Source organism: Mixta sp., from assembly GCF_024610815.1.
GTDB lineage: Bacteria > Pseudomonadota > Gammaproteobacteria > Enterobacterales > Enterobacteriaceae > Mixta > Mixta calida.
The window spans coordinates 1-41,041 of record NZ_JANION010000078.1; the positions used below are offsets into that span (position 1 = coordinate 1).

General features: G+C 59.1%; 35 protein-coding genes. 16 read left to right on the forward strand and 19 right to left on the reverse strand.

The genetic code is table 11. The features are described from left to right. Nucleotides 1–155 precede the first annotated feature (155 nt). Nucleotides 156–1,598: an aldehyde dehydrogenase gene (gene aldA, locus MYY08_RS04870; RefSeq protein WP_038626075.1), complete on the forward strand. Its 1,443-nt coding sequence runs from the start codon at nucleotides 156–158 to the stop codon at nucleotides 1,596–1,598. A 114-nt stretch (nucleotides 1,599–1,712) separates the two neighbouring features. Here the strand turns inward: aldA and MYY08_RS04875 are convergent, their stop codons facing one another. The 5 genes from MYY08_RS04875 to MYY08_RS04895 form a co-directional block, all read right to left on the reverse strand. Beyond that, the gene (locus MYY08_RS04875) at nucleotides 1,713–2,636 is read right to left on the reverse strand and encodes a LacI family DNA-binding transcriptional regulator (RefSeq protein WP_038626073.1); all 924 of its coding nucleotides are present in this window, start codon (nucleotides 2,634–2,636) and stop codon (nucleotides 1,713–1,715) included. Between the two features lie 27 nt (nucleotides 2,637–2,663). After that, nucleotides 2,664–4,058, reverse strand: coding sequence for a 6-phospho-beta-glucosidase GmuD (gene gmuD, locus MYY08_RS04880; RefSeq protein ID WP_038626071.1), 1,395 nt, complete (start codon nucleotides 4,056–4,058; stop codon nucleotides 2,664–2,666). A gap of 13 nt (nucleotides 4,059–4,071) precedes the next feature. Continuing rightward, nucleotides 4,072–5,406 (reverse strand): PTS sugar transporter subunit IIC, encoded by a 1,335-nt coding sequence (locus MYY08_RS04885; protein ID WP_038626069.1) that lies wholly within the window; start codon nucleotides 5,404–5,406, stop codon nucleotides 4,072–4,074. Beyond that, the gene (locus MYY08_RS04890; RefSeq protein ID WP_038626067.1) at nucleotides 5,406–5,726 is read right to left on the reverse strand and encodes a PTS sugar transporter subunit IIB; all 321 of its coding nucleotides are present in this window, start codon (nucleotides 5,724–5,726) and stop codon (nucleotides 5,406–5,408) included. The genes MYY08_RS04885 and MYY08_RS04890 overlap by 1 nt, the downstream gene beginning before the upstream one ends. Nucleotides 5,727–5,906: 180 nt before the next feature. Continuing rightward, nucleotides 5,907–7,490, reverse strand: a complete 1,584-nt coding sequence (locus MYY08_RS04895) for an ABC transporter substrate-binding protein (protein ID WP_288013576.1) — start codon at nucleotides 7,488–7,490, stop codon at nucleotides 5,907–5,909. Nucleotides 7,491–7,614: 124 nt separating this feature from the next. Between MYY08_RS04895 and pepT the strand changes: the two genes are divergently transcribed. Next, on the forward strand, nucleotides 7,615–8,841 hold the full coding sequence (gene pepT / locus MYY08_RS04900) for a peptidase T (RefSeq protein ID WP_038626063.1): 1,227 nt from the start codon (nucleotides 7,615–7,617) through the stop codon (nucleotides 8,839–8,841). Nucleotides 8,842–8,845: 4 nt separating this feature from the next. Here pepT and MYY08_RS04905 read toward each other — a convergent pair whose 3' ends face one another. Both MYY08_RS04905 and MYY08_RS04910 read right to left on the reverse strand, forming a co-directional pair. After that, nucleotides 8,846–9,628, reverse strand: a complete 783-nt coding sequence (locus MYY08_RS04905; protein WP_288013579.1) for a transporter substrate-binding domain-containing protein — start codon at nucleotides 9,626–9,628, stop codon at nucleotides 8,846–8,848. Nucleotides 9,629–9,646: 18 nt separating this feature from the next. Further along, nucleotides 9,647–10,816: a methionine aminotransferase gene (locus MYY08_RS04910; protein WP_038626059.1), complete on the reverse strand. Its 1,170-nt coding sequence runs from the start codon at nucleotides 10,814–10,816 to the stop codon at nucleotides 9,647–9,649. 124 nt (nucleotides 10,817–10,940) lie between these two features. On the opposite strand from MYY08_RS04910, the gene MYY08_RS04915 reads away from it, so the two are divergent. Continuing rightward, nucleotides 10,941–11,795 (forward strand): LysR substrate-binding domain-containing protein, encoded by an 855-nt coding sequence (locus tag MYY08_RS04915; RefSeq protein WP_038626057.1) that lies wholly within the window; start codon nucleotides 10,941–10,943, stop codon nucleotides 11,793–11,795. A gap of 1 nt (nucleotide 11,796) precedes the next feature. Here the strand turns inward: MYY08_RS04915 and MYY08_RS04920 are convergent, their stop codons facing one another. The 4 genes from MYY08_RS04920 to MYY08_RS04935 form a co-directional block, all read right to left on the reverse strand. Beyond that, the gene (locus MYY08_RS04920; protein ID WP_038629989.1) at nucleotides 11,797–13,464 is read right to left on the reverse strand and encodes a methyl-accepting chemotaxis protein; all 1,668 of its coding nucleotides are present in this window, start codon (nucleotides 13,462–13,464) and stop codon (nucleotides 11,797–11,799) included. A 176-nt stretch (nucleotides 13,465–13,640) separates the two neighbouring features. After that, nucleotides 13,641–15,155 (reverse strand): carboxylesterase/lipase family protein, encoded by a 1,515-nt coding sequence (locus MYY08_RS04925; RefSeq protein WP_038626056.1) that lies wholly within the window; start codon nucleotides 15,153–15,155, stop codon nucleotides 13,641–13,643. 270 nt (nucleotides 15,156–15,425) lie between these two features. Beyond that, a complete protein-coding gene (gene hglS, locus MYY08_RS04930) occupies nucleotides 15,426–16,766 on the reverse strand; it encodes a 2-oxoadipate dioxygenase/decarboxylase HglS (protein ID WP_288013584.1) in 1,341 nt (446 codons plus the stop codon). Between the two features lie 135 nt (nucleotides 16,767–16,901). Beyond that, the gene (locus MYY08_RS04935) at nucleotides 16,902–18,212 is read right to left on the reverse strand and encodes an MFS transporter (protein ID WP_038626052.1); all 1,311 of its coding nucleotides are present in this window, start codon (nucleotides 18,210–18,212) and stop codon (nucleotides 16,902–16,904) included. 325 nt (nucleotides 18,213–18,537) lie between these two features. On the opposite strand from MYY08_RS04935, the gene MYY08_RS04940 reads away from it, so the two are divergent. Next, a complete protein-coding gene (locus tag MYY08_RS04940) occupies nucleotides 18,538–19,461 on the forward strand; it encodes a LysR substrate-binding domain-containing protein (RefSeq protein WP_288013609.1) in 924 nt (307 codons plus the stop codon). Nucleotides 19,462–19,501: 40 nt separating this feature from the next. On the opposite strand, the gene smrA is transcribed toward MYY08_RS04940, so the two are convergent. Further along, a complete protein-coding gene (gene smrA, locus MYY08_RS04945; protein ID WP_038626048.1) occupies nucleotides 19,502–20,065 on the reverse strand; it encodes a DNA endonuclease SmrA in 564 nt (187 codons plus the stop codon). 26 nt (nucleotides 20,066–20,091) lie between these two features. Between smrA and MYY08_RS04950 the strand changes: the two genes are divergently transcribed. From MYY08_RS04950 to uspE, 3 genes are all read left to right on the forward strand, one after another. Beyond that, nucleotides 20,092–20,358: a hypothetical protein gene (locus MYY08_RS04950; RefSeq protein ID WP_133052098.1), complete on the forward strand. Its 267-nt coding sequence runs from the start codon at nucleotides 20,092–20,094 to the stop codon at nucleotides 20,356–20,358. A gap of 104 nt (nucleotides 20,359–20,462) precedes the next feature. Further along, nucleotides 20,463–21,215 carry a fumarate/nitrate reduction transcriptional regulator Fnr gene (gene fnr / locus MYY08_RS04955; protein WP_038626046.1) on the forward strand — a complete coding sequence of 251 codons (753 nt, stop codon included), beginning with the start codon at nucleotides 20,463–20,465 and terminating at the stop codon, nucleotides 21,213–21,215. Between the two features lie 117 nt (nucleotides 21,216–21,332). Beyond that, nucleotides 21,333–22,286, forward strand: a complete 954-nt coding sequence (gene uspE / locus MYY08_RS04960) for a universal stress protein UspE (RefSeq protein ID WP_038626045.1) — start codon at nucleotides 21,333–21,335, stop codon at nucleotides 22,284–22,286. Nucleotides 22,287–22,370: 84 nt separating this feature from the next. On the opposite strand, the gene pntB is transcribed toward uspE, so the two are convergent. Next, a complete protein-coding gene (gene pntB, locus MYY08_RS04965; protein ID WP_288013589.1) occupies nucleotides 22,371–23,759 on the reverse strand; it encodes a Re/Si-specific NAD(P)(+) transhydrogenase subunit beta in 1,389 nt (462 codons plus the stop codon). Nucleotides 23,760–23,770: 11 nt separating this feature from the next. Then, a complete protein-coding gene (gene pntA, locus MYY08_RS04970; RefSeq protein ID WP_190295885.1) occupies nucleotides 23,771–25,300 on the reverse strand; it encodes a Re/Si-specific NAD(P)(+) transhydrogenase subunit alpha in 1,530 nt (509 codons plus the stop codon). Nucleotides 25,301–25,813: 513 nt separating this feature from the next. Between pntA and ydgH the strand changes: the two genes are divergently transcribed. Together ydgH and MYY08_RS04980 are read left to right on the forward strand one after the other, a co-directional pair. Continuing rightward, complete coding sequence (ydgH, locus tag MYY08_RS04975) at nucleotides 25,814–26,767, forward strand: DUF1471 family protein YdgH (RefSeq protein ID WP_038626039.1); 954 nt, start codon at nucleotides 25,814–25,816, stop codon at nucleotides 26,765–26,767. Between the two features lie 210 nt (nucleotides 26,768–26,977). Beyond that, a complete protein-coding gene (locus MYY08_RS04980; protein WP_038626037.1) occupies nucleotides 26,978–28,369 on the forward strand; it encodes an amino acid permease in 1,392 nt (463 codons plus the stop codon). Here MYY08_RS04980 and MYY08_RS04985 read toward each other — a convergent pair whose 3' ends face one another. Then, nucleotides 28,370–28,783 carry a hypothetical protein gene (locus MYY08_RS04985; protein ID WP_038626035.1) on the reverse strand — a complete coding sequence of 138 codons (414 nt, stop codon included), beginning with the start codon at nucleotides 28,781–28,783 and terminating at the stop codon, nucleotides 28,370–28,372. 178 nt (nucleotides 28,784–28,961) lie between these two features. Here MYY08_RS04985 and rstA point away from each other — a divergent pair, with 178 nt between their 5' ends. From rstA to MYY08_RS05010, 6 genes are all read left to right on the forward strand, one after another. Further along, nucleotides 28,962–29,687: a two-component system response regulator RstA gene (gene rstA / locus MYY08_RS04990; protein ID WP_038626033.1), complete on the forward strand. Its 726-nt coding sequence runs from the start codon at nucleotides 28,962–28,964 to the stop codon at nucleotides 29,685–29,687. Further along, nucleotides 29,684–30,988 (forward strand): two-component system sensor histidine kinase RstB, encoded by a 1,305-nt coding sequence (gene rstB / locus MYY08_RS04995; protein ID WP_159378902.1) that lies wholly within the window; start codon nucleotides 29,684–29,686, stop codon nucleotides 30,986–30,988. The genes rstA and rstB overlap by 4 nt, the downstream gene beginning before the upstream one ends. Nucleotides 30,989–31,006: 18 nt before the next feature. Next, nucleotides 31,007–32,491 (forward strand): carboxypeptidase M32, encoded by a 1,485-nt coding sequence (locus MYY08_RS05000; protein ID WP_084971187.1) that lies wholly within the window; start codon nucleotides 31,007–31,009, stop codon nucleotides 32,489–32,491. A 167-nt stretch (nucleotides 32,492–32,658) separates the two neighbouring features. Then, the gene (gene asr / locus MYY08_RS05005; RefSeq protein ID WP_288013601.1) at nucleotides 32,659–33,051 is read left to right on the forward strand and encodes an acid resistance repetitive basic protein Asr; all 393 of its coding nucleotides are present in this window, start codon (nucleotides 32,659–32,661) and stop codon (nucleotides 33,049–33,051) included. 76 nt (nucleotides 33,052–33,127) lie between these two features. Continuing rightward, nucleotides 33,128–33,208 carry a small membrane protein YdgU gene (ydgU, locus tag MYY08_RS19235; RefSeq protein ID WP_457920439.1) on the forward strand — a complete coding sequence of 27 codons (81 nt, stop codon included), beginning with the start codon at nucleotides 33,128–33,130 and terminating at the stop codon, nucleotides 33,206–33,208. 120 nt (nucleotides 33,209–33,328) lie between these two features. Next, nucleotides 33,329–34,144, forward strand: a complete 816-nt coding sequence (locus tag MYY08_RS05010; protein ID WP_084971191.1) for a trypsin-like serine peptidase — start codon at nucleotides 33,329–33,331, stop codon at nucleotides 34,142–34,144. 92 nt (nucleotides 34,145–34,236) lie between these two features. On the opposite strand, the gene hrpA is transcribed toward MYY08_RS05010, so the two are convergent. Then, nucleotides 34,237–38,139: an ATP-dependent RNA helicase HrpA gene (hrpA, locus tag MYY08_RS05015; protein ID WP_288013604.1), complete on the reverse strand. Its 3,903-nt coding sequence runs from the start codon at nucleotides 38,137–38,139 to the stop codon at nucleotides 34,237–34,239. 254 nt (nucleotides 38,140–38,393) lie between these two features. Here hrpA and MYY08_RS05020 point away from each other — a divergent pair, with 254 nt between their 5' ends. Continuing rightward, a complete protein-coding gene (locus MYY08_RS05020) occupies nucleotides 38,394–38,993 on the forward strand; it encodes an FMN-dependent NADH-azoreductase (protein ID WP_038626023.1) in 600 nt (199 codons plus the stop codon). 37 nt (nucleotides 38,994–39,030) lie between these two features. On the opposite strand, the gene MYY08_RS05025 is transcribed toward MYY08_RS05020, so the two are convergent. The 3 genes from MYY08_RS05025 to MYY08_RS05035 all read right to left on the reverse strand — a co-directional run. Continuing rightward, nucleotides 39,031–39,351, reverse strand: a complete 321-nt coding sequence (locus MYY08_RS05025; RefSeq protein WP_038626021.1) for a YdbL family probable chaperone protein — start codon at nucleotides 39,349–39,351, stop codon at nucleotides 39,031–39,033. Nucleotides 39,352–39,362: 11 nt separating this feature from the next. Continuing rightward, on the reverse strand, nucleotides 39,363–39,548 hold the full coding sequence (locus MYY08_RS05030) for a YnbE family lipoprotein (RefSeq protein WP_038626019.1): 186 nt from the start codon (nucleotides 39,546–39,548) through the stop codon (nucleotides 39,363–39,365). Continuing rightward, on the reverse strand, nucleotides 39,538–41,041 hold a 1,504-nt coding region (locus MYY08_RS05035), incomplete at its 5' end, for an intermembrane phospholipid transport protein YdbH family protein (RefSeq protein ID WP_288013608.1). The genes MYY08_RS05030 and MYY08_RS05035, both read right to left, overlap by 11 nt.

A 41,041-nucleotide genomic window follows, 5' to 3' on the forward strand; every position in this document is an offset into this window, starting at 1 on the left:
GCGTAGCTTGATCCGTGCATTTTTGCCATTTCACAAAACCGCATGGCAATCAGAAGAAGGTGTTCCGCACCTTCCCAGGTCAAGGTGGAAAAAATCAACAGTTTTATATCTTTTTGTTACCAACAGATCGCAGGATTAATAACGGAGAGCCGCAGATGACCACCAGTCAAAAACAGATGTTTATCGACGGCGAATTTCAGTCTCATCAGGGCGCGTGGATTGAGGTGATCAACCCGGCGACGGAAGCGGTCATCGCGCAGGTGCCGGAAGGCAGCGCGGAGGACGCGCGCCGCGCTATCGACGCCGCCGCCGCGGCGCAGCCGGGCTGGGAAGCGCTGCCAGCAGTGGAGCGCGGCGTCTGGCTGCATAAGATCGCCGCCGGGATTCGCCAGCGCGAGGCGGAGCTGACCGCCACGATTGTCGCCGAAGGGGGCAAAACGCAGGGGCTGGCGCAAACCGAGGTGCTGTTTACCGCCGACTACCTGGACTATATGGCGGAGTGGGCGCGCCGTTACGAAGGCGATATCGTGCAAAGCGATCGCCCTAATGAAAATATCTTTGTGTTCAAAAAGGCGATTGGCGTCACCACCGGCATTCTGCCGTGGAACTTCCCCTTCTTTCTTATCGCGCGTAAAGCAGCGCCAGCGCTGATTACCGGTAATACCATCGTGCTGAAGCCCAGCGAAGTCACGCCGGTCAACGCGGCGATCTTTGCGGAAATTGTCCAGCAGGTCGGGCTGCCGAAGGGAGTATTTAATATCGTTTTCGGCTATGGGCCAGTCGTGGGCCAGGAGCTGGCCGCCAACCCGAAGGTAGGCATGGTGAGCCTGACCGGCAGCGTCAACGCCGGGATTCAGACGATGACCGCCGCCGCGCAGAACGTGACCAAAGTGTCGCTGGAGCTGGGCGGCAAAGCGCCCGCTATCGTCATGAACGACGCCGATCTCGATCTGGCGGTCAGGGCGATTGTCAACTCGCGCATCATCAACAGCGGCCAGGTGTGCAACTGCGCTGAGCGGGTCTATGTGCAAGAAGGGATCTATGACGCCTTTATGACGCGCCTGTCCGCCGCCTTCAGCAAAATAACCTGGGGCGATCCGGCGGAACAGCGCGACATCGATATGGGGCCGCTCATCAACGCTGACGCCCTGAAGCGCGTGGAGGAGAAAGTCGCGCGTGCCATTGAACAGGGCGCGCAGCTGGTCACCGGCGGCAAACGCGCCGGGACCACCGGCTATTTTTTCCAGCCGACGATTCTGAGCGGCGTGAAGCAGGAGATGACGATTATGCGCGAAGAAATTTTTGGCCCGGTACTGCCGGTGACGACCTTCAGCACGCTGGACGAGGCGATCGCGCTGGCTAACGACAGCGAATACGGCCTGACCTCTTCACTCTATACGCAGAACCTGAATACGGCGATGGTTGCCCTGCGTCAGCTGAAATTTGGCGAGACCTATATCAACCGCGAAAATTTCGAGGCGATGCAGGGATTCCACGCTGGCTGGCGCAAGTCGGGCATTGGCGGCGCCGATGGTCGGCATGGGCTGGAAGAGTATTTACAGACGCACGTCGCCTATTTGCAGTTCAGCCAGTCCTGAGAGAGGAGTCACGCGGCGCAGTCCGAAGCCTGTCGTTAAAGTGACGTTGTCACCATAGCGCCGATGCATGCCTCGGCGCTTTATGCTGCTCGCCCGCGCCGCGTTTCAGGCCGTTCAGGGAGCAATCAGGCTGCCGCGCAGCGGTGGAAAAGCGACATTTTCACCGCCGATCAGCTGCAACGCACGCTGCGCCAGCATATCCAGCGGCCACGCCATCTGCGGCATCTCCGGCGCGCCGACGACCGGCACCGCGCCGTCGAGGCTGAAAACCATCACATCCTGCGGCACCTGACGCTGAAAGCTGCGCAGCAGCGCAATCGCCTCGCGGCTTTTGATATAGTCGGAGACCAGCAGCGCGTCGAAGGCGATATGACGATTGATCAGGGTTTGCAGCGCCACGCTGACCGATTCCTCCTCGCCGCACACCAGTTGACGATTATAGGGCTGCGCCACGCTTTCCAGCGCCTCGCAATAGCCCGCCAGCACCTGCTCCGCCGCCTCGCCGTGGCTGAAGTTGAACAGCACGATTTTGCGTCGCTGCTGGCTGAACAGATAGTGACAGGCGGTCAGGCTGGCGAACTGATAGTCGATCGCCAGCTGCGGCCCGTCGCCGCCGTCGAGACAGTCGATCAATACCGCCTGCTTCGCGTCGTCGGGCAGCGCGAAGCGCGCGCCCACTACCATTACCGCGTCGCAGCGCCCCGCTCCCAGCTCCTCCATCGCCTGCGACACCGCCGGCGCGCTGTTGGCGAAGCGCAGCAGCAGATGTTTGCCGTCCTGACTCAGCGCCTTTTCCAGCGCCTGCAGATAGCCGGTCGCCTGCTGCACATGCTCGGTCGCGCAGATGACGCCGACGCAGTGCGTTTTCTGGCGGGTAAGCGACTGCGCAATAACGTTGGGCTTATAGTTCAGCTTCTCAACGGCGCGCAGCACGGCGTCGCGGCTCTCCTCTTTAACGCCCCGGCTGCCGCTCAGCACCCGGGAAACGGTCGCTTTCGATACTTTTGCCAGGCGCGAAACATCATTAATACTCGCCATAGATCTCCGTTGTTCTCCGCTCTTTCGCTATTTTTCAGCCAGCGTAAATCCATTCTCGCTGGCGACGCGCGCAAACCACTCACCGCTTTTTTTCACGCGGCGCTGCTGACTGTCAAGATCGAGCTGCACAAAACCGTAGCGGTTTTTATAGGCGTTGCTCCACGACCAGTTATCAATAAAGGTCCACATATGATACCCCAGGCAGCGCGAACCTTCCTGTAGCGCGCGGTGCAGCCAGATCAGATGATCGCGCACGAACTCGATGCGGTAATCATCCTCAATGCGGCCATCGCGGGCAAAACGCTGCTCGTCCTCCACGCCCATGCCGTTTTCAGAAATAAAACAGCGCGGGTTGCCGTAGTTCTCCCGCAGATCGCTGAGGATGTCGTAGATGCCCTTCTCATAGATCTCCCAGCCGCGATACGGATTCATTTTGCGGCCCGGCATCGCGTAGTGATCGAAAAACCATTCCGGCATAAAGGGGCTGTGCGGATTGATCAGCGAATCGCGGCATTTCACCCGTCGCGGCTGATAGTAATTGACGCCGAGCAGGTCGACGCGCCCCGCCGCCAGCAGCGCCTCGTCGCCAGGCTGGCAGACGGGCAACTGCTGATGCTCTTTCAGCAGCGCCACCAGCTCTGCGGGATAGCGTCCCAGCAGCGCCGGATCGAGAAAGCTGCGGTTGAAGAAGAGATCGGCGATGCGCGCCGCCTTCTCATCCGCCGGATGCGTCGATCGCGGATAAGAGGGCGTCAGGTTGAGAATGATGCCGATCTCGCCGCCGTAGCCGCCCTCCCGGAAGCGTCGCACCGCCAGCGCGTGCGCCAGCATAGTATGCCAGGCAACGGTAGCGGCGCGCTGGAAATCGACCACATTCGGATAGTGAAAGTCGTAGAGATAGCCTCCTTCCACCGGCACAATAGGCTCGTTAAAGGTAAACCAGTGCTTTACCCGATCGCCAAACAGCCGGAAGCAGGTTTGCGCATATTCAGCGTAGGCCTCCACCACGTCGCGGCTTTCCCAGCCGCCCGCCTGCTGCATCGTCATCGGCATATCGAAATGAAACAGGTTGATAAAGGGAGTAATCCCCTGGCGCAGCATTTCGTCGATAATTTGGTTATAGAACGTTACCGCCTCCGGGTTGACCGCGCCGCGCCCGTCCGGGATCAGGCGCGACCAGGCGATCGAGGTGCGGAAGGTATTGTGCCGCAGCTGTTTCAGCAGCGCGATATCCTCGCGCCAGTGCTGATAAAAGGTGGAAGTGTGCGCCGGACCGATCTGGCGGTGAAAGCGCGTCGGCGCCTCCTCGAACCAGCGATCCCAGACGGTGGCGCTTTTGCCGAAGTTCAGGCTTTCGCCCTCGGTCTGCGGCGCGCTGCTGGCGCTGCCCCACCAGAAATCTTGCGGAAACTGATAATCCATTTAACGGTTCCTCTCAGGGTGTTTGTAAACCGGCGCCGGGCGCCGCAGCCGCCTGTTGGGCCTGCGCCTCCTGCTCCTGGCGCAGCAGGCTGCGCTCCCATGCCTTAACGAACGGCAGATAGATCAGCGCGGAAAGCATCATGCAGAACAGGCACATGATTACCGGGCTAAAGGCCCAGTTAGCGGCCCACGAAGCGCCGATCGGCGCAGGCGTAGTCCAGGGCGCCATCGACACCACCTGCGCCACCCAGCCCAGTTTGGTCGCGGTCCAGGCGAAGACGGCATTGATCATCGGCACCAGAATAAACGGCAGGAAAAACAACGGGTTCATAATGATCGGCATGCCAAACAGGATCGGCTCGTTAATATTGAAGAAACTCGGCACGATGCCCATTTTGCCAATGGTGCGCAGGTGCGCGGCGCGGCTTTTCAGCAGCAGGAACGCCAGCGGCAAGGTAGAGCCGACGCCGCCAATCAGCAAATAGAAGTCCCAAAAGCCCATCAGATAGGTGTGCGGCAGCGTCTGCCCCGCCTCCAGCGCCGCCTGGTTCGCCGCCAGGTTGGTCAGCCAGAACGGGTTCATAATACCGGTGACGATCAGCGCGCCGTGAATGCCGGCGAACCAGAGGATCTGGCAAATCAGCACCGACAGCAGCACCGCCGGCAGGGTGTCCGAGGCGGAAACCAGCGGTTGTAGCAGATGCATAATCGCTTCGGGAATGATCATACCGGTCCAGGAGGCGACCAGCAGGTTGAGCGGATGCAGCGTCGCCACGATCACAATCACCGGGATAAGAATTTCAAACGAGCGTGCCACGCCGGTCGGCACCTCTTTCGGCAGGCGGATAGTGATGTTTTTGCGCTTCAGCAGCGCATAAACCTCGGTGGTGTAAATGGCGGTGAGAATGGCGGTAAAGATGCCCTGCCCGGAGAAATAGTCGGTGGCGATATGACCGTCATGATAAGGCGCGGCCACCAGCAGAAAGCCCATCAGCGCCAGCAAACCGGTCATAACCGGCTCCAGCTTATAGTGGCGCCCCAGACTGGCGCCGATGCCGGTGGAGATAAAAAAGGTCATCACGCCCATGCTGAGATAGTAAGGCAGCATCAGCTGATCGCGATGGCGCAGCGAGAAGTCGAGCCAACCGCGGGCGAAGGCCCACTGGCTGTCGGCGGCGAACGGCGGAAAGATAAACACCAGCATAAAAGAGCCGATGATCATAAACGGCAGCGCCGCGACAAAACCGTCGCGGATGGCGATCACATGCCGCTGCTGACCCACCGCGCCCGCCAGCGGCGTGATCTTACGTTCGATGACATTAATTAAGCCCTGGTAAAGTGACGACATTATGCCACTCCTTTTTGCGCGATCAGTTGCAGGGCGTAATCCAGCACTTTATCGCCGCGCATAGTGCCGTAGTCCATCATGTTAATGGTGGCGACCGGAATCCCGGCGCTGGCGGTTTTCGCCGCCAGCGTCTCCTGCATATATTTCACCTGCGGGCCCAGCAGCACCACGTCATAGCCTGAGAAACGCTCATCGAATTCGGTGGCGCTGAAGGCGGCGATATCCGCTTCCAGCCCGCGTTGCGCGGCTTCGTCCTGCATTTTTCTCACCAGCATGCTGGTGGACATTCCGGCGGAACAGCAAAGCATAATCTTGTACATGGCATGCGCCCTCTCACGGTTTCGACCTTCTTATAGGAAACAAAACGGAAACCGGTTTCCATGGTCGGCATAACAATTTGCGAGAAAGTTCATAATTCACTGTCGGGAAAAGAAACAGGCTGTGATTTTGTTCACGAAAATTAATCAATCAGGCGACACCGGACGGTGCCGCCCTGGGAACTATTTGATATCAACCTGATAGAAAATATGTTTGCCAAAAGGATCGATCTGATAGCCGCTAACGTTGTTACGCACCGGTTCGAAGATGGTCGAATGGGCGATCATCACCGCCGGCGCCTGGTCATGCATTATCTGCTGCGCCTGCTGGTAAAGCGCGACGCGGCGGCCGTGATCCTGTTCGGTGCGCGCGGCATTGATCAGCTTTTCAAACGGCTGATAGCACCATTTGGCGGAGTTGGAGCCGCCGTTGGCGGAGGTACAGCTGAACAACGGACTAAAGAAGTTATCCGGGTCGCCGGTGGCGGTGGTCCAGCCCATCAGCGCCGCCTGATGTTCGCCGTTTTTCACGCGCTTCAGGTACTCGCCCCACTCATAGCTGACGATGCGCGCCTTGATGCCGACGGCGGCCCAGTCCGCCTGGATCATCTCCGCCATGCGGCGCGCGTTGGGGTTATAGGGACGCTGCACCGGCATCGCCCAGAGATCGATGGTGGTGCCGGGCTTAACGCCCGCCTGCTGCAACAGTCGCTTCGCCTGTTGCGGGTCCCAGGGGTAATCCTTCAGCCCGCTGTCGCTGCTCCAGACATCCGGCGGCAGCAGGTTTTTCGCCACGCTGCCGGTGCCGTGAAAAATGGCGTCGATGATTGCTGGCTTATTGATCGCCAGGGTGAGCGCCTGACGCACTTCAACCTTATCCAGCGGCGGTTTTTGCGTGTTAAAGGCGAGAAAGCCGGTGTTCAGCCCTGACTTCTGCATCAGCGTCAGGTCGGGATTCTGACGGATACGCGACAGGTCGGCGGGGTTGGGAAACGGCATCACCTGACATTCGTTTTTCTCCAGTTTGGCGTAGCGCACCGAGGCGTCCGGCGTAATGGTGAACACCAGCCGATCCAGCTTCGCCTTGCCCTGCCAGTAGTCAGGAAACGCCTTGTAGAGAATGCGCGAATCTTTTTGATACTGCACCAGCTGGAACGGCCCGGTGCCGATCGGCTGCTGGTCGACGCGCTCCGGCGTGCCCGCCTTCAGCATGTGATCGGCATACTCGGCCGAGTGGATTGAGGCGAAATACCAGGCGAGATCGGCGAGAAACGGCGCTTCCGCATGGGCCAGCGTGAAGCGCACGGTATGCTCGTCCACCTTCTCGATTTTCTTGATCAGCTTGCCGAACTCCAGGCTTTCAAAATTGGCGTAGGTGCCGCCCGAAACCTTATGGTAAGGGTTATTGGGGTCCATTTGCCGCATAAAAGAAAAGATCACATCGTCGGCATTTAAAGGGCGCGTCGGCGTAAAATCTTTGCTGCGGTGAAACTGCACGCCTTCGCGCAGGTAGAAGGTATAAACCGTGCCGTCCGGCGAGATCTCCCAGCGCTGCGCCAGACTCGGCTCCAGCTCGGTGGTGCCGGTTTTAAATTCCACCAGCCGGTTGAAGATGGGCACCGCGCTGGCGTCGACGCTGGTGCCGGACGTATAGAGCTGGGGGTTAAAGTTCTCAGGCGATCCTTCCGCGCAGTAGACCAGGGTTTTCGCTGCCGCCGTGGCGCTGAACAGCAGCATCAGCGTCGCACACGTTACTGTTTTTTTCATCTCCACCCTCACTTTTCGTTGACTTTTCCCGCTGGCGATGTGTAAAACAAATTAACATCTGGTTAATAAATAACACGTTTTCTTCACCAACAGAATGATGAAAACGCCACAATAAGGAAGCGCTATGACCGACAGGCTGGCCCGTCAGTTAACCGACCGTTTTTACCGTTATCTCGCCGTCAGCAGTCAGAGCGACGCGCATGCGACCACCCTTCCCAGCACGCCGGGACAGCAGCAGATGGCACAGCTGCTGGCGGAAGAGCTGCGCGCGTTGGGTCTGCAACAGGTGGAGATCGACGCGCACGCCACGGTCACCGCCGTGAAGCCTGGCAACCGCCCCGCCGCGCCGCGCGTGGGCTTTATCACCCATATTGATACCGTTGACGTCGGCCTCTCCGCCGATATTCATCCGCAGACGCTGCGCTTTAACGGCGAGGATCTCTGCCTGAACGCGCAGCAGGATATCTGGCTGCGCGTCGCCGAACACCCGGAGATCCTGCCCTATCGCGACCAGGAGATTATCTTCAGCGACGGCACCAGCGTGCTGGGCGCCGATAACAAGGCGGCGGTCAGCGTAGTGATGACGCTAATGGAGAACCTGCGCGGCGACCATGGCGATATCGTCGTCGCCTTTGTGCCGGATGAGGAGATCGGCCTGCGCGGCGCCAAGGCGCTCGATCTGGAGCGACGCTTCAACGTCGATTTCGCCTGGACCATCGACTGCTGCGAACTGGGTGAAGTGGTGTATGAAAACTTCAACGGGGCGGCGGCGGAAATCCGTTTTACCGGCGTGCCGGCGCATCCGATGTCCGCCAAAGGCGTGCTGGTCAATCCGCTGCTGATGGCGCACGATTTTATCGCCTGTTTCGATCGTCAGCAGACGCCGGAGCATACCGAAGGGCGCGAAGGCTATATCTGGTTTAACGAAATAAGCGCCAACGCCAACGAAGCGCGGCTGAAAGCCTCTGTTCGCGATTTCGACCTGACGCGCTTTGAACAGCGCAAGCAGGAGATCGCCGATGCGGCGCGGCAGATCGCCGCGCGCTACCCCACCGGCGCCGTCGAGGTAACGGTAAAGGATATCTACAGCAATATCAGCAACGCCGTCGGCACGGATCGACGCGCTATCGATCTGATTTTCGCCGCCCTCGACGAACTGCACATTACGCCGAAGGTGGTGCCGATGCGCGGCGGCACCGACGGCGCGGCGCTCTCGGCGAAAGGGCTACTGACGCCCAACTTCTTTACCGGCGCGCATAATTTCCATTCGCGTTTTGAGTTTCTGCCGATCCCGTCGTTCGTTAAATCATACCAGGTGGCGGAAAAGCTCTGCCTGCTGGCGGCGCGCTGAGGCGTTACGGCGCGGCGACGCTGACGTCGATGCCTGGGAAAAATTTCTCCGCCAGCTTTTTCACCGTGCCATCCTGCTGCACTTTGCGGATGGCCGCATCCAGCGCCGCCTTCCGTTCCGCGTCCGTCTTGCGCAGGCCGAAGCCGATGCCGGAGCCGAGAATAGCGTCATCCTCGACCGCCTTGCCGATAAAGGCGAAATCTTTACCCTGCGGCTTATTAAGGAATCCCGACTGTCCGGCGGCCGACATCACCAGCGTGCCGTCCAGTCGCCCGGCGACCATATCGTTATAGACCTGATTCTGATCCTGATAGGCGGTGACAGTGACGCCGTACGGCTCCCAGTGCTGTTTGGCATAGGTTTCCTGAATCGATCCTTGCAGCACGCCGATGGTTTTGCCCTTCAGCCCGGCGGCGTCCGGCTGAAGTCCGGCGTCGCGGCGCCCCACCAGCATGCTGGGGATGCGGTAGATTGGCTGGGTGAAGGCGATGCTTTTCATTCGCGCCGGCGTAATGTTCATCGCCGAGTTGATCGCATCGAATTTTTTCGCCATCAGGCCGGGGATCAGGGCGTCAAAGCTGCTTTCTACCCAGCTGCATTGAAAATTGCCCGCTGCGCAGATCGCTTTGCCCAGCTCGATATCAAACCCTTCCAGCTCGCCCTGCGCGTTGCGGCTTTCAAACGGCGGATATTGCGATTCCAGCCCGTAGCGCAGCGTCTCCTGCGCGCCCGCCTGCAATGCGGAGAAGAGACCCAGCGCCAGGCAAAGCATGTTTATCTTGTTCATATTTTTTCCTCAGGAGTGTCAGCGCGGTTTTAACAAGCAGAGCGCCTGCGCGCCCGCCTGTAACGTCGCATCATCTTTAGCGAAAGAGAGCCGGATGAGCCGGTTATCGGTGCCGTCGGTATAAAAAGCGGAAAGCGGAATAGTGGCAACGCCATGCTCGATAATCAGCCGTTTTACCATTTCGCTATCGCTTTCGTCGCTGAAATGACCGTAGCTGGCCAGCATAAAAAAAGAACCCGCCGCCGGAAGCAGCTGAAACGGCGACTCCTGCAACAGCGAGGCCAGCAGATCGCGCTTGCGCTGCCAGAAGGCGGGAAGCGACTGGTAGTGCGTCGGCTCCTGTAGCCAGGCCGCCAGCGCCACCTGCATCGGCGTATCGGCGGCGTACATCAGAAACTGATGCACCTTGATTACCTCGCTCATCAGCTCTGCCGGCGCGAGACAGTAGCCGACGCGCCAGCCGGTGACGTGAAACGTTTTACCGAACGAGGAGACGATCACGCTGCGCTGCGCCAGCTCCGGGTGGGTCGCCATACCGTGATGCCGACGTCCGTCAAACAGCATATGTTCATAGACTTCATCCGACAGGATCACGATGTCGCTATGGCGAGTCAGCGCGGCGAGCTGCGTCAGATCCTCCGCGCTTAGCGTCTGCGAAGTGGGATTATGGGGGGTGTTGATGATGATCATGCGGGTGCGCGGCGTGATGGCGGCGCGCACCTCATTCCAGTCGATGGCGAACTGCGGCGGCGCCAGCTTGAGCGCCACCGGCGTCGCGCCCTGCAAACGCACCACCGGCGCATAGCTGTCGAAGGCGGGTTCGAAAAAAATCACTTCGTCGCCGGGATGCACCAGCGCGGTGATGGCGGCGTAGATCCCTTCGCTGGCGCTGGCGGTAATCAATATTTCGCTGGCGACATCGTAACTTTGCCCATACAGGCGCAGCACCTTTTCCGCCAGCGCCGCTTTCAGCGGCAGATAGCCGGTCATCGGCGCATATTGATTATGGCCGTCGCGCATCGCCTGGCTGACGCGCGCCACCAGCCCCTGGTCACAGGGAAAGTTCGGCGCGCCCTGAGAGAGATTAATCGCGCCGTGCTGCGCCGAAAGCTGCCCGATCACGCTGAATATCGTGGTGCCCACGTCCGGCAATTTTGAACGATGGGTTACCGTCGAAGCCACAGTCATAGTTTTCCCTAATGAATAAATATACAAATTAAATCTATATCCATTCAAACCGGGCCCGCTTGTGGCGGCAAGCGAATTGTGATCATAATAGCCATGCATAAAACTCATTGCTCGGGGAAACGCCATGTCCCGCCAGTCGCTGCCGCTAAACGCTATCCACGCTTTTCTGGTGGTCGCGCGCCACCTTAATCTGACGCGCGCCGCCGACGAACTCTGCCTGACGCAGGGGGCGGTCAGCCGCAAAATCGGCGCTCTGGAGAGCTGGCTGGGTTTCGCGCTGTTCGACAGACATGCGCGCGGGCTGCATCTGACGCCGCGCGGCGCGGCGCTGCTGCCGCAGCTAAAGCAGGGCTACGAGCTGATGCAGAACGCCGCCGAGCAGGCGCTCGATGCCGGCGGCGCGCTGCGCCTGCGCGCTCCGACCTGCGCTATGCGCTGGCTGCTGCCGAAACTGGTGCAGCTGGAGCAGCAGCATCCCGATCTGCACGTCTCGCTGACCACCACCCTGTCCCATAATCAGCAGCTGGAAAATTTCGATGCGGCAATTTTGTATGGCGCGCCGTCGGCGGGCGCGCATCTGTTGTTTGAGGAGCGAATAACGCCGGTCATGGCGGAAAGCCTGCTGCGCAGCGCGGGTCCGTTGCAGATAAGCGATCTTGCCGGCTTTACCTTTCTGCATCCTTCGGAAGATGATCGCGACTGGCGACGCTGGCTACAGGCGCAGGAAGTGACGCTGCCGATGCGGCGCAATCAGCACTTTTCCACGATGGATCTGGCGACGGGCGCCGCGATTGAAGGGTTTGGCGTCACCGTCGCCGACGTCACGCTGGTGGAAAGCGATCTGGCCGCGCGGCGGCTGGTCGCCCCGTTTGCCGCCAGCGTCGCCACCGGCGCGGTTTACAGTCTGATTAGCCGGATGGAAAAAGAAACGCCACCGCATCTTGCGACGCTGGTGGCGTGGTTGTGTCAGACGGTATGAATCAGAAAGAGACCCAGTCGTCCGCTGCGCTGCTGCTGGCGCTGGCCGGTTTCAGGCGCGTCGGGGCGCCTTTCAGCACCGGCGATTTCACCGGCTCGACGGACTGGCCGCTCTCCGCCGACAGGCGGAACTTCGCCACCGAACGCTGCAGATCTTCGGTCTGACGCTCCAGCGCGCTGGCGGCGGCGGAAACTTCTTCCACCAGCGAGGCGTTCTGCTGCGTCACGGTATCCATTTCAGCGACGGCGGTGCCGACCTGCGCAATCCCTTTGCTCTGTTCTTCCGATGCGGCGGCGATCTGCTTCATGATCTCGGTAACGTCGCCGACCGCTTTCAAAATGGCGTTCATGGTGCTGCCCGCTTCGCTCACCAGCTTCGAGCCGGTGTCGACGCGCTGCACCGAGTCGCCGATCAGCGTTTCGATCTCTTTCGCCGCTCCGGCGCTGCGCTGCGCCAGATTGCGCACCTCGCTGGCTACGACGGCGAAGCCACGGCCCTGTTCGCCCGCACGCGCCGCTTCAACCGCGGCGTTGAGCGCCAGAATGTTGGTCTGGAAGGCAATACTGTTGATCACGCTGGTGATCTCTGCGATTTTTTTCGAGCTTTCTGAGATGCCGGACATGGTGTTGACCACGTCGCTCACCAGCTTGCCGCCCTGACCGGCGGTCAGCGAAGCGTTGTCCGCCAGCTCGCTCGCCTGACGCGCGTTATCGGCGTTGAGCTTCACCGTCGCCGTCAGCTGCTCCATGCTGGCCGCGGTCTGTTCCAGCGCCGCCGCCTGCTGCTCGGTACGGGAGGAGAGATCGTTGTTGCCCATCGAGATCTCCGCCGCGCCGCGGTAGATATTCTCGGTGCCGCCGCGAATGGCGCTGACCGCTTCACGCAGACTCTCCTGCATGGCGCGCAGCAGCGGCACCAGTTTACCAACGCAGTTGCGGCCAAATTCGTCAATCGGCTGGCTCAGATCGCCGTCGGCGATTTTACGGAAGTGGTTGCGCAGCATATCCAGCGGACGCACCAGCATGGTGACCAGATAGCGCTCGGTAAACAGCAGGATCAGCAGACCGCAAATGACCGCCGCGATAATGGTGATGCGGGTAATCACGGTAATACGATCGACGGTGACGCGCGTCTGGTCAAGCATAATGCCCGCCGCCGCGGTATATTTTTCCGACAGCGCGCCGAATTCGCGACTGAGCGCCGGCGTGACGCCGTTGGCGTGGCGGCGATACTCTTCTACCGTGCCCTGCTGCGCCAGCTGCATCTGCGGCCGCACGCCCTGTTCCAGCAGCTTCGCCCAGCTTTCCTCCACCGCGGTGGAGGTCGACGCATCCATCGGCCCCGGCGCCGCCGCTTTAAACAGCTCCAGCTGCTTCGCCATGCCGTCCAGCGCTTTTTGCACGTTGTCGAAGGCCGCCGCATCCGGCGTTCCGCCGGCGGCGCGCGTTTCCATTACGCGTGAAAGACGCGTGACAAAGCGGAAATATTGATCGTTCCCTTTGCTGAGGATATTCATCTGCGCCACCAGCTGGCGGTCAACGCTGTTGCCGTCGCTCAGGGCGTTCAATGAGTGTACGCTGTACATGCCCACCGCGGACCAAAGTAAACAAAACAGGCCAAGAATAGAAAGCATTACGGCGCGTATGGTGAAGTTCTTTAAAAGCTGCATAGCTGCCTCAATTCGGTCAATAACCATCAAATGTTCCGCCACCGGGCGGGCTTATCGACTGTTATCGGCAGCTTTTGCAAAACTTATACTGTTTTATAACATCTTTAACAGATGCCGGTTCAGCGCTGACCGCAGCGGCCGCTATGCCGCTGCGCAGGGTGGTACGCGCGGCGCGCTTACAGCCGCACCATTGCGCGCACCAGCAACCGCAGCAGCCTCAAACGCAGGCGCATAAAACGCGTCTGCGGAACGATAGCCGCTTCCCCTTTCATGCCGAAACGCAGAGTAGTGTCCTCGCCCGGTCGCCAGGCGGGCCAGAGGACTTCGCCCTGCAGCTGATGGGAGAACTCGGTGGCGTCATGGGCGAAGCGCAGCCAGTATTCACTGACGCGCCGGGCGAACGTCCGATCGTTATCGGTAAAGGGCCGGTTCGCCTGCTGCGGGTTTTCCGCATTCAGCGTGTCCATCACGTAGGGAATTTCACTGCCGTGCCAGCTGCCGTTGGGGCAGAGATCGCGCGAGTTCTCCGAGACATAGTCAAAGTAGTAACGCCAGCCCGGCACGCCGCGGCGATGCTGCGCATTCACCGCCAGCCAGGTCATGGTGCCGAACGCCATATCGCGCGCCACTTTTCTGCCGAGACGGCGATCGTCATGCTCGTCATAAAGCGATTTGATCATTTTCAGCAGCAGCGGCCGCCGCGCACGCAGTTTGGCGATGGTGGCGACAGGATCGACGCCGAAAAACTCCAGCACGCTCGCCTCGTCGCTGTTGTAGCCGATCATTAGCGGATAACGGTGCTGACGCGCGGCGGCGAACACCTCCACCACCGGCTTCGGCAACACGCGATCGCCCGCAATAGCGACCGGGCCGTTGCCAAGATGCGGCGGCAGCGTCCAGAAGCTGTCCGCAGGCAGCGCGCGCAACGCTTCCGCCGTAGCGTTTTTCAACCCCAGGTGATGCGCCGCCGCCACGCCGCTTGCCAGCGCCTCGCTGCGTTTTTTATCCGGCAGGCTGTAGGCGCTCTGCACGATGCCTTTATGAAACAGCCCCGCCGCCAAAGGCGAAGCAAACAGCGACAGCACGCTGCGGCCGCCGGACGATTCGCCAAAAAGGGTGACATTGCGCCGATCGCCGCCGAAGGCGGCAATATTGCGTTGTACCCATTGCAGCGCGGCGATCTGATCCAGCAGGGCGAAATTATTGATCGCCTCGCCGGGCGGCGATTCCGCATCCAGCGCCGGGTGCGCAAAAAAACCAAGATGGCCGAGCCGATAGTTGATGGTGACCACCACCACGCCGCGCGCGGCCAGCGGTTTGCCGTTATAGGGACTGAGCGAACCCGCGCCGATAGTAAAGCCGCCGCCATGTATCCAGACCATCACCGGCAGCGGGCGCGACGGCTGAATTTCCGGCGACCAGACATTCAGATAGAGGCAGTCTTCACTGAGCTGGCCGGGATCACCGCCGCCCGCCAGCACACAATATTCGCGATTCTGCCAGCTGGCGTTGCCCCACTGCGTCGCATCGCGCACCTCTTTCCACGGCGTCGCCGGGCGTGGCGCGCGCCAGCGCAGCGGCCCCGTTGGCGGCGCCGCATAGGGAATACCCTTGAACACAAAAATGCCGTCATCAATCGCGCCGCGCAATGCACCCTCAGCCGTGAGAATTCTTAAAGGTTCATTCTTCATTATTTTTTCCATCGTAAAGCACGGGCATATTATTCGCAGGCTTATTTTTATTGTCTATGGCAGACGCCATTTTGCAGATTATACCGATAAGCACAGCCGGTTATGCTGGTTTCGTCGCCAGTAAAGCGGCGATAAGCAGGTCAGGCGGGCTGTAGACCGAACAGAAAGGAGATTCAGCCAGGGAAAGCGCAGGAAAAACGGCGGAAAAAGGAAGACGCAGGCCCGGCGGACAGCCTGCGTCGTAAAAGTAAAAACGGATAGCCGAATGTATCAGGCATTCAGGCCGCAGCGTCGCAGGCTTTCCGCCTGTCGCGCGGCGTAGAGCGACATTTCATCAGTGATTTCGCAACCCAGCGCCGCTTCAAAATCAGCGCGGCTCGCCTGCATGGAGAAGCGCTCCTGCGCCCCCTCGCCCAGGTTGGACTGGAAGATGCCAGCGGCGCTGACCGGTAAGAAATCCTCATAGATTTGCGGATCGGCCGTTAGCATTCCCTTCTCAATTAGCGTTTCGCAATCCGCATCCGGCGGCACGCCCTGCCGTCGCCCTTTTTCCGTCAGGCGATACTCAAACCAGGCGAGTTGCTGCTGACGCAGTTCGCGTTCGTTGTCCGGGAACTCGCTGAAGATGCGCGCCAACTGCTGCTGATGCTGCTGGTTGTCGCCGCCGCTGCCCGCCTGCGCCAGCAGCCGGTCGTAACGCTCCCGGCCAGCAGGCGTCAGGGCGACGCCGCGCTGCTCGATCTCGCCGAAGCGGGCGGTATGACGCCCCTCTGCGCCATCCTGAAAGATAACCGGCTCCTCCAACGCTTTAAAGCTGGTCTGCCGCAGCAGCAGCGGCACCTGACGGCGCGGCGGCCCTTCGATAATCGCCTTCGGCGTAATGCCATATTCGGGCATTAAGGCCTGCGCCCGATCGATATCGAGCGTGCGCGGCGTAAGATGGTTGATATGACAGCCAGGGAAGCAGACCACGTCGGCGATCAGCCGGTGCTGCTGATGCAGCGCCTCCCAGGTGGCGCGGTCGACGATGGTTTGCCGATGCCAGCGGAAGGTTTCCAGCGCTTCGCGCACAAATTCTTCGGCGCTCTGCTCGTCGAAGCCGCCCGTGCGCTGATGCTCTTCAATCAATGCCAGACAGCGCGGCGTAAAGATACGCCTTTTCGCCAGAATGGCCGCGGCCTGCTCGCGCAGCGCGCGATCTTCAATCAGCTCCAGCCGCAGCAACGACGTGAACAGGCGAAACGGATTGCGGCGCAGCGCATCCCCTTCATGCGGCCGGAACGCCGTCGAGTGAACCGGCACGCCCGCTGGCGCCAGATCGTAGTAGCCGACCGGATACATGCCCATAATGGCGAACAGCTGGCGCAAGGTGCTGAGTTCCTGCGCGCTGCCGACGCGGATGGCGCCGTGGCGCTCCACGCTCAGGCGCGCCAGTTCATCCGTCGCCGTCAGCCGCTCGGCCAGCGCGTTGTCCTGCGCCAGCACCTGCTGATTGACGTCCGCCACCAGCTGCAGCAGCGTGCCATACTGCGGCACTTCCTGCTGATACATCGTGGACATCGCCTGAGAAAAACGTTCACGGAGAATATCCGCGCTGACAAACTTTTCCATAGCCTCGCCTTTTTTGCGCTTACCTGATGCCACTGTAGAGCAAGCAAAAACGCGGCGGGAAAATCTTGTTAAATTTGTGATCGCCCTGGTGAAAGCCGCGCGACGACGACTGTCACGCACGCTTTACAAAAGGCATTACCCCCAGCGCTGCTTCGCTATCAGCATCAGGGTGGTCAGCACCGCGGGCAACGCCAGCAGCATAAATATCTGGCTGAATGACCAGCCCAGCGTCAGCATCTGCGCGCCGACGACGGCGCTGAGGATGGCGCCGATGCGCCCGATGCCGTGCATCCAGCTGGAGCCGGTGGCGCGCGCCTGGGTCGGATAGTAGCTGGCCGCCAGCGCGTTCATGCCGGTGTTGGCGCCGTTAAAGCAGAAGCCGCAGCAAAAAGCGATGGTCGCCATCAGCAGCGGCTGCGCCGGCACGCAGCCCAACAAAATGGTGGCCAGCGCGCCGCCGAAATAGATCGCCGCCAGCGCGAGGTTAGCGTTGACCCTGTCCATCAGCCAGCCGGCGAACAGCGACCCGACCGTGCCGCCCGCCTGATACATCGCGGTGATCAGCGCAGCGGCGGTAACGCTCAGCCCCAGATCGCCGATCAGCGCGGGCATCCAGCTGCCGATAAGGTAGACCAGAAACAGCCCCATAAAATAGCCGCCCCACAGCATCAGGCTGCCGAAGCGGTACTGCCCTGACAGCACGGTGCCGATGGCGCCAGCGTCCTGCGTTAAAACAGGGTAAAGGAAGGTGCTGTGGGGAGACGTCGCGCCGGGCCACATTTTTTCCACAATCGCCCGGATGCGCCACGCGGGCGCCTGCTGCGCCAGCAGAAAACGTACCGATTCCGGCAGGTAGCGCAGCAGCAGCGGCAGCAACAGCAGCGGCAGGATGCCGCCCATCAGCAATACCGCGTGCCAGCCGAACGTTGGGATCAGCCAGGAGGCGGCCACTCCGCCGCTGGCGGCACCGAAGGTAAAACCGCAGAACACCACGGTAATCAGGAAGGCACGCTTACGCTCAGGGGCATATTCCGACACCAGCGTGCCGACGTTAGGCATCGCCGCGCCCAGCCCCAGCCCGGTCAGCAGGCGAAACAGCATCATCTGTTCGATGTTTTGCGCCATCGCCGTCGCCAGCGTCCAGACGCCGAAAAAGAAGACGCTGCAGATGATAATCCAGCGACGACCATAGCGATCCGCCAGCGGTCCGGCACACAGCGCGCCCAGCGCCAGCCCTACCAGCGCCGCGCCGATCGCCATGCCTAACTGATGGCTGGTTATCGGCCACGCGCTGCGCAACGCGGGGGCGATAAACCCCATCAGGGCGATATCCATGCCGTCCAGCGCGACGATAATAAAGCTCAGCGCAATAACGCGTCGCTGGAAAGCGCTAAGTCCATGTTGGTTAATAAGCTGACGAACATCAATTGCCTTTATGCTGTCCAGATCCTACTCCCTGTAACTGGTTAACGGACGCTGCGTCCTGTCGCGATAAAACGGCCTATAATAGCGAAACGCAACCACTTGCGGCTATGACTTTGCCGCTATATGAAATTTTCTCAACACATTGCGCCGCCTTTGCTGTACAGCGCTAACCGCCCGGTTCCATGCGAAAAAGTTATGGTGAGAGCGGCTTTAATTACTTCCTGACCCGAAAATTGGTCGATTTTCTGCTCATGGGGCAAGAATGTTAATATTAATTTGCAATTAAGTTAACAAAATCGTCGTGAGACGCTTGCTTAATGTCTGCTGGCGTCTCTACTCTCTCTTCATGGACAAAAACTACCTGTTTAATCAGCGCATCCGTCTGCGCCATTTACATACTTTCGTTGCGGTCGCACAGCAAGGCACGCTGGGGCGCGCCGCGGAGACGCTCAGCCTGAGTCAACCCGCGCTGTCAAAGACGCTTAATGAGCTGGAGGAGCTTACCGGCGCGCGTCTGTTTGAACGCGGTCGGCTGGGCGCGCAGCTCACCACTATCGGCGAGCAGTTCCTGACCCATGCGGTCAAGGTGCTGGACGCCCTGAACCATGCCGGGCAGTCGTTCGTCAATCCAATCGGCGATCGACCTGTAGTGATTCGTCTCGGCGCGTTGACCACCGCAGCGATGGGTATGCTACCGCAGATCCTCGATCGCTTTCACCAGCAGCAGCCGCAGGCGACGGTGCAGGTGGCGACGTTGCATAATAATGTGTTGCTGGCAGGTCTGAAAGCGGGTGAATTCGATATCGGCATTGGACGCATGGCGGATGCCGATATGATGGCCGGGCTCTCATACGAGCTGCTGTTTCTGGAGTCGCTGCGGCTGGTAGTCAGGCCGGAACATCCTCTTCTAAGTGACAACGTCACGCTATCCCGCGCGTTGCAATGGCCAGTGGTCATTTCACCTGAAGGCACCGCGCCGCGCCGTATTGCGCAGGCGATGATGGATGAACAGGGTTGTACGCTGCCGCCTAACTGCGTCGAAACCTCCTCGACCTCGCTGGCGCGGCAACTGGCGCTGCGTTACGACTACGTCTGGTTTGTGCCTTCCGGCGCGGTAAAAGAAGATTTACTGCACAATTCACTGGCCGCGCTGCCGATCGCCTCGCACGGTCCCGGCGAGCCGGTAGGCATTATTACCCGCTCCGGCCATCCTTTATGTCTCAGCGCAGAGATTTTGCTGGCGACCATCCGTAAATGTCATTCGGTCTAGCGATAATCAGCGGCTGGCGAACGCCAGCCGGAAGGTGGGATTAACGGCTGCGTTTCGCATGCCGCTCACGGTTATCAAGCCGCGCTTTTTCCGTTTTACGCATGCCGACATAAATCGCGCCGCTGCCGCCATGCTGCGGCTGCGCGATGCAAAACGCCTGCACATCTTCAAACTGCTGTAGCCAGCGCGCCAGATAGCTGCGCACGATATTGGCGTGGGACTCATCCTCCCGTCCTTTGCCATGCACGATTAGCAGGTTGCGCAGGCTGTCCTTACGAGCCTCCATCATAAAAGCGAACAGCATCTGACGGCAGTTTTCTACCGGCTGGCGCAGCAGGTTAAGGCGGGCGTCGAGCGGATATTTCCCCAGACGCAGCTTATCCAGCACGCCCTGCTGAATGCCTTCGGCTTTATATTCCAGAGGGTCGCTGAGCGGAACAATATCGAGGTAGCCTCGGGTCAGGAAGTTTTCCATTTCCTCATTCGCTGACTGCCGCGGCGCTTTGGGCGTCGGGGTTTTCAGCCAGTGAACATTTGCGCAATCTTTCAGCGGGGTGACATCTTCCATGGCGTCACGAAACAGATCTTTATCGTCAAGGTTCATGGGGCCTACCTCACGCCTGATATGTCGTGGCAATGCACGAAGAAGAAAAGTATTGCAGAGTCCCGGCAATTTTAACCGATAAGCGACCTGTTGCCAAAGGCGGTAAACGCGCGCTGCGGCCCCCTCCTTTCCGCTGCTTTTTTCATCACCCTGCCGGTGCTTTTTTAACAGGTTACTTAAGTGTTAAAAATGCATTTTCATCTGAGCCCGGCAGGAAAAGCGCTTCAACTTCACTGATTAACAAAATAATGCACATTTTTTACCCTGACGATTACATTGAGTTTATTGATTGATAACATCCCTGATTTTTATGCGGTTAAATGTGCGTTTATGCATTCCATTTCGCTCACGAAGAATGTTAAAATTGACCTCAGTCAATTATCGTCGAGGATGTATGATGATCCCGGAAAAACGAAGCATTCGTCGTATACAGTCTGGTGGATGCGCAATCCATTGTCAGGACTGCAGCATCAGTCAACTTTGTATTCCCTTCACGCTGAATGAACATGAGCTGGACCAGCTGGACAACATTATCGAGCGTAAAAAGCCGATTCAGAAAGGTCAGGCGCTGTTTAAAGCGGGTGATGAGCTGCGTTCGCTTTACGCCATTCGCTCCGGGACCATTAAAAGCTACACCATTACCGAACAGGGCGACGAGCAGATTACCGGCTTTCACCTTGCTGGCGACCTGGTCGGCTTTGACGCCATCGGTTCCGGTCACCACCCCAGCTTCGCGCAGGCGCTGGAAACCTCAATGGTATGCGAAATTCCGTTTGAAACCCTGGACGATCTTTCCGGCAAAATGCCTGCCCTGCGTCAGCAAATGATGCGTCTGATGAGCGGCGAAATCAAAGGCGACCAGGATATGATCCTGCTGCTGTCGAAGAAAAATGCCGAAGAGCGCCTGGCGGCCTTTATCTGGAATCTGGCGCGTCGCTTTGGACAGCGCGGCTTTTCCCAGCGCGAATTCCGTCTCACCATGACGCGCGGCGATATCGGCAACTATCTCGGCCTGACGGTGGAAACCATCAGTCGCCTGCTGGGTCGCTTCCAGAAAAGCGGCATGCTGGCGGTTAAAGGCAAATATATCACTATCGAAAACCATCCCATGCTGGCCGAACTGGCGGGCCAGAGCCGCGGCGCAGCCTGATATCTCGCCGGGTCACTATTTGTTATTTTATTGATCCGGCTAGAACTTTTTCACTTTTTCCTGACCTGTTAATGGGCTATCTTTAGCTGACACGCTCTGGTGTTAGGAGAAGCCGTTATGGTTAAGTATCAAAACATTCTGGTGGCGATAGATCCTGAGCAGGACGATCAGCCCGCGTTACGCCGGGCGGTCTACCTTAATCAGCGTATCGGCGGGAAAATTAAGGCTTTTTTGCCCATCTATGATTTTTCCTATGAAATGACCACCCTGCTCTCTCCTGATGAGCGCACCACCATGCGTAAAGGGGTGATCAGCCAACGGACAGAATGGATTCGCGAGCAGGCGCATGCGTATCTCGAAGCGGGCGTCGATATCGAAATCAAGGTTGTCTGGCATAACCGCCCTTTCGAGGCGATTATTCAGGAAGTCCTCTCCGGGCAACACGATCTGGTATTAAAAATGGCGCATCAGCACGATCGGCTGGAGTCGGTGATTTTTACTCCAACCGACTGGCATCTGCTGCGTAAGTGCCCCTGCCCGGTCTGGATGGTGAAAGATCAGCCCTGGCCGGAACAGGGCAAAGCGGTGGTCGCCGTTAACCTCGCCAGTGAAGAACCCCATCATGATGAGCTGAACCAGAAGCTGATCCGTGAAACCACCGAACTGGCGGCAATGGTTAACCATACCGAAGTGCATCTGGTCGGCGCTTACCCGGTTACTCCGATTAATATCGCCATCGAACTGCCCGATTTCGATCCCAGCGTTTACAACGACGCTATTCGCGGCCAGCATCTGGTGGCGATGAAGGCGCTGCGGCAGAAGTTCGCCATTGATGAAAAGTTCACGCATGTCGCCAAGGGGCTGCCGGAAGAGGTGATTCCGGAACTGGCGGAACATCTGAACGCTGGCGTGGTGGTGCTGGGCACCATTGGCCGCACCGGGCTTTCCGCCGCGTTTTTAGGCAATACCGCCGAACAGGTGATCGACCATCTACGCTGCGATTTGCTGGTGATCAAGCCCGATAACTTCGCCTCGTCCATTGAGCTGGACGATGACGACGACGACGATTAACAGCGGTTATTGTTTTATTGCTGGCAAAAATAAAGCTGCCGTCAGTGCGAAAACCGACGGCAGCTTTTTTTATCGGGCAAGCCCTTACAACGCCTTCAGAATCGCCTCGACGCTGGCTTTGGCGTCGCCAAACAGCATTTGCGTGTTCTCTTTAAAGAACAGAGGATTCTGCACGCCGGCGTAGCCGGTATTCATGGAACGTTTGAATACTACTACGTTTTGCGCTTTCCACACTTCCAGTACCGGCATGCCGGCAATCGGGCTGCGCGGATCCTCCTGCGCGGCCGGGTTGACGGTATCGTTCGCGCCAATTACCAGCACCGTATCGGTATCGGCGAAATCATCGTTGATCTCGTCCATCTCCAGCACCACGTCGTAAGGTACCTTCGCCTCCGCCAGCAGCACGTTCATATGACCAGGCAAACGTCCCGCTACCGGATGAATGCCGAAACGCACATTGATGCCGCGCGCGCGCAGCTTTTCCGTGATCTCCGCAACCGGATACTGCGCCTGCGCCACCGCCATGCCGTAGCCTGGCGTAATGATCACCGTGGAAGAGTTTTTCAACAGCTCGGCGGTATCCTGCGCGTTGATTTCGCGATATTCGCCGCTCTCCTCGTCTTCCGTCGCAGCGCTGCTGCCGGTGCCGAAGCCGCCGGCGATCACGCTGATAAAGGAGCGGTTCATCGCCTTGCACATGATGTAAGAGAGGATGGCGCCGGACGAACCGACCAGTGCGCCGGTCACGATCAGCAGATCGTTACTCAGCATAAAGCCCGCCGCCGCTGCCGCCCAACCAGAATAGGAGTTCAGCATGGAAACCACGACCGGCATATCTGCCCCGCCGATCGAGGCCACCAGATGCCAGCCGAAAGCGAGCGCGATCACCAGCATAATCAGCAACGCGAAGATTTGCAGCCCGACGCTCTCTGTGCTGACGAAAGTCCACAGCAGCAGGAAGGAGACTACCAGCGCCAGCAGGTTGAGCTTGTGACGATGCGGCAGCATCAGCGGACGCGATGAGATTTTGCCGCGCAGCTTGCCGAAGGCGACGACCGAGCCGGTAAAGGTGACCGCGCCGATAAAGATGCCTAAGAAGATCTCCGTCAGGTGAATATTCTGCATCACCGCATCAAGACCCGGCCCGTGATCGATATAGCTATTGATGCCGACCAGCACCGCGGCCAGGCCAACGAAGCTGTGCAGGATCGCCACCAGCTCCGGCATTTCGGTCATTTCGACTTTCTTCGCCAGATGGATGCCGATGGCGCCGCCGATCACCATCGCCAGTAAAATCCAGCCGATGTTGCCAGCGTCGGGACCAAAAATGGTCGCCAGCAGCGCGATGGCCATCCCGGCCATGCCGAAAATATTGCCCTGTTTCGAGGTCTCATGCTTCGAAAGCCCCGCCAGGCTGAAGATAAAAAGGATTGCGGCAACAATATATGCTGCAGTAACTAATCCGCCAGACATGTTGTTACCCCTTAGTTCTTACGGAACATTTTCAGCATGCGCTGAGTCACGGTGAAACCGCCGAAGATATTGATGCTGGCGATCAGCACGGCGATAAAAGCCAGGAAGGTGACCCAGCCGCCGTGACCGATTTGCAGCAGCGCGCCGACCACGATAATCCCTGAAATCGCATTGGTGACCGACATCAGCGGCGTATGCAATGCGTGGCTGACGTTCCAGACCACGTAATAACCCACCACGCAGGAGAGCGCGAACACGGTAAAGTGCGACAGGAAGGCGGCGGGCGCGACGTTCGCCAGGCAGGCGAACAGCACGATAGCCAGCGCCAGCAGCAGGTATTTGCGCCAGGGCGAGGTGGGCTTCGCGTCTACCGGCGGCGCGGCGGCGGCAGGCTGCGCCGCTTTCGGCGAGGCGGAAACCTGAATCGGCGGCGCCGGCCAGGTAATTTCGCCTGCGCGCACCGTCGTCACGCCGCGGATCACCACATCCTCAAAGTCGATATGGATTTCACCGTTCTTCTCTTTGCACAGCAGCTTCAGCAGATTAACCAGGTTGGTGCCGTAGAGCTGGGAAGATTGCGTAGGCAGGCGGCTCGGCAGATCGGTATAGCCGATGATTTTCACCCCATTGTCGGTCGTGGTGACCCGATCCGCGACCGTCAGTTCGCAGTTGCCGCCGGTTTGCGCCGCCAGATCCACAATGACGCTGCCGGATTTCATGGAAGCGACCATATCGCGGGTGATCAGTCGCGGCGCCGGTTTGCCGGGGATCAGCGCGGTGGTGATAATAATATCCACCTCTTTCGCCTGGGCGGCGAACAGCGCCATTTCCGCTTCGATAAACGCCTCGGACATCTCTTTGGCGTAGCCGTCGCCGCTGCCCGCTTCCTCTTTGAAATCGAGCTCAAGGAATTCGGCGCCCATGCTTTTCACCTGCTCTTTCACTTCCGGGCGGGTATCGAAAGCACGCACGATGGCGCCCAGGCTGCGCGCCGCGCCGATGGCGGCGAGACCGGCGACGCCTGCACCGATCACCATCACTTTCGCGGGCGGCACTTTGCCCGCCGCGGTGATCTGGCCGGTAAAGAAGCGGCCGAATTCATGCGCCGCTTCCACGACGGCGCGATAGCCAGCGATATTCGCCATTGAACTGAGCGCATCAAGCGACTGCGCGCGCGAAATACGCGGCACCGCATCCATCGCCATTACATTGATCTTGCGTGCGGCCAGCTTTTCCATCAGCGCCGGATTTTGCGCGGGCCAGATAAAGCCGATCAGCGTGGCGCCTTCACGCAGCAGCGCGATCTCTTCATCATCAGGCGCATTCACTTTCAATACGATATCGGCCTGAAACGCCTGCTCACGATCGACCAGTTCGGCGCCAGCCTGCTGATAAGCGCTATCTTCGAAGCTGGCCGCCTGGCCCGCCTGCTGTTCGATTGCCACGCGAAATCCCAGCTTCAGCAGCTGCTCCACCGTTTTAGGCGTTGCGGCCACGCGGGCTTCGTTGGGCAACCGCTCTTTGGGTACTCCAATTAACATAGTTTTCCCTTTCATCGGTTAGTGATGACCCTGAACGGCGGGCACGGTATCCGCTGTTCGCTTCGGACTTTGTATCAAAGTGTGTATAACCTACTGAATATATGTCTGATAATCTACCTGTAACCGGACCTGCGTCACTTTTCATGCAAAAATGCAGCGCAGACGCGTGCAGGCATTATTTTTACCGTTTAAATAGCGTTTTTTTAGTGATATCTCACTGTTGAACCGGGTGGCAAACAGAATATCAGCCGCAATTTCACCCTTATTTAACAATCACTTAACCAAATAAGTTGTATCATCAATCAGTTAAAGCGGTAACCGCAGCGTAAAATGCGCTAAAAACCGCACCGTCGGACGCCGCCTTTTTATGATTAAACCGGCGCGTCTGAATGGCATAAATTGGCTGAGACAGCGGCCATTATTACATGCAATAATCGGCAGCTAATCTGTTACACATCAAGAGTCCAGCACGTTTTCGTACTCAATTTTGGCGTAAGGCGAAGGATTATTTTTATGAAGCTGAAGAACACTCTTCTGGTGACCGCGCTGTTGTCATCAATGACGCTAACCGCTCAGGCGGCGCAGGAGCTGTCACCAGAAAAAGCGGCCGCGTTAAAACCATTCGAACGCATTAATATCACCGGTCGTTTCAATTCCATCGGCGACGCAACCGATGCCGTTTCTAAACGTGCGGATGAGCTGGGCGCCGCCTCCTTTTATATCGTCGGCACCAGCGACGCCACCGGCAACAGCGGCAACTGGCGCGTCTCCGCCGATCTCTATCGCGCCGATGCGCCCGCGGCCGACACCCGTCGCAGCTATCGCTACTTCAGCGGCGTGAAAGAGCTGCCGAAAGCGGAAGCCTACGCGCTGGAGCCTTTCGATACGGTCTCCGTCAGCGGCTTCTATCGCAGCCAGCCGGACGTTAATGACGCCATCGGCAAGGCCGCGAAAGAGAAAGGCGCGGCAGCCTTCTTTATTGTGCGCCAGATTGACGCCAACAGCGGCGGCAATCAGTACATTACCGCCTACGTCTATAAAGCCGACGCGCCGAAACGCCAGGTGCAGAGCCCGAACGCCATTCCGCGCAACTCCGAAGCGGGCAAAGCGGCGCTGGCCGCCGGCGGCGTAGCGGCGAAGCAGGTTGAACTGCCGGGCGTCGCTTCTTCCGAAACGCCAAGCAATAAGGTGGGCCGCTTCTTTGAAACCCAGACTTCCACAGGCGAGCGCTATACCGTACGCCTGCCGAACGGCACGGAGATCCAGGAAGTGAACGCTATCACCGCCGCGCAGATGCAGCCGTTCGATACCGTCACTTTCACTGGCCACTTCGGCACGCCGACGGAAATCTCCGAAGCGGTGGCCAAACGCGCCGCGGCGAAAGGCGCGAAGTTCTACCACGTGACCCGTCAGTGGCAGAACCAGAGCGGCGGCAACCTGACCGTGACCGCCGATCTGTTCAAATAATCCACACCCGGAGCGGCCTCCCCGCCGCTCCGTAACATTCTGAATAATCTGTAGCGCTTTTTGCATAGACACGCATTGCGCGACAGCCCCGCACTCCGTAAAATCGCCGCCTTATTTCAGCGGAAACGAAGGCCTCTTTCGCTTCACGCCTGATGAAAAGTCAACCGCAACGCGGTTCCCTGGTTATTTATTCTGTTTCAGGACGGTTTTTTGGACAAAAAATTAGGCCTTAGCGCGCTGACCGCGCTGGTTCTCAGCTCAATGCTGGGTGCAGGGGTTTTCAGCCTGCCGCAAAATATGGCGGCCGTCGCCAGCCCCGCCGCATTGTTGATCGGCTGGGCTATTACCGGCGCAGGCATCCTTTTTCTTTCGCTGGCGCTGCTGCTGTTAACGCGCCTGAAACCGGAACTGGACGGCGGCATATTTACCTATGCCCGCGATGGCTTCGGCGAGCTGGTAGGCTTCAGCTCCGCCTGGGGTTATTGGCTGTGCGCGGTGATCGCCAACGTCTCCTATTTGGTGATCGTTTTCTCCGCGCTGAGCTTTTTCACCGATTCGCCCGGCCATGTGGTGTTCGGCGATGGCAATACCTGGCAGGCGATGCTCGGCGCGTCGTTGCTGCTGTGGCTGGTTCACTGGCTGGTGCTGCGCGGCGTGCAGACCGCCGCCAGCATCAACCTGCTCGCCACGCTGGGCAAGCTGGTGCCGCTCGGCCTGTTTATCGTGCTGGCGATCATCGCCTTTAATCTCGATCGTTTCCGCTTCGATTTCACCGGCATAGAGCTGGGCAAACCGGTCTGGGAACAGGTTAAGCAAACCATGCTGATTACGCTGTGGGTGTTTATCGGCGTGGAAGGCGCGGTGGTGGTGTCGGCGCGGGCACGCAACAAGCGCGACGTAGGCAAAGCGACGCTGCTGGCGGTGCTGGCGGCGCTGAGCGTTTATCTGCTGGTCACGCTACTGTCGCTGGGCATTGTGCCGCGCGCTGAGCTGGCGGAGATGCGCAACCCGTCGATGGCCGGGCTGATGACCAAACTGATCGGCGCCTGGGGCAATGCGGTCATCGCGCTTGGGCTGGTGGTTTCGGTGTGCGGCGCCTACCTGAGCTGGACGATCATGGCGGCGGAAGTGCCTTTTATCGCCGCGCAGCAGGGGGCGTTTCCGCGCAGCCTGAGCAAGCAAAACCGTCATAACGCGCCGTCCGCCTCGCTGTGGCTGACCAACGGCAGCGTACAGGTCTGCCTGATTGTGATCTGGCTGACCAATTCCGATTACAACACGCTGCTGACCATCGCCTCGGAAATGGTGCTGGTGCCCTATTTCCTTGTCGGCGCTTATCTGCTGAAGCTGGTGTGGGGCAAAGGCAAGGCGAACATGACGCTGGTGGCGCTGGGCGCCTGCGCTTACGGTCTGTGGCTGCTGTACGCTTCCGGCCCGCTGCATCTGTTGATGTCAGTGATCCTTTATGCGCCGGGGATGCTGCTGTTTTTGTTCGCCCGCCGCGGCGGCCGAGCGCTGAATGCGCTGAGCGTGGCCGAGCGCGCCGCCATCACCCTGTTGGTGATCGGCGCCGTCCCGGCAACCTGGATGTTAATGCGGTAATCAGTGTGGGGCGGCTGGAAATTGGATGGTCAGCCGTTCCTCCTGCTGGGACAGCGACAGCGGCTTGCGGTATTCATGATGAATCGCGTCGAGCTGCTCGCGGGTAAGCGGGTAAGGCAATAAAATATCAAACTGCGCGATATGCTGCTGCTCGGCTAAGGTAATCAGCCGGGCGATATTAATCTCATCGCTAACCTGCGTTGAAATGATTTGCAACGCTAATTCTTTCAGCCGCTCTGAAGGAGGCCGCTGCGAATCTGCCGGGTTACGCGTCACCATGCCGAAAATGGGCATTACGCCGTAAATCGCATCGACGAAGCTCCAGCGCTTTTTACAGGATGCAGCAAGAAAATCGGTATAATTGAAGCAGATACGATCATTTAAGACCGCTGACGCCAGCTGTTTATCTGACACCCTCACTCTCCTCCTGGCCAGAAAAAAAGGGTTACAACCTGCGTTAACAACCCTTCAGATATAATGGCATAGTTCCCCTGAGTTGTACTATACATCTTGCGTCATTTAACGGGCGTTGATGGTGGTTATTATCTGAAAAGGATATGCTGGTTTAATTCACAGCCTTATTTTTTACATCATGCATAAAATAGTTTTTGTTGAAGACGATGCGGACGTAGGCGAGCTGATTGCCGCCTGGCTGAGTCGTCATGGGCTGGAAGTGATTGTCGAAAGCCGCGGCGACCGGGCCGAGGCGGTCATTGCCCGCGAGCAGCCCGATCTGGTCATGCTGGATATCATGCTGCCCGGCAAAGATGGCATGACCTTGTGCCGCGATCTGCGCGCCAGCTGGTCCGGCCCGATTGTGCTGCTCACCTCGCTGGACAGCGATATGAACCATATCTTGTCGCTGGAGATGGGCGCCAATGACTACATTCTGAAAACCACGCCGCCGGCGGTGCTGCTGGCGCGCCTGCGCCTGCATCTGCGTCAGGCGAACGCCTCGCATCACGATGAGATCGCGCCGCTGGTCAACAGCCAGAAAGCGCTGCGCTTCGGATCGCTCACTATCGATCCGCTGAATCGTCAGGTAACGCTGGGCCAGGAGATCATCGCCCTTTCCACGGCCGATTACGATCTGCTCTGGGAACTGGCGACCCACGCCGGACAAATTCTCAACCGCGACGCGCTGCTGAAAACGCTGCGCGGCGTCAGCTACGATGGCATGGATCGCAGCATCGACGTGGCGATTTCCCGCCTGCGTAAAAAGCTGCACGACAGCGCCACCGAACCTTATCGGATAAAAACCATCCGTAATAAAGGTTATCTGTTTGCGCCACATGCCTGGGATACGCACGCGGAATGAGAAAACTCTTTATCCAGTTTTATCTGCTGTTGTTCGTCTGCTTTCTGGTAATGACCATGCTGGTCGGCCTGGTGTACAAATTCACCGCCGAGCGCGCCGGGCGTCAGTCGATGGACGATTTGATGAAAAGCTCGCTTTATCTGATGCGCAGCGAGCTGCGGGAAATTCCGCCGCGCGACTGGAACAAAACCATCAACAATCTTGATTTGAACCTCTCGTTTAAGCTGCATATCGAGCCGATGAGCAAATATCAGCTTGATCCGGTCAGCATGCGCCGCCTGCGCGCCGGGGAAATTGTGGCGCTGGACGACGAATACACCTTTTTGCAGCATATTCCACGCAGCCACTATGTGCTGGCCGTCGGCCCGATCCCCTACCTTTTTTATCTGCATGAGATGCGGCTGCTGGATATCGCGCTGCTGGCGTTTATCGGCATGTCGCTGGCGCTGCCGGTATTTATCTGGATGCGCCCCTACTGGAAAGATATGCTGAAACTGGAATCAGCGGCGCAGCGCTTCGGCAAGGGGCATCTGGATGAGCGCATTCATTTCGATAATGCTTCCAGCCTGGTGCGTCTTGGCGTCGCCTTTAACCAGATGGCGGACAATATCAACACGCTGGTGGCCAGCAAAAAACAGCTCATCGACAACATCGCCCATGAGCTGAGAACGCCGCTGGTGCGCCTGCGCTACCGGCTGGAGATGAGCGATAATCTCAGCGTGGCGGAATCGACCGCGTTGAAGCGCGATATCGGCCAGCTCGAATCGCTGATAGAAGAGTTGCTGACCTATGCGCGGCTCGATCGTCCGCAGGTAGAGCTGTTTTTGCAGTCGGTGGATCTCGCCGCCTGGCTCAGCGAGCGCATCGCCGATATCCGTTCGGTGCATCCTGAATATGAGATCGCGCTCGATCTGCCTCAGCGCGACAATATCGGCGTCTCCGACACCCGACTGATGGAGCGCGTGCTGGACAACCTGGTGAATAACGCGCTGCGTTATGCCAGCCAGCGACTGCGGGTCGGACTCTGGTTCGACGGTAATCTGGCCTGCCTGCAGGTTGAGGATGACGGCCCCGGCATTCCGCTTGAAGAGCGTCAGCGCGTACTGGAGCCGTTTGTGCGTCTCGATCCCAGCCGCGACCGCGCCACCGGCGGCTGCGGTCTGGGGCTGGCGATTGTGCAGTCAGTGGCGCAGGCGCTGGGCGGCTTTGTCGTCATCGACAGCAGCCCGCTCGGCGGCGCCAGCGTTCGCTTTTGCTGGCCGGTTGATCTACCCTTGCGCAGTACGGCGATCCATTCCTAACTTATCAAGGAGATATGCGTGACATCGGCTTATCAACAACTGACCCAGACTTTTCAGCGCCTGTCGCGCTTCGGCCATCTCTCCGCCATCGCCGGCTGGGATATGCAAACCATGATGCCGCCCGCCGGCAGTCAGGCGCGTGGCGAAGCGCTGGCGGAACTGAGCGTTTTGCAGCATCAGATTCTGACCGACAGCAGGATGGAAGCCTGGCTCGATGCGGCGCAGCAGGAATCCCTGAACGACGTGGAACAGGCCAATCTGCTGGAGATGCGACGCGCGTGGCAACAGGCGGCGCTGCTGCCCGCCTCGCTGGTGGAGGCGAAGTCGATTGCCGGCTCGCGCTGCGAACACGCCTGGCGTCAGCAGCGTCCGGCTAATGACTGGCAGGGTTTCTCTGCTAATCTGAAAGAGGTGGTGCGCCTTAGCCGCGAGGAAGCGGAAATCCGCGCGCAGGCCGCGGGCTGCTCACGCTATGACGCCTTGCTCGATCTCTATGAGCCAGGCATGACCAGCGCGCAGCTGGACGCCACGTTTGGCGATCTGATCCAGTGGCTGCCGACGCTGCTTGAACGCGTCGTGGAGAAACAGGCGGCAGAGCCGGTCGATGTGCCGCTGGGCCCCTTCCCGATCGAGGCGCAGCGCCAGCTCGGTTTACAGCTGATGAAACTGCTTGGCTTCGATTTTAACGCCGGACGTCTCGACGTCAGCGCCCATCCTTTCTGCGGCGGCGTGCCGGAGGATGTGCGCATCACCACGCGCTATAACGAAAACGAGTTCGTCAGCGCAATGATGGGCGTCATCCATGAAACCGGCCACGCGCGCTATGAGCAGAACCTGCCAAAAGCCTGGCGCGGCCAGCCGGTGGCGCTGGCGCGCTCCACCGCCATTCATGAGTCGCAGAGCCTGTTTTTCGAGATGCAGCTGTCGCGCAGCGCGCCGTTCCTGCAGCATATTCTCCCGCTGGTAACCGCGCAGATGGGCGAACAGCCCGCGCTGACGTCCGGTAACTTTGTACGGCTGAACCAGCGAGTGAAGCGCGGCTTTATCCGCGTCGACGCCGATGAGGTCAGCTACCCGCTGCACGTCATTCTGCGTTATGAGATCGAGCGCGCGCTGATTGGCGGCGATATCGAGGTGGAAGATATTCCGGCGCTGTGGGATGAGAAAATGCAGCGCTATCTGGGGCTGGATACCCAGGGCAACTACCGTGACGGCTGTATGCAGGATATACACTGGACCGACGGCGCCTTCGGCTACTTCCCGACCTATACGCTGGGCGCGATGTACGCGGCGCAGCTGTTCCAGGCGGTGCGCCGCGCGCTGCCGCAGCTGGATCAACAGATCGCCGCTGGTGAACTGCAGCCGATTTTCGACTGGCTTTCACAGAATATCTGGCAGCACGGCAGCCGCTTCCCGACGGCGCAGCTGATAACGCAGGCGAGCGGTGAAGACCTGAATCCGCTTCACTTCCGTCTTCATCTGGAGCAGCGCTACCTCGGTTAAGCGCTTGTCACCGGCCTGCCGCCCTCGCGCAGGCCGGTTTTTCTTGTTGTACATTCCGTTACACGCCGATACCAATCACTCACGGAAAGCCCGCGCGCGTTTCTTTATATTCTCTTCACCGGCCCCGCAGTGGGCTAATACATGAAGAAACATTCGAGGGTTTTACAATGAAAAAATTATTCGCTCTGGTTGTCGCCGCTGCTATGGGTCTCTCTTCCGTTGCCTTCGCAGCTGAGACCACCGCAGCTCCGGCCCCGGCCGCCGCCACTCCGACCACTGCGGCTCCGGCTAAAGTTGAGCATAAAGCCGTTCATCATAAACATAAAAAAGCAGCTGCTCAGAAAGCGCAGGCGGCTAAAAAGCATCACAAAAAAGCGGCTAAACCGGCTGAGCAGAAAGCCCAGGCCGCTAAAAAGCACCACAAGCACGCCACTAAACCGGCTGCGCAGAAAGCTCAGGCCGCTAAAAAGTACCACAAGCACGTCGCTAAACCGGCTGCGCAGAAAGCTCAGGCCGCTAAAAAGCACCACAAAAAAGTTGTAAAATCAGCGGCAAAATAATGGCGGGAGCCAGCTCCTGACGAGAACAGCTAACAAACACCCGGTTTTCCGGGTGTTTTTTCCTGGAGTAACGGAAATGGTACGTCGCTATCGTTTCGAAATAATCCTTGCCGTAATGATTTTGTGTGGCGCAATTGCGGCCTGCTTCTATATTTGATAGTCGTAGCGTACTGATATTCTGGATTAAACTCCCTTTTTTGTTTCTCACCGACTATAGTTAACGCATGACGCGTGTTAACCCTTTATTCTTATCATTCTCCCCCTTCCTGAGAGAGATATGCGCATAACGGCTGTGTTAGTAGTGGGTTTGCTCTGTTTTCCCTTTTTTACGCATGCAGATGATGACAGCGATGAAGGGCCGGGTCCCGAAGAGATTAAAATGCTGTTCTTCGGTCATGACGACCGCAAGCCAGTCGATCGCCCCGCCAGCGTACCGTGGGAAGCGATTGGACAGCTGGAAACCGAAAGCGGCAACCTGTGCAGCGCAACGCTGATCTCCGCACATCTGGCGCTGACCGCCGGTCACTGTCTGGTGACGCCGCCTGGCCGTCTGGATAAGCCAGTCGCCCTGCGCTTTATCGCCGGGGACAATGGCTGGCGTTATGAAATTCACGATATCGAAGCGCGCGTAGACCCCAGCCTTGGCAAAAAACTCAAAGCTGACGGCGACGGCTGGATCGTTCCCGCCGCCGCAGCGCCTTATGATTATGGTCTGATTGTGCTGCGCAATCCGCCTTCCGGTATTACGCCAATTCCACTGTTTGACGGCTCACGCAGCGATCTCACCGCCGCGCTAAAAACCAACGGCCGCAAAGTCACCCAGGCGGGCTATCCTGAAGATCACCTGGATGCGCTCTGGTCGCATCAGGACTGTCTGATTACCGGCTGGGCGCAGCGTTCGGTGCTGTCGCATCAGTGCGATACGCTGCCCGGAGACAGCGGATCGCCGCTGCTGTTGCAGACCGACGACGGCTGGCGGCTGATTGCGGTGCAAAGCTCCGCGCCGGCGGCGGCGGATCGTTATCGCGCCGACAACCGCGCCATCGCCGTTACCGCGTTTCATGATGATTTAGAGGCGCTGGCCGCAGAATAATCCGCTGTCGCGGAAGAAAACGCACGGGCGGCCGTCACGTTATGATCGTTGCTTATCGCGCTGACCGCAGATGATTCTGCGGCCAGCTGCGATCAGGCGGCGATTTGCTCCATCGCCTGCAGGATGCGTTTATCGGAAACAGGATAAGGCGTGCCAAGCTGCTGGGCGAAATAGCTGACGCGCAGCTCCTCGATCATCCAGCGTATCTCCTGTACATCCTCGTCATCGCGACGCGCGGGCGGCAGCTTATTCAGCCAGCTCTGCCATGCCTGCTGCACCTGCTCCACCTTCAGCATTCGCGCGCGATCGCTGTGCGGATCGACCGGCAGCTTCTCCAACCTGCGCTCAATCGCCTGCAGATAGCGCAACGTATCCGGCAGCCGTTTCCAGCCGTTCTGCGTTACGAAGCCGCGATAAACCAGACCGCTCATCTGCGCTTTGATATCCGACAGCCCTAACGCCATGGTCATATCCACGCGTCCTTTCAGGCGCTTGTTGATATTGAACACCGCCGTCAGGATCTGCTCCACCAGTTTAGCGATGTCCACCACGGTCTCGTTCAGTCCGGCGCGCACCTTATCATGCAGCTGCTGGAAATCCGCTTCTTTCCAGGCCGGTCCGCCATTTTCCGCCATCAGCTTATCGATGCCGCAGGTAATACAGTCGTCGATCAGCTCCAGCACCTTGCCGTAAGGATTAAAGTAGAGTCCCAGCTTGGCTTTGTTCGGCAGCTTTTCGTGCAGATATTTAATCGGCGAGGGAATATTCAGCAGCAGCAGACGACGCTGGCCGCGCCACATCATTTTTTGCTGTTCATGCTGGCTGTCGAACAGGCGTATCGCCACGCTGTCCTTTTCATCCACCAATGCTGGCCAGGCCTTGACGCTGTAGTTGCCGCGCTTCTGCTCGAACTGTGCGGGCAGATCGCCGAAGCTCCAGATATGCAGGCCGCTCTGCTCCAGACCGTCATCGGCCACTTTCGACAGCGTCTCCTGCACCTTGCCTTTCAGCGAGGCTTTCAGCGCCGCAAGATCTTTGCCCTCTTTCAGCTTGCGGTTATGTTCATCCAGCACGCGGAAGGTGATTTTCAGGTGATCGGGCACCTGATCCCACTGCCAGGCGTCGCGGTCGATGGTGACGCCGGTCATGCGGCGGAATTCACGCTCCAGCGCGTCCAGCAGCGGCGTCTCGGTGCCGGTGACGCGGCCGAGGAACGCCTCGGCGTAGTTAGGCGCGGGCACAAAGTTGCGGCGCACCGGCTTCGGCAGTGATTTAATCAACGCGATGATCAGCTCGCGGCGCAGGCCGGGGATTTGCCATTCAAAGCCCGCCTCTTCCACCTGATTCAACAGCGGCAGCGGAATATGCACCGTGACGCCATCCGCGTCCGCGCCCGGCTCAAACTGATAGCTGAGGCGCAGCTTCAGGTTGCCCTGATGCCAGAAGTTGGGATAGTCGAGCTTGCTGATCTTGTCCGCGCCCTCTTTGATCAACATCTCTTTATCGAAAGAGAGCAGATCGGGCGTTTGCTGGCTGACCTTTTTCCACCAGCTGTCGAAGTGGCGCGCGGAGACGACTTCATGGCCGACGCGGCTGTCATAGAAGGCGAACAGCGTTTCGTCATCCACCAGGATATCGCGCCGCCGCGATTTATGTTCCAGATCTTCCACTTCGCTGCGCAGCTTCTGGTTCGCCTTAAAGAAGGCGTGGCGAGTTTGCCAGTCGCCCTCCACCAGCGCATGACGAATAAAAAGCTCACGCGACAGCTGCGGATCGATGGGGCCGTAGTTCACCTTGCGCGCGCTCACGATCGGCAGGCCGTACAGCGTCACCTTCTCCATCGCCATCACCGCGCCCTGCGCTTTTTCCCAGTGCGGTTCGCTGTAGCTGCGCTTGATCAGATGCTGCGCAAGCGGCTCGATCCACTCAGGATCGATGCGCGCGGCGATGCGTCCCCACAGGCGGCTGGTTTCCACCAGCTCCGCCACCATGGTCCATTTCGGCGGCTTTTTAAACAGCGCCGAGCCGGGGAAGATGGCGAAGCGCGCGTTGCGCGCGCCGCTGAATTCCTGCTTTTCCGCATCCTTGAGGCCGATATGCGACAGCAGGCCGGTCAGCAGCGCGGTATGAATTTCACGGTACGGCGCCGGTTCGCTGTTGACCGGCATACCCAGCTCGCGCACGACCTGGCGCAGCTGGGTATAGATATCCTGCCATTCACGCACGCGCAGATAGTTCAGATAATCGACCTTGCACTGGCGGCGGAACGCGTTGCCGGAGAGCGCTTTTTGCTGCTCCTGCAGATAGTTCCACAGGTTAACGAAGGCGATAAAATCGGACTCTTTATCGGCAAAGCGGCGATGTTTCTCATCGGCGGCCTGCTGTTTTTCTGCCGGACGTTCGCGCGGATCCTGAATCGACAGCGCCGCAACGATAATCATCACTTCGCGCACGCAGCCATATTTCTGCGCTTCCAGCACCATCCGCGCCAGGCGCGGGTCAACCGGCAGCTGCGCCAGCTGGCGGCCCGACGGCGTCAGGCGATAACGGCCATTTTCCTCTTCGGTAATCGCGCCCAGTTCTTCCAGCAGGCGCACGCCATCCTGGATGTTGCGCTTATCGGGCGCCTCGACAAACGGAAAGGCGCTGATATCGCCCAGCCCCAGCGCGGTCATCTGCAAAATAACCGAGGCCAGGTTGGTGCGCAGGATCTCCGGGTCGGTAAATTCCGGGCGGCTTAAGAAATCCTCTTCGGAATAGAGGCGAATGCAGATGCCTTCAGAGACGCGGCCGCAGCGCCCTTTACGCTGGTTGGCCGAGGCCTGCGAAACCGGCTCGATCGGCAGGCGCTGCACCTTGGTGCGGTAGCTGTAGCGGCTGATGCGCGCGGTGCCGGGATCGATAACGTATTTGATGCCGGGCACCGTCAGCGACGTTTCGGCCACGTTGGTGGCCAGCACGATGCGACGACCGCCGTGCGGCTGGAACACCCGATTCTGTTCGGCGTTCGACAGGCGCGCGTAGAGCGGCAGAATTTCAGTATGCGGCAGGTCGCGTCGGCTCAACGCATCGGCGGTGTCGCGGATTTCGCGTTCGCCGCTCATAAAAATCAGGATATCGCCGTTGCTCTCCTGGCCCAGCTCATCCACCGCGTCGAAGATCGCCTGCAGCTGATCGCGGTCGCTCTCATCGACATCGCTGACCACCGGACGATAACGCACCTCCACCGGATAAGTGCGGCCTGAGACTTCCACCACCGGCGCATGATTAAAGTGGCGCGAAAAGCGCTGCGGATCGATGGTGGCGGAGGTAATGATCACTTTCAGATCGGGACGACGCGGCAGCAGCTCGCGCAGGTAGCCGAGCAGGAAATCGATGTTCAGGCTGCGCTCGTGCGCCTCATCGATAATGATGGTGTCGTACTGCATCAGCAGCCGATCCTGCTGGATTTCCGCCAGCAGAATACCATCAGTCATCAGCTTGATCTGGGTGGCGTCGCTGACCTGATCGTTAAAACGCACCTTATAGCCGACGCAGCCGCCGAGCGAGGTTTCCAGCTCCTCGGCGATACGGTTCGCCACGGTGCGCGCCGCCAGACGGCGCGGCTGGGTATGGCCGATCAGCCCTTTCACCCCGCGCCCCAGCGACAAACAAATTTTCGGCAGCTGAGTCGTTTTACCTGAGCCGGTTTCGCCCGCCACGATCACTACCTGATGATCGCGGATAGCGTCGGCGATCGCCTGCTGCTTCTGGCTGACCGGCAGATTGTCCGGGAAGCGAATGGTGGGCGTCAGCGACAGACGCTGCTGCAAACGCTGTTCCGCCTGGGCGAACTCTTTTTCCAGCTCGTCAGCGATGCCCTGCTGCGCAGCAGGATTTTTCACCTTTTTGGCGCCGTGCAGGCGCCGTTGCAGCCGCTGGCGGTCACGCAGCGTCACGTTTTCCAGCCGCGCCCAAAAAGGCGCAAGCGGCGATGGGTTTGATTCGACAGACATATTGATTACCTTTTTCACGCGGCGGCTTCTGCTTGCTGTTATGGCCGCCGCGTCGTCGGGCCTCGCCGACGCTACGTTCATTTACTGCGGCGTATGTTACCACAGGCGGTGCGGACAGGGATGGCCTGCTCCGCGCTTGTTCAAGAATTTCGAACATCGGTCTCGAAATATTGCGCTTTCACTGTCGCGATAAACTCCCTACAGTGTAAGCCATTGAGCGGACAGACTTCCGTATTTACAGACAGGAAAAAATTATGAGCAAAGTATTAGTCTTAAAATCCAGTATTCTTGCCGGTTATTCTCAGTCTGGTCAGCTGGCCGACTTTTACGCCGAGCAGGCGAAAGCCAAAGGCGATCAGGTGACGGTACGCGACCTGGCGGCAGATGCGATTCCGGTGCTGGACGGCGAACTGGTTGGCGCGCTGCGTCCTTCCGATGCGGCCCTGAGCCCGCGTCAGCAGGAAGCGCTGGCGCTGTCTGATGCGCTGATCGCTGAACTGAACGCGCACGATGTGATTGTTATTGCGGCGCCGATGTACAATTTCAACATCCCGACGCAGCTGAAGAACTACTTCGATCTGATCGCCCGCGCCGGCGTCACCTTCCGCTACACCGAAGCGGGCCCGGAAGGCCTGGTGAAAGGCAAACGCGCTATCGTCATCTCCAGCCGCGGCGGCATTCATAAAGATACCCCAAGCGATCTGCTGACCCCTTACGTACAGCTGTTCCTGGGCTTTATCGGCATTACCGACGTCAGCTTCGTCCTTGCCGAAGGCATCGCCTACGGTCCGGAAGTGGCGGCCAAAGCGACTTCGGAAGCGAAAGAAACGCTGGCGCAGCTGGCTACCGCCTGATGCGCAACGCTGGCCGCCGATCGGCGGCCAGCCTGCTTTACTTCTTAATCCACTGTCCGTTTATTCCCTGCACATACTCGCCCGCCGCAGCGCGGCGCACCAGTTTTTCGCCGGCGATACGCGCCACCTCATCCGTGCTTAAATGATTCTGCTGCGCAATCTGCTGATAATGTTGCTCGCGTCCCTGATTGATGCGCGCCACCAGCGCCAGCGTTTCCGCATCCTGCTGACGAGGCGCCAGATAGCCGTTCAGGGTTTCGCCGACGCGTCCCTGCTGGCGCGCTTCGTCGAGCGTCAGCGCCATGGCCGCCGGCGAAGCCAGCGCCAGCAGCAGACAGAGTTTAACCCAGCCTTTCATCCCGCCTCCGCTCAAAAAAGATCGCTCTGGTTTAACAGCGCTTCCACATCTTTATCCACCTTAATATGGATCTCATGTTCAATCTTCACGTTCATATTGATGGTGATCGGTTCTTTCGGCGCCGCGACTTCGATGCGCGGTACGCAGCCGACCAGCCCGCTACAGCAGGCCAGCAGCAGCAGCCGGTTAATTTTCATGATGGGTGTCCTTTTTTGTCGGCAGAGTGGCGTTCTGCTCTACCCAGGATTGTAAATTATCGCCAAAGCGCAGGCTGCGCCACAGCTGAAACAGGTTCTCCTGATGGCGGTAGGTCAGATTCACATGCTGGTCGCGGTTGCTGAAGCGGCTGGTGCCGTTGACCTGCGCCTGCATTGTCAGATCGCCGATGGCGTTAAGGTTTATCGTGGCCCAGCTGCGCGAGATTTCCATGTAGCGCAGCCAGTCCAGCGCCGCGCCCGCAGCGATATTATTGCTGGCGATGGCGTCCGCCATCTGCTTATCCAGCCGCAGCGTTAAAGCGCCGTCGTTGGCGATCCAGCCCTCTTTCACCAGCCAGGGCGAATCGTTCAGCCACAGCGGCAGTTCGCCGTTGATGCGCCCAGACAGCGCGATCTGCTTGGGTTTCAGTGCAGTGATCAGCTCGCTGAGGCTGATCTCCCGCAGGCGTATTATCGCGGGCTGGTGCTGCGGCAAACGCAGCTGCGGCATACTCAGGCTGCCGCCGAGCAGACCCATGCTGACGTCGCTGAGGGTCAGCGGCTCGCGTTCGCTCCAGGGCCAGCTGCCCTGCAAATCGGCGCTGACGCTGGTCATGGGAAACTGGCTGTTGATGGTCTTGATGCGCAGCGACACCGGACCGTGCGTGCCGAGCCGCCAGCGGCTGTCGCGCAGCCGGAACGGCAGGGAAAAATCGATGCCCCGGATACTATTGTCCGGCATCCAGATCGCGCCGTCCTCGACGACCCAGTGACCGCCGGCGGCGAAACCCTGCTGGTCAGAGGCGGAAAACGCCACCTGCGCGCGCAGCGTGCCGTCGGTGATCTTCATTTTCAGATCGGGACTCAGCAGCGGCTGGAAGACGGTCAGCGACTGGCGCGGCCACCAGGCCTGCCCGCGCAGCCGCTCGCCGTCCCAGCGGCCATTCACGCGCACCGGCCCGATATCGCGCGCGCGCAGCTCGCCGTTAAACAGGAAATGCGCCGGATCGCCGCCCTTAAGCGTCAGCCGCAGCGCCGGTGAAGGCAGATAGCCGCCGTTGTCGAAGCGCGTTTCGCGCGCCTCCAGCGTCAGGGCGCCGCCAACGGCGCCGTCGCCGACGCCGCGCCGCCAGACCAGCGGCTGCGTCAGATACAGGCGCGGCTGCGCAACGGTGGTTTTGCCGTAGCGCAGCTTGTCAAAGCCGGTAGAGAGCGTATCGAGCGTGATAATGTTCTGCTGCCAGCCGCCGGTGCCCTGTCCATCCCACTTCGCCGCCAGCGGCGCCAGATAGCCGTTGCCCCAGTAGCGCCAGTCCCAGCGCCCGCTGTCGGGCCAGAAATCATGGGCGCGGCCGTCAAGATGCAGCATAAAGCGTCCCCGGCTGGCGTCATGCGCGCGCAGGATCGCCTGTAAACGTCCGTTAACGCCGGAGGATGAGATCGTGACGCCCGCCAACGGCCAACGCGCTTCATCCACCTCCAGCGTAGAGAGC

What these genes read in the sequence shown, in the direction of transcription:
- aldA (WP_038626075.1), top strand. Translation starts at nt 156, where the DNA reads ATGACCACCAGTCAAAAACAGATGTTTATCGACGGCGAATTTCAGTCT.
- MYY08_RS04875 (WP_038626073.1), bottom strand. Translation starts at nt 2,636, where the DNA reads ATGGCGAGTATTAATGATGTTTCGCGCCTGGCAAAAGTATCGAAAGCG.
- gmuD (WP_038626071.1), bottom strand. Translation starts at nt 4,058, where the DNA reads ATGGATTATCAGTTTCCGCAAGATTTCTGGTGGGGCAGCGCCAGCAGC.
- MYY08_RS04885 (WP_038626069.1), bottom strand. Translation starts at nt 5,406, where the DNA reads ATGTCGTCACTTTACCAGGGCTTAATTAATGTCATCGAACGTAAGATC.
- MYY08_RS04890 (WP_038626067.1), bottom strand. Translation starts at nt 5,726, where the DNA reads ATGTACAAGATTATGCTTTGCTGTTCCGCCGGAATGTCCACCAGCATG.
- MYY08_RS04895 (WP_288013576.1), bottom strand. Translation starts at nt 7,490, where the DNA reads ATGAAAAAAACAGTAACGTGTGCGACGCTGATGCTGCTGTTCAGCGCC.
- pepT (WP_038626063.1), top strand. Translation starts at nt 7,615, where the DNA reads ATGACCGACAGGCTGGCCCGTCAGTTAACCGACCGTTTTTACCGTTAT.
- MYY08_RS04905 (WP_288013579.1), bottom strand. Translation starts at nt 9,628, where the DNA reads ATGAACAAGATAAACATGCTTTGCCTGGCGCTGGGTCTCTTCTCCGCA.
- MYY08_RS04910 (WP_038626059.1), bottom strand. Translation starts at nt 10,816, where the DNA reads ATGACTGTGGCTTCGACGGTAACCCATCGTTCAAAATTGCCGGACGTG.
- MYY08_RS04915 (WP_038626057.1), top strand. Translation starts at nt 10,941, where the DNA reads ATGTCCCGCCAGTCGCTGCCGCTAAACGCTATCCACGCTTTTCTGGTG.
- MYY08_RS04920 (WP_038629989.1), bottom strand. Translation starts at nt 13,464, where the DNA reads ATGCAGCTTTTAAAGAACTTCACCATACGCGCCGTAATGCTTTCTATT.
- MYY08_RS04925 (WP_038626056.1), bottom strand. Translation starts at nt 15,155, where the DNA reads ATGAAGAATGAACCTTTAAGAATTCTCACGGCTGAGGGTGCATTGCGC.
- hglS (WP_288013584.1), bottom strand. Translation starts at nt 16,766, where the DNA reads ATGGAAAAGTTTGTCAGCGCGGATATTCTCCGTGAACGTTTTTCTCAG.
- MYY08_RS04940 (WP_288013609.1), top strand. Translation starts at nt 18,538, where the DNA reads ATGGACAAAAACTACCTGTTTAATCAGCGCATCCGTCTGCGCCATTTA.
- smrA (WP_038626048.1), bottom strand. Translation starts at nt 20,065, where the DNA reads ATGAACCTTGACGATAAAGATCTGTTTCGTGACGCCATGGAAGATGTC.
- fnr (WP_038626046.1), top strand. Translation starts at nt 20,463, where the DNA reads ATGATCCCGGAAAAACGAAGCATTCGTCGTATACAGTCTGGTGGATGC.
- uspE (WP_038626045.1), top strand. Translation starts at nt 21,333, where the DNA reads ATGGTTAAGTATCAAAACATTCTGGTGGCGATAGATCCTGAGCAGGAC.
- pntB (WP_288013589.1), bottom strand. Translation starts at nt 23,759, where the DNA reads ATGTCTGGCGGATTAGTTACTGCAGCATATATTGTTGCCGCAATCCTT.
- pntA (WP_190295885.1), bottom strand. Translation starts at nt 25,300, where the DNA reads ATGTTAATTGGAGTACCCAAAGAGCGGTTGCCCAACGAAGCCCGCGTG.
- ydgH (WP_038626039.1), top strand. Translation starts at nt 25,814, where the DNA reads ATGAAGCTGAAGAACACTCTTCTGGTGACCGCGCTGTTGTCATCAATG.
- rstA (WP_038626033.1), top strand. Translation starts at nt 28,962, where the DNA reads ATGCATAAAATAGTTTTTGTTGAAGACGATGCGGACGTAGGCGAGCTG.
- rstB (WP_159378902.1), top strand. Translation starts at nt 29,684, where the DNA reads ATGAGAAAACTCTTTATCCAGTTTTATCTGCTGTTGTTCGTCTGCTTT.
- asr (WP_288013601.1), top strand. Translation starts at nt 32,659, where the DNA reads ATGAAAAAATTATTCGCTCTGGTTGTCGCCGCTGCTATGGGTCTCTCT.
- ydgU (WP_457920439.1), top strand. Translation starts at nt 33,128, where the DNA reads ATGGTACGTCGCTATCGTTTCGAAATAATCCTTGCCGTAATGATTTTG.
- MYY08_RS05010 (WP_084971191.1), top strand. Translation starts at nt 33,329, where the DNA reads ATGCGCATAACGGCTGTGTTAGTAGTGGGTTTGCTCTGTTTTCCCTTT.
- hrpA (WP_288013604.1), bottom strand. Translation starts at nt 38,139, where the DNA reads ATGTCTGTCGAATCAAACCCATCGCCGCTTGCGCCTTTTTGGGCGCGG.
- MYY08_RS05020 (WP_038626023.1), top strand. Translation starts at nt 38,394, where the DNA reads ATGAGCAAAGTATTAGTCTTAAAATCCAGTATTCTTGCCGGTTATTCT.
- MYY08_RS05025 (WP_038626021.1), bottom strand. Translation starts at nt 39,351, where the DNA reads ATGAAAGGCTGGGTTAAACTCTGTCTGCTGCTGGCGCTGGCTTCGCCG.
- MYY08_RS05030 (WP_038626019.1), bottom strand. Translation starts at nt 39,548, where the DNA reads ATGAAAATTAACCGGCTGCTGCTGCTGGCCTGCTGTAGCGGGCTGGTC.